Genomic DNA, 57,671 nt, shown 5'->3' with positions numbered 1-57,671 from the left:
CCGCTTATCTGAAGCAGGAAATGGGTTATACCCGGGAGGAAATTTCCTCGGTGCAGGGCAAATGGACGATCAAGGCGCCGCCGTTCGTGGTCTTGGTGAAGTTTAAGGATGAGCCTGAGGTAGAGTATACTTATTTTGCACATGCTGAAGTGATACAATTCAGCCACAGCATTTCAGATGAAGGAAGAGAAGCTGGAGTGACCGAGCAGAACCTGAAGCACTTTGTTCCCCTTGATCCCTACTGATGTGGATACCGAATATGACATAAGGCTGTCCGGTTACTCGTGTTATGATTTCCTGGCTACACTTGAGAGTAGAAGACGGCAAATCATCACAGCATTGGCCAGGAGGAGAATAGCATGGCAGAACCACTAAAAGCAATATACAATGAAGAATTTTTGCTCAGCTTCGGCAGTAAGCTGAAATCCGCATACAAGGAGTTTGAGCTTGAGGGCTTCGTCGCTGAGGCGCTGAAGGACCCTTGGGAGGAGCTGGAGCTTAAAGGCCGGATGCGGCGGGTTACGGAGACGATGGGCGTTTTTTTGCCTCAGCGTTATGAGGATGCTGTGAAAATTCTATTTGCAATAGATGAGGAATGTGTAGGCTTTCCTTACCTGATCTTTCCCGATTTCGTTGAGGTATTCGGGGGCAGTGAAGAGCATTGGGACCTGTCGATGGCAGCGCTGGAGCGGTTCACGCCCAAATCATCGGCGGAATTCGCCGTCCGGCCGTTTCTGCTGCGTGATCCGCAGCGGATGATGGCGCAGATGCTGATCTGGTCGCAGCATCCGAATGAGCATGTGCGGCGGCTGTCCAGTGAAGGCTGCCGTCCCCGCCTGCCCTGGGCTCAGGCACTGCCGGCGTTCAAGCGCGATCCGTCGCCGGTATTGCCGGTGCTGGAGCAGCTTAAGGCCGACCCGTCGCTGTACGTCCGCAAAAGTGTGGCCAACAATCTGAACGACATCGCCAAGGATCATCCCGATCTCGTAATTGCGACTGCCCGGCGCTGGCAGGGTCAGAGTGCGCATACCGACTGGATCATCCGGCATGGCTGCCGCACGCTGATCCGTAAAGCGGACCCTGATGTAATGGCTCTGTTTGGTTATGCCGAACAGGCGGACGATACCCCGCTGGCGGTTAGTGCAGCCCTCTTCGTAGAGCCTTCCGTGCTGCGGATCGGCGACAGCAGTGAGCTGGCGTATGCTCTTACCATCCGCGAGGGGGAAGCGGTTCGTATCCGCATCGAATACGGAATTGATTTCGTGAAGGCTGGGGGCAAGACCTCCCGTAAGCTGTTTCTGCTGTCCGATAAAACCGTTCCCGGAGGGACCCGCCTGACCGGGAAACGCACCCACAGTTGGGCTGACCTGACCACCCGCCGCCATTATGCGGGCAGTCATACGATCTCGCTGCTGGTGAATGGACGCGAAACGGCAACAGTGACACTTGAGCTTGAGCCGCCTGATGATCAGGCTGAAAGAAAGCAGCCCTGAGAGCATTGCTGATATCAGAGAGAGGCTGCTATGAATCCTGGAGGTAGAAAAATGTTTCCAATACTTGAGACTGACCGCCTTACATTGAGAGAGCTTACCGCAGCAGATTCCGAAGGTATCTTCGCCTGCTTTTCCAATATGGAGGTCATGCGCTATTACGGGCAGGAGCCTTTGACGACGCTTGATGAGGCAGCGGAGTTCATTGATTTCTTCGCGGGAAGCTATCGCGACCGCAGAGGCATCCGCTGGGGCATCGAAAGAAAAGACAGCCAGGAGCTAATTGGCACAATCGGATTCAATGCCTGGTCGCCGAAGCATAAGCGCGCGGAAATCGGCTACGAGCTGAATCTGCAGCATTGGCGGAAGGGGTACATGGCGGAAGCGGCTGCCAGAGTTATAACCTATGGCTTTGAAGCGCTGGAGCTGGCCCGTATCGGTGCGGTGGTCTTTACCGGGAACGAAGCTTCAGCAGCGCTGCTGACGAAGCTTGGCTTTGAGCATGAAGGACTCTTGAGAAGTTATATGGTACACGATGGCGTATCCCATGATACGAATGTGTACTCTATCCTGAAATAACGATGTCCGAACAGAGGACATTGTTATGGAAGCCTCGAATTTGGCGAAGCCAAATTGAGGGCCTTCTATGAAATTTCATCGTCTGAAGTGCCGCGAAAGAGCGGCATGGTTGTGTATTGTGAAGGGTTAATTCCCGGGCACTGTAAGGAGGGAGAGGCTTGAACAAAACTTTAATTTTGCTGTCGCTGCTGATGATTCTGCTTGCGGGCTGCGAAGGAGAAGGGACTAAGGAGCCAAGCACTGTTTCCACGACAGCCACGCCTGCCACGCCTGCAGTTGTCATGCCGGAGCAAAAGCCGGAGGATTTCGCTTTTTCCGTCAGCTATGGCGTTACCGCCAAGAATGAGATCAATACCTATAGCGGCACGGTAACAAAGGATCTGATCACCAAAGGTACAGCAACGGCAAATTTGAAGCTGACGGATGCTGAAATGACCGATATTTACAAGCGGATGCGTGACCTGAACGTACTGGGAGATCTGAAGCTGGAGGTTGAGGACAAAGCTTGCGCTCAGGTCCCCTATGAGGAAGAGCATTGGCTGATTCAAATCAACGGGGAGCAGAGGGCGCTTGATTGGAGCGAAGAGAACTGTCAGATCACTTCAGATGCCCGGAAGCTGAAAGAGCTGCGTAATGTTGTTGTTAAGCTGGTTACAAGCAGATCAGAGTACCAGGCGCTGCCCGAAGCGGAGGGCGGATATGAGTGAACAGGTAAAAGCGGATCTCCACTAACTCAAGGAGGTCCGCTTTTGTTTTTCAACTGGGTTTCTATTTCTTCACTTCAGTCACACCGGTCACTTTTCCCTGGTCAGATGCGCTGTAGGTGGCCTGGTATTTTGCATCCGAAAAATATACGTTGCCATTAATCGTTGCATTCACGACTTTGAAGCCGTTCGCTTCAACGTATACGTCACCGGCGAAGGTGCCGCCCTGAATCTGGGTATTTTCGCTTCTGATGGTGATTTTGGGAGCGGTCAGAGTGAAGGAGTTGGTGATATTGTGATCCGCATCCTGGGTGTACAGGGCGATTTTGCGTGCCGGCTTATCCTTATGGATGAATTGGCCGTCTACGACAAGAGCCTCCGTGAAGGTCAGATCCTTAAGGGTTGCGGCAATCCAGGTGCCATTCTTGCTGATCGCCTTCTTGAAGTCCTCTCCGTTATCGACTACGGAAGCCGATGTAACCGCATCGGGAACAGCAGTAGCGTTGCCTGCGGCTCCGTTGTTCACGGCTGCATTGTTTTTGGCTGCGTTTCCGCATCCAACGAGCAGAGTCAGAATGAATACTGCAGCCAGCGCTGCAAGCTTTCTCATGTGAATAACCTCCTAAGGTGGGATTACTTATTTCGCCAGTCAAATTTACCAGCCGTTCTATAAATGATAAAATAGGCCCGGGCAAAGCTATGAGGATATTATGAGCCTGTAACCGCCTAATTATCCGCAAAATTCCTGCACACCGCGCTCAGGCTATTATTATTACTTCTATATACGCGCAGTTTGGATTACAATATTCTTTTGAATAGTTCACCTTAGGATGAAAGGAGCTGTACCCTTGGCTAAGCAGAAATATTATGTGGTGTGGGAAGGCAAAACGCCGGGAGTTTACGGCACATGGGCGGAATGCCAGGCGCAGACAGACCACTATACCGGGGCAAAATATAAATCTTACGAATCCAAAGCCGCAGCGGAGGCCGCCTATAAGGCGGGCTGGAAGGGCAACTGGGGAACCGGAGCGGCAGCTTCAGGCGCGGCGAAGAGCAGGCCGGCGGGCGGAACGTACAAGCGCAGCGCGTCCGTGGAAACCTCGGCGGAAATTGACTATGACAGCATTTCGGTAGATGTGGGAACACGGGGGAATCCTGGACCGGTAGAGTATAAGGGCGTGGATACGCAGACCGGAGATATTATTTTCTCCTGCGGCCCTATTAAGAAAGGCACCAACAATCTCGGGGAGTTTCTGGCTATCGTCCATGCGCTGGCCCATCTTAAGAAAGAGGGCAGCAGCCGAACGGTTTACAGCGATTCTGTGAATGCGCTCAAATGGGTCAAGCAGAAGAAGGTGGCCACAACCTTGCCGCGCGATGCTTCGACAGAAGAAATATGGACGCTGATCGACCGTGCGGAGAAGTGGCTGCAGAGTAATACATATGACAACAAGCTGCTGAAATGGCAGACCAAAGAGTGGGGAGAGATCAAGGCTGACTACGGCCGGAAATAAACGGCAAGGCGCAAGATAATATCGCTGTCATCAGGCAATGATGAATATGTCGCAGTAATCGGGAGGAGAACGGGGATGTTTGACAACGATTGGAATGAAGTATTGCAGGAGGAGACGCAAAAGCCCTATTTTCAGGAGCTTCGTTATGCATTAGCCAGGGAGTATAAGCAGTATAAGGTGTATCCGCCCAAAGAAGATCTTTTCTCGGCGCTGAAGCTGACACCTTACCATAAGACGCGGGTAGTTATTCTGGGCCAGGACCCTTATCACGGAGCAGGCCAGGCGCATGGCCTCAGCTTCTCGGTCAAACCGGGGGTGCGCATTCCGCCTTCTCTACGCAACATTTACACTGAGCTGCAGGAAGATATGGGTGCGACTGTTCCGAACCACGGCTCGCTGCTGCACTGGGCGGAGGAAGGTGTCCTGATGCTGAATGCAGTGCTGACGGTGCGTGAAGGGCAGCCCAATTCGCACAAAGGGCTCGGCTGGGAGACCTTCACGGATGCAGTCATGGAGAAGCTGAATGAACGGCAGGAGCCGATGGTGTTCATCCTCTGGGGCAGCCACGCCCAGCAAAAAGGGGCCTACATCGACCGCAGCCGCCATTTGGTTATCCAGTCTCCGCATCCAAGCCCCTTCTCGGCGCATCGGGGATTTCTCGGCAGCCGTCCGTTTTCACGGGCTAACGGATACCTGGAATCGAAAGGCTTACAGGGAATAGACTGGTTCATACCGAATATATAGTTAGCTTGGACACAGCGGAGGGGGTGGGGCAATGAAGCATTGGGTAGGCAGACCAGTCATAATGTATTGCGGAGAAGAGCCCTACACAATCATGAAGGGTGTATTGCGCAAATGGGACCCTGCAGCTTCAGTGGCCGTAATCGGCCACCAGGAAATTTCTGTGCCTTTTCGTGACATTGTATTCATCAAGGCGCTTACTCCCAAGGAGAGAGCTTTCCCTCCGGTTCTGCATTCTGTCGGATACGTCATGAGAGAACGCCAGCAGTTCGATAATGCGGTCTATTTCAAATCGGCTGTGACAGTATGGAAGGGCGACCAATTGATTGCCTTCAATACGACGATCCTTTCGCATACCAAAGGCTCGGTTACGCTTCAGGACGGGCAGAGCCTGCTGAAAGGCAGCCATATCTTTGTGGTACGCTCCCTGCGGGGCTGACAGCATCAGCACAACAAGAGACGGAGATTCTCCCGGGGAGAATACTCCGTCTCTTGTTGTATTATGTATCACGGGGCTTTTCATGAAGAAGGTCAACGCGGGCTTGTCCATAGCGGTGGAGGACATGGTGCAGAGCTTGTCAGATTCCTAACATTAGTGCGGCGGGAAGTAAGCTCCCGGCTAAACAGCATTAAGCAATTCCACTGGCTTCTTCCTGCCTGAATATAGTCAATTAACGCGGTGGACGGGTTTTGCGTCTTACCGCTTTTTTTCTGGATCTAATGAATAAAACCGGCTCAATGTCGGTCTGGCCTCCGGTTTCCTTGGTGACTTGCTTGGCTTTGACCAGAGATAGAAAGGCAAAGAAATCCCCAAGAGCGGTTAGCCCGGCTCCAATAATAGCATAATCTTCAGCGTCCAGCTCATCTATTTCGAGGGGACCGCCGCTATCACTTTTTTTAGGGTTATTATTGCTGTTGTTCCCGTGTCCAGAATTGTTGTTGTTTTTGGCCATCTCCAGTTCACCCGCTTTTTCACGTATGTAATATAAAATATGTAAAACCCTGCCGGGATGAAATAGGCGATTGAGAGGATATTTCTAAGCCTCATTTGAAAAACTAATTAATAAAGCAAATGAGCACAAATGAGCATCGCCGGTCATTGAAGCACACTTGCAGATTATGTGGGGAAAATCGGGTATATTTTTGCTTCCTCAAGAGAAAAATAACCAAAAAAAAGCGCTTTACACGGAATGTAAACGCTGTTACAATCATAAATGAGCAGAAGTGATCACGAATAGTCAATAACGATCAATTTGCCGCTCACGTTTCTGATCATTTATGAAGCAAAGCTATCCATAGATAACGCAGGATTTCAATGCTGATAACTTGCGCTGTGTAGAGAGGAGTGAGCCCACCCTTGTTTGAAGAGGAACGTAAGGCCAGTATCGTACATTTTGTCGAGAGGCATACAAGAGCTTCGGTTCAGGAGCTGAGCCAGGAGCTTGGCGTTTCTGAATCTACAGTCCGCCGGGACCTTAAGGAGCTTGAGGAAGCGCGGCTGCTGAAGCGCACACATGGGGGAGCGGTCTCTCTGCAGAGCGTGAATTTTGAAGCGGCGTTTCCGGATAAAGAGGACCGGTTCCTCGATGAGAAGCTGCGAATTGCCGGCAAGGCAGTGGAGATGATTCAGGAAGGCGACGCCATACTCCTGGATGGTGGAACCACCACGCTGCAGATTGCCAGAGCGCTGAAGACATTTTCGAATCTAAAGGTCATCACGAACTCCATGATCGCTCTGAACGAGCTGAAGGATTGCCGTAATATTGAAGTTTCAATTACAGGCGGGCTGCTGCGGCCGGATACTTTGGCTTTTGTAGGGCCGATGACGGAGCGGTCGCTGGAAATGGTCCGGGTGGATAAAGCATTTCTCGGCACGAACGGGCTGGATTTGCATGATGGCATCACCACTCCGAATATGCTGGAGGCTGCGACCAAGCGCAAGATGATCTCAGTGGCGAAGCAGGCTATTCTGCTGGCCGACCACAGCAAGATTGGCCAGGTGTCCTTTTGCAAGGTGGCTGATCTGCGGGAAATTGATCACTGCATTCTGGATACGCAAGCACCGGAAGGCTTCATTCGCGGGCTGGAAGGACTCGACGTCGGCTTTACCTTGGCGTAAGGACGAGAAAACATAAATAATGAGGGATAACAATGATCTATACAGTAACGCTTAATCCTTCCATTGACTATATCGTGGAAGTTGATGACCTGACACTCGGCGGCCTTAACCGCATGACACGGGATCTGAAGCTGCCTGGAGGCAAAGGGATCAACGTGTCCCGTGTGCTGAACCAGCTTGAGGTGGAGAATACGGCAATTGGCTTTCTTGGAGGTTTTACCGGGCGGTATATCGAGGATTGGCTGCACGAAGAAAAGATATCCAGCGATTTCGTATCCGTTGCAGATGATACCCGGATCAATATCAAGCTCAAGGCCGCAGAAGAGACTGAGATTAACGGAACCGGTCCGGTGATCCGGGATGCGGAAGCAGAAGAATTATTGCTTAAGCTGGAGGCGCTGCAAGCCGGGGATACGCTCGTTCTGTCCGGGAGTGCTCCGCCTTCGCTTGGGGGAGACTTCTACAGCAAGCTGATTGCAGTATGCAAACGCAAAAAGGCTGAATTCGTGATTGATACAACAGGTCAAGCACTGAAGGATGCGCTGGCTCTGGAACCGCTGCTTGTTAAGCCGAATCATCATGAGCTGGCAGAGTTGTTCGGCGTCACCATCAAGACAAGGGAAGAGATCATCACTTACGGACGCAGGCTGATGGAGTCAGGCGCACGGTATGTGCTGGTATCCATGGCAGGCGAAGGGGCTTTGTTCATTTCGGATCAAGGCGTGTATTATGCGAGTGCACCATCTGGCACAGTGAGGAATTCAGTGGGCGCAGGCGATTCCATGATCGCCGGATTTGTGGGCACACTGTCTCTTACCGGAGATGTGCTGGAGGCTTTCCGAACCGGAGTTGCTTGTGGAAGCGCGACGGCATTCTCCGACGACCTGGCGGAAAGAACACTCATTGAGCAGCTTAAGCCTCAGATTGAAATTTCTCAGGTATAAACAAGCAGCACACATGTGATATAAGGAGTTGATTGTAATGAAAATTACAGATTTGCTGATAAAAGAAACCATGATCATGAACCTCAAGGCCGTGACCAAGGAGGCCGCGATTGATGAGCTGATTGCCAGTCTTGCGGCCAGCGGGCGGATTAATGATCCCGTACTGTTCAAAGAGAAGATTCTGGCGCGCGAAGCCGAGTCCAGCACAGGAATCGGCGGCGGGATTGCCATGCCGCATGCCAAGACCAAGGCCGTTAATGAAGCCACCGTTGTGTTCGCCAAAAGCGCAGCAGGGGTGGACTTCGCTTCCCTCGATGATGAGCCGGCAAAAGTGTTCTTTATGATTGCCGCCCCGGAAGGCGCTGGAAATATGCACATGCGGACACTTGCGGCATTGTCCAGGCTGCTCATTGAAAGCGAATTCATCGAAGCGCTGATGAAGGCCCGGACTCCTGATGAAGTGATCGCATTGTTCGATGCCAAACAGGCCGAAGCTGAGGCTAAAGCACAAGAAGAAGGACAAGGAAGCGGAGCCAAGCAGCCGGAGGCAGCACGTGTAATTATCGGCAACCCGAATACGGAGAAGTTCGTTGTTGCTGTGACAGCTTGTCCTACGGGTATTGCCCATACGTTTATGGCCGAAGATGCTTTGAAGAAAAAAGCCAAGGAAATGGGTGTCAACATCCGTGTGGAAACTAACGGTTCAGAAGGCGCAGCGAATGTGCTGACCCCTGATGAAATCGCCCGGGCCAGCGGTGTTATTGTTGCCGCCGACAAAAAAGTGGAAATGGACCGCTTTGCCGGCAAACCGGTACTGCAAAGACCAGTGAGCGACGGCATCCGGAAGTCCGAAGAGCTGATCACCAAGGCGATGAACGGCGATGCCCCGATCTACCGCAGCGAGGGCCGCAGCAGCGATGAAGCAACGTCAGCGAGATCCGGCAGTGTCGGCAGCAAAATATACAAGGATCTGATGAACGGAATTTCGCACATGCTGCCGTTTGTAGTCGGCGGCGGGATTCTGCTGGCGATCTCCTTCCTGTTCGAGCAGGCTGCCGGTGTGGACAATCCGATTGTCAAGCTGCTTCAGACCATTGGCGGCGGCGATGGCGCCTTCCATTTCCTGATTCCGATTCTGGCCGGATTTATTGCGCTCAGCATCGGCGACCGTCCGGCCCTGATGCCGGGTATGGTCGGGGGCTATATGGCCCTGAACTCCAATGCCGGGTTCCTTGGCGGTCTGGCTGCCGGTTTCCTTGCCGGTTACGTGGTGATTATGCTCCGCAAAGCCTTTGCCGGCCTGCCCAAAACGCTTGACGGTCTGAAGCCGATCCTGCTCTATCCGATATTCAGCCTGCTTATTACAGGCGGTATCATGTTCTACCTGTTCGATCCGGTGTTCAGTTGGCTTAATACAGGACTCAAGGATGTACTAGACAACCTTGGAACGGGCAACGCCGTCCTGCTGGGTCTGGTGCTTGGAGGAATGATGGCGATTGATATGGGCGGACCGTTCAATAAAGCGGCTTATACCTTTGCGATTGGCGTATTCACCTCCAGCGGCAACACCAACGGTCTGATGATGGCTGCGGTTATGGCGGGCGGTATGGTCCCTCCTTTGGCTATCGCTCTGGCTACTACCTTCTTCAGAAATAAATTTACCGAAACAGAACGCAAATCCGGTCTGACGAACTATGTGCTGGGCTTGTCGTTCATTACGGAAGGGGCCATTCCTTTTGCGGCAGCCGATCCGATGCGTGTTCTGACCTCCTGTATCTTAGGCTCCGCTGTTGCCGGCGGTCTGACACAACTGTGGAAAATCAATGTTCCTGCTCCGCATGGCGGCATTTTTGTAGCGGCGCTTTCCAGCAATGCCCTGCTGTTCATTCTTGCGGTTCTGATCGGCTCCGTAATTTCCGGGCTGATGCTGGGACTGTGGAAGAAGCCGCTGGCGGCGAAGTGATTCTCTAGCAAAATCCATCAAACAACAAGCCCTACATTCCACTCCAATGTGGTCTGTGGGGCTTTCATTTTAGGATTAGCTTTTTCTTTTTTGTCTGCGTGCGCTCCATTTTTCAGTCGTATTTCTGTATAATTACCAATATACATAACGAGAAGCCGAAGGAGAGAGCGAGATGATTTTGCACAAAGGAGAGGTCCTGTTCCGTCAAGGAGACGGCGGCCAGAATCTGTACAAGGTGAAGAGCGGGCTGTTTAAGGTGACTAGGCTCCATGAGAACGGGAACGTAGTGCTGTTCAACCTCCTGTATCCCGGTGAGACGGTCCCCCACCATTCCCTCATTTCGCCGAAGGAGGCGCATGGAACGGCAGTAGCGATGATGAAAAGCGAGGTGGAGGTTATTCCGGCAGCCGAATGGTACCGCGAGATTCGCGAAAAGCCGGATAAAATGTTGGAGATTGCCCTGCTGCTCCAGGAGAAGGTGCGTTTTATGCAGACACGCCTCGACCATCTTACCGTCGGAACACCGGGCGAGCGGCTTGAGCTGTTGACCCGCTGGTTCAACGAATACACACATGGCGCACCGCTGACGGATTTATTGACACAGGAGGAGATCGGGCAACTGATCGGTGTACGGCGTGAGACGGTCAATCGTCTGCTGCGCAATCCGGGCTGACGTACATTTTACATTAAGCTTGATGTTTTTTAATGGAAAACGGTTTTTAGAAGCATCGCCGCGTGGTATAATTAAATAAGAATACATCAAATTAGAGAAAGGATCAGGATACCATGTGTCCCCGAAGGACGATTCCCCAAAGGACGATTTGGAAACGTTATGATCTGTCTTATACTTAGCTTCCCTGTAGAAGGTGCGCGTACCGTTGCTTTTTGACGAAACCGCCTCTGCGAGGGAAGGGAGTATTGTATATGCGAAGGAGCACCATCTCCTCCGGTCATACCCGTCGTAGAGGCTTAAAGGACGTCTAAGCCGCCATTTACGATAAGGGGAGACCTGTATGAGGAAACAAGACAGTAGCATGAGCTTGCTGCTTCGATTAACTGTCATTTTGTCCGGAACATTTCTGCTTGCATTTACTTATTATCACATCAATTATCAGAATCATCTAACCGAGGGCGGATTCGTAGGTTTGTCTCTGCTCGGTAAATATGTGCTAGGCATTTCGCCTTCATTATCCATCCTATTCTTGGATATACCAGTACTCATAATCGCCATGATCTTCAAAGGAAGAGCGTTTGTAGTGAACACCTTCATCTCCGTAGGAGCCTTCACGGTATTCTACAGTCTGATGGAGCATTATTCCGGCTGGGTCATCAACCTGCAGGATAACCTGCCGATTGCGGCGCTGTTGTCCGGCGTACTGACAGGTCTGGGAGCTGGAATGGTCCTGCGCGGCGGCGGGGCGAGCGGTGGTGACGATATTTTGTCGCTGCTGATCAGTGAATGGAAAGGAATTAAGGTAGGAACCGTATTTATCCTGATGGATGTTATCGTTCTGGCGTTATCGCTTTTCTATATGCCTCTCAAGGAAACGCTGTACACTGTAATGGCAGTCGTCGTTGCCGGTTATGTCATTACATTTACAACCTCTCTTGGCAGACCTAAGCTGAGCCACGCACCGAAAATCCAACCCAAGCTAAACAAGCCGCATGATGGTACGGTAATGTGACAATTTCAGAATCAGACCCTGTTTCGGGGATAATCGAAAGGTCAGTCAGAATACGTTCAGGCTGGCCTTTTTGGTATGCGGAAGTTTGAAACGATTTGCGCATAGGAAGCGTATATATCTCAGCCTTACAGACATAGGATTACATAGCACACATTTAGGAGGAATTATTGATGAGCGCTCATGAAATTGATTATGTGATAATGGGTGAGGAAATACAGTGTGTCGAGGTACAGCTTGATCCCGGGGAGAGCGTTATCGCCGAAGCCGGAAGCTTCATGATGATGGACCCGGAGATTTCGATGGAGACGATCTTCGGCGACGGTACCGGATCACGCGGAGGCGGGCTGATGGGCAAGCTGATGGGTGCGGGCAAACGCCTGCTGACCGGGGAAAGCCTGTTCATGACCATCTTCACACACGCCGGACCCTATGGCCGGAAAAGTGTAACCTTTGCCGCCCCATATCCGGGCAAGATCATCCCGCTCGATCTGCAGCAATACGGCGGTAAAATTATCTGCCAGAAGGATGCTTTCCTCTGCGCGGCCAAAGGTGTCTCAATAGGTATTGAGTTTCAGCGCAAGCTGGGTGTCGGCTTCTTCGGTGGTGAGGGCTTCATTATGCAAAAGCTTGAGGGAGACGGACTTTCCTTCGTCCACTCCGGCGGCTATATCATGGAGCGGACGCTGCAGCCTGGAGAGACGATCAAGCTCGATACCGGCTGTCTGGTCGCTATGACCGCTTCCGTGGATTATAATATCGAGTTCGTCAAAGGCGTAAAGACCGCCCTCTTCGGCGGTGAAGGCCTGTTCTTCGCCACCCTGCGCGGCCCGGGCAAGATTTGGGTGCAGTCTTTGCCGTTCAGCCGGATGGCGGACCGCATCCTATCGGCTGCTGGCAATTCCGGCCGCAAGGAAGAAGGCAGCATCTTAGGCGGCCTGGGCAATCTGCTGGATGGCAAATAGACTTGCGGGAAGGCTGCGGGATGCCGCTGCTCCCAGCGGTGGCGCTTGCCAAGACTAGCTAAAGCTAATATTAATGAACCAGCCGCCCTCCCAGGCTTGCTCTGGAGGGGCGGCTGGTTTGCTTTTTGGCACATTGGAACGGGGAGAATTCTATCGCATGAAGCTCAGTAACAGAGGCACCGCTGATCCCGATAATTGTATTTGCTGCAGTTAAAAAGCCGTCAAACCGGCTATTTTCATCAATAGCTGCATTTCGTGCAGTTAAAATATGGCGATGGCCCCTTTTTGCGGAATGGAGCGATATATAAGTGTACGAAGTACAATTAACTGTATTTTCGCGGCCTAAGCTTCTCTTTTAATTGTATAGAATACAGTTACGACTTCGGTCCAGCTTAGACCCAACTTGTGTCCAACTTAGGTCCACATATTTGACTACACCCCAGGGACTGGTTATATTATGGGGCAAACCCCTTAGCCAGCTAAGGCTGCAGACCGGAGGCTTGAAATGTTCAAAATTTTTATTATCGAAGACGACCGTGGACTGGTGACGCTGCTCCAGGAGTATCTACATAAGTTCGGCTATGAGACACAGGCGGTGAACGATTTTGAGGCGGTGCGGAGCGAGTTCGGGCAGTTTGCACCGCATCTGGTGTTGTTGGATGTGAATCTGCCCAAATTTGACGGATACTACTGGTGCCGCCAAATCCGCGGGCTTTCGACTTGTCCAATCCTGTTCATCTCTGCCCGCGACGGCAAAATGGACCAGGTGATGGCGCTGGAAAACGGGGCCGATGATTATATCACGAAGCCGTTCGATTATGAGATTGCTCTCGCCAAAATCAAAAGCCACCTCCGCCGGGCCTACGGTTCCTACGCCGGAGGCGGCAATGAGCGCAGCTTAACGGTGGCTGGGCTGCTGCTGGATGTGGAGCGGCTGGTTCTGGCGCGGGGCAGCGCCAAGATTGACCTCAGCCACACCGAAGCCAAAATTCTCGATGAGCTGATGCAGAAGGCTGGCTCCGTAGTCACCCGCGACCGGCTGCTGGAGAAAATCTGGGACGACCAGGTTTTTGTGGATGACAATACGCTGAATGTGTACGTGACCCGGGTGCGCAAGAAGCTTGCGGCACTGGATATTACGGACGGCCTGCAGACCGTTCGCGGTCAAGGCTACAGACTGTGCGAGAATTGGGGGGGAGACGTAACATGAAGCTCTTTTTGCGGGAACAGACACCGCTCATTGTAATTTACCTGGCCCAACTCCTGATGATCACCCTAGTATACCGTTTGGACGGCGGCAGCGGGGTGAACGTCAGCTTGTATGCGGGGCTGCTTAGCACCTGCCTGCTGCTGGCCTATCTGGCGTACCGCTTTATCTCCAACCGTTCCTTTTACGAACGTCTGCTGAATCTTCCCTCTACGCTGGAGGAGGTTGGCGGTCCTGCCCAAAGCTCGCCGCTGGCGGAGAGCCTGCGCGGTCTGCTGGCCCATCAGTTCCGTCTGTACCAGAATGATCTGCACAGCTACCGCCATAAGCTTGAGGAGCATATTCATTTTATCAACCAATGGGTGCATGGGATGAAGACTCCTCTGTCAGTCATTCATCTGATTATACAGGACAAGGACGGTCCGCCTTTTACGGCAATTGGCGATGAGCTTGACCGGCTCAAAAAAGGGCTGGACACCGTGCTCTACACCGCCCGTCTCGACACCTTTGAGCATGATTTTTATGTGGAGCGGCTTGACCTGGCGGCTATTGTGCGGGGCGTAACCTCGGAGCAGAAACGGCTGTTCATCCGCAAACGGGTATTTCCGGCGATTTCGGTGGACAGCGGCCTATTCATTACCTCGGATGAAAAATGGCTGTCGTTCGTGCTGACCCAGCTAATTACAAATGCGCTGCGCTATACAGTGGAGGAGGGGCGGTTTGTCCATTTTCATGGTTTTGCCGACGACCAGGGAAGGCCTGTGCTGGAGGTGCGCGATGAAGGAGTAGGCATTCCTCCGGGAGATCTGCCCCGCGTGTTCGATCCTTATTTTACCGGCGTCAACGGGCGCAGCTTCCAGGAATCCACCGGGATGGGTCTATATCTGGTGAAGCAGATCTGCGGCAAGCTGGGGCATAGGGTGGAAATATCCTCGGAGGTGGGGAAGGGGACGGCGGTGAGGGTTCTTTTCTAAAGATTCATTATTTGCTTTGCGTAGGCAATCCAATCCTTGTTATCGGTGTTGATTTCGATGGTTGGCAGGACTGATAGATTAGATTGTCTGCGTAATTCTGCTTGGGTTCTTATAAATTCATCTGCTGAATGTCTGATTTCTTCTTCGGCCAAGTGTATCCATTCATGAGGTGCTCGACTTTTCATTCTTTGCTCTACTTGTTCAGAAGAGACCGTTAATAATACACATTTAGCCCCAAGGTCGAGCAGCTCATGTTCTAATGCTTCGATCCTCTCGAAGACCTGGAGGCATCCGGACCCAGAAAAGCAGCCTACTCATTTAATTGCCGCAGCATGCTAACCCTTTTTTGCAATAGCTGAAGATGCTCGTTGCGGTCTAGCCGTTTGAATTCGCCATGAACATTGTTTAATACTTGGGAGTAATGCTCACTCAGGACAACGATGCTGCGTTCCGATGCTTCCTCTTGTGCTTGAAGCAACTTTAACGCCTTTAGAACAGACGTTTTTCCGGCATTTGAATACCCTTCCAGAATAACTCCTCGTATATGTCTCACTTGAAACCTCCAGCGAACAAGTATTAGAAATTAATTATATCAAATGCGGTAGCGTATGATCAGCAGAATGACTGCAGACACCACAGCTAAAGATAAGGTATTCGTAATCAAAAAAGCCAAGCCTGCCCCCGTTAACGTCAGGTTAACCGCATAAGCCTCCATCAGGGCGATCCCCAGCAGCATTAAGAGGTATGCCTTTAAGCTTAAATCGGCAACGGACTTCGTTCTGACAATCTGCACAATCTGTGGAATCCATCCGAGCGACAGAATAATGCCGCCAATCAGTTGCATAACCGAAAACAGCATCGTACACCCCCGCGATATCTTTATGTTCCTATATTGTTGTATTCGGAGCAGCCCACAAGAGTTCCCTCCTGGCTTACAATACTGTAAGGTGACTGTAAGTTTCAGAAATAGCGGCTGCAGTTTACTGTTTGTATAATGAAAGCAATCCAGCGAACGAAGGAGCGAAAGTACTTGCCCATATTAGACGTCCACAATTTATCCAAAATATATGAGGGCAAGGTGTCTATCCACGCGCTGAACCATATCCGCTTTGCCGTGGAGAAGGGAGAGTTCGTGGGCATCATGGGCCCGTCAGGCAGCGGCAAAACCACACTGCTCAACGTGATCGCCACCATCGACGAACCCACTTCCGGGGAGGTTATGATCAACGGCCGGAACCCGCGGAGTCTGGACCGTAAGGATAAAGCCCTGTTCCGCCGCAAGGAGCTTGGGTTTGTGTTCCAGCAATTCAATCTGCTTGATACGCTCACTGTAGAGGAGAACATCGTACTGCCGCTGACGCTTGCGGGAGCCTCCCTGCCTGAGATGGAAGCCAGACTGCGTGAGGTGGTTAACAGATTGGATATCGGCGGACTGCTGCATAAGCGGACCTATGAAATCTCCGGCGGACAAATGCAGCGGGTGGCGATCGCCCGGGCGATGATTCACCGTCCAGCGCTGATTCTGGCGGATGAGCCGACAGGCAGCCTGGACTCCAAAACTGCTGCAGAAGTTATGAGCCTCCTGGCGGAAGTGAACGGGGCGGAAGGAACAACGATGCTTATGGTCACGCATGATGCGGTGGCGGCAAGCTTTTGCCATCGGGTAATCTTCATCAAAGACGGGCGCTTTCACAGTGAGATGTACCGGGGCAGCAGCAGAGCGGCCTTCTTCCAGAACATCATTGACATGCTGTCACTGCTGGGAGGAGCGGGCCATGACCTTTCGGCAGTTCGCTTATAGAAATGTAACGCGGAGTAAGCGGAAATATGCGGCTTATTTTGTCAGCAGCGCATTTTCGGTGATGGTCTTTTTTCTGTGTGCGTTGTTTATTTTTCATCCGGCGATTGCCCGGGACAGAATTCTAAGCACGGCGGCGAACACGATGCTGGTGGCCGAGGGGATTATTTATGTGTTTTGTTCCCTGTTCGTGCTGGTATCTGTCGGCTCCTTCCTGCAATCACGCAAGCTTGAGTTCGGCATCCTGCTGATGCACGGCATGACGAAGCGGCAGCTATACTTGATGGTTTTCCTGGAAAATATGATGATCGGCGGTTCGGCCATTCTCACCGGCACAGTACTCGGACTGCTGCTTGGCAAGCTGTTCCTGATGATCGGCTCCGGCTTTCTCGGAATCCCGCCGCTGGAATTCCACCTGAGCTGGCAAGCCCCGGTGCTGACGGTCTGCAGCTTTGTTCTGCTGTTCATGCTGATCTCGCTGTCCACCTTTGCCTTCATTGGCAACGAATCACCGCGCGGCCTGTTCCAAGGCAGAGGCAGAGGAGCCTCCGAACCCAAAAAATCGGGGTGGCTGGCGCTGTTGTCAGGCCTGCTGCTGGTTGCCGGATATGGCTTGGCGGCTACTACAACAGCGACTACTGTAGAGACTATGATGTTTCCTGTTGTGCTGATTACGATTGCCGGGACTTATCTTTTTTACACACAGCTCAGCCTATACATCGTGGGGCTGCTGCGGCAGCTCCGCCGCTTCTATTGGAAGCATACACATATTCTCATGTTCTCGGGGCTGTCGCACCGATGGAAGGACAATGGCCGGATGTTCTTTATGGTCACTATCGTATCGGCGGTCTCCTTCACCTCCGTGGGCGTGTTCGCCTCGATCCATACGTTGTCCCGGGAGCTGAAGCTGGACTATCCGGCGGCGGTTGGTTATGTGGCCAAGGGAGGCGAACGGGCTTCCACGGAAGAGCGCGACTTGCAGGGAATTGCCGCAGAGCTGGAGCAGCTCGGGCTTCCTTACGAGGCGCTTGAAATTCCGCTTAAATATGCGGAGGTAGAATCGCAGACAGGTCCTGACCGGACCCGGAGGCTGCCGCTGATGGCTTACAGTGATTATATGCTGGCGCTGCAGCATGCGGGCTTTATCTCGAAGGAGCCGCCGCTGCAGGGGAACGAAGGGCTGGTAATGATCGGCTCCCAGCGGGACCGCAGCCTGATCTCTGAACGGGTCAAAGCAACGTATAAGCTCAAGCAAGGGACGCACATTCAAGAGATAGGATACACCGGGCATGTGCCTATTGCCGAATATTTGCTCCCGGAGCTGGACGGCAGAGACGGCGGGGATTTCAGCGGACTGGTGATCAGCGACAGCCTGTACAGCCGGATTGTCCCGGTGCAGCAGGACCGGTATACCGGGTTCTATGTGGAGGATTTCATCCGGACGGAAGAAGTGGCCTCGGTGCTTGCCCCCAAAGGAAAAGTTGCCTACGAGGCTGACTCCTCTTATGCCGTGGTAGTCAGCGGGACGCTGTTCGAGGTTCAGCGTACGCTGTACAGCACGATGCTGTTCGCTTCGCTGCTGGTCGGGACGGTCTTCTTCATTGCGGCAGGGAGCTTCCTCTATTTCCGTCTCTATACGGATTTGGACCATGACCGTCTGCAGTATTCGACCCTGTCGAAGCTGGGCCTCACGGACAAGGAGCTGGACCGCGTTGCCACGCTGCAGCTTGCTACTATGTTTTTCGTGCCTGTTCTGCTGGCGGTTCTGCACAGTTTATTTGCATTTATTGCGCTGCAGCGGCTGTTTTACCTCTCTATTGCAGCCGAGACCGGGGCAGTGCTTGCCGGTTATCTGGCGGCCCAGGCGCTGTACTTCTTCTTCATCCGCAGCCGCTATTTACGCAATCTCAAGAAAAATCTCATCTAATGCGGAGGGATACGAATGAAAACATGGATTACAGATGTTATGGAGCAGTTCGGATATCTTGGTATTTTTCTGATGCTGGCTTTGGAAAATATTTTTCCGCCCATTCCTTCGGAGGTCATTCTGCCGTTCGGCGGCTTCATGACCATCAGCTCCGGGCTGACGATTCCCGGTGTGCTCATCGCCTCAACGGCGGGTTCGCTGCTCGGGGCGGTGATTCTGTACTGGATCGGCCGGCTGCTGGATGTCAGCAGAATGGAGCGGATTGTGGACCGCTGGGGCAAGTGGATACGGATCAAGAAGAGCGATATCCGCAGGGCGGACGCCTGGTTTGACAAATACGGCTATTGGACGGTGCTGTTCTGCCGCATGGTGCCGCTGGTGCGCAGCCTCATTTCGATTCCGGCAGGGATGTCGGGGATGAAGTTCGGACTGTTCATGCTGTTTACGACGATTGGTACGCTGGGCTGGAATACACTGCTGATTCTGCTGGGCGCTGCACTGGGCGAGTCCTGGGAGGAAATCGGCGTTTACATGAATGCCTATTCCAATGTTGTATATGTTCTGATCGCCGGAGGAATCGTCCTGCTTGGACTGCTGTACTTCCGTAAACGCCAGCTTGCGGGCAAAGCCCGGGGATAGACAAAACCTATAATAAGGAGGAATATGCATGGAGCTGCTGACCATTATTAAAGCTATCATATTAGGAATTGTAGAAGGCTTGACCGAATTTGCTCCGGTATCCTCCACGGGTCATATGATTATTGTCGATGATATGTGGCTGAAATCGCAGGAATTTCTCGGAAAATATACGGCGAACACCTTCAAGGTAGTCATCCAGCTAGGCTCGATCCTGGCCGTGGTCGTGATCTTCCGCAACCGGTTCATTGATCTTCTGGGCCTGAAACGGTTCAGCCGCAAGGAGCTGACGGCAGTGCCGGAAGGGCAGCCTCCGGTTGAAGGTGCAGGGCGGCTGAAGCTTGCACAGGTGCTAGTCGGCCTCATTCCTGCCGGCGTGCTCGGATTTCTGTTCGAGGATTATATAGATGAGCATTTATTCTCCACCTCTACAGTGCTGATTGGTCTGGTTATCGGGGCAATTCTAATGATCTGCGCGGACCGTTTCGCCCCTAAAAAGATCAAGACAGAGAGTGTCGATCAAATTACATATAGGCAGGCGCTATCGGTCGGCTTGATCCAGTGCTTCTCGCTCTGGCCGGGGTTCTCGCGCTCCGGCTCGACGATCTCCGGCGGCGTTCTGCTGGGGATGAGCCACCGTGCCGCCGCCGACTTCACCTTCATTATGGCGGTGCCGATTATGGCTGGAGCCAGCCTGATTTCGCTGCTGAAGAACTGGCAGTACTTTACGCTGGATGCCTTGCCGTTCTTTATTGCGGGGTTCATCAGTGCATTTCTGTTCGCGCTGCTGTCCATGCGTTTTTTCCTGAAGCTGATCAACCGGATCAAGCTGATGCCGTTTGCCATTTACCGGATTATTCTCGCCGCAGTGGTTTACCTGGTCTGGTTCTAAATCTATCAAATTTATAGCTTAGCTATTTCGAAAATGGCGGTGTCTTCTTACTCAGAAGGCGCCGCTTTTTCTGTTTGCTATAGGGAATGTGTATAGCCGGATTCGCTGGAATCTGTTGCGGCTTCCTGAAGCGGTACAGTATGATGGCATCAGCTTTTCGGACGAAAGACAGATTGATCATAATCGGAACAAAACTATAAACCGTATAGAATGCGAGGAGAAAGAATATGACAAACAAGATCACAACCAGCAATCTCGGTTATCCGCGAATCGGCAAGAACCGTGAATGGAAAAAGACGCTTGAGGCCTACTGGTCCGGCAAAATTAGTGAGGAAATCTTCCGCGCCGAGATGGCGGATATTCAGCTTCAGCATTTGCAGGCCCAGCAATCAGCCGGCATTGATCTGATCCCGGTTAATGATTTCACCTTCTATGATCATGTGCTGGATACCGCCGTGATGTTCGGCATTGTCCCGCCGCGTTATGCGTATGACGGCGGCATTGTGCCGCTTGACCTGTATTTTGCGATGGCGCGCGGCAATGCTGCCGCTCCGGCTTGCGAAATGACCAAATGGTTCAATACGAACTACCATTATATCGTACCGGAGATCGGCAGCCAGACTCCCCGGCTGACCGAGAACAAGCCGCTTGCCGCCTACCGCTTCGCCAAAGCGCAGGCGGGCATTGAGGGCAAGCCGGTTATAGTCGGACTCTATACCTTTCTTAAGCTGTCCAAAGGCTTCCCGGCCGCTGAAATTCAGGAGGTTGCCGCCCGGTTCCTGCCGGTATATGTGCAGCTCCTGCAGGAACTGCAGCAGGAGGGAGTCGAGTGGGTGCAGATCGACGAACCGGCTGTTGTGACCGGACTTACCGAATCGGACATCTCTCTGCTGGAGACGATCTACCGGGAACTATCCGCTGCGGTTCCAGGGCTGAAGCTGATTCTGCAGACGTATTTCGAAGCCGCTGAGCCGCTGGAAGCACTGCTGGCTTTGCCTGTGCAAGCCATAGGTCTCGACTTCGTTCATGATGGCGGGGCCAACCTGCAGGCCATCGAACGACTTGGCTGGCCTGCAGACAAGTATCTGGGCGCAGGCATTATTGACGGGCGCAGCATCTGGCGCGCCGATCCCGATGCCAAGCTGGACCTGATCCAGAAGCTGGCTGTTCATGTGCCGCTGGACCGGCTCATTCTTCAGCCATCCTCCAGCCTGCTCCATGTGCCGGTAACGGTGCAGAGCGAAGCCAAGCTGAAGCCGGCCGTGAAGCGGGCGCTGGCCTTCGCCGATGAGAAGCTGGCGGAGCTTGATCTGCTGGCCGCGGCTGCCGGCGGCGATGCGGCGGGCTCCGCCGCTCAGCTCGCGGAGAGCCGTGAAGCGCTGGCTGTCTTCCGCGCGCTCCCGGAACGCGGGCGCCAGGATGTGGCGGAGCAGGTCCGCAGGCTGGACAGCCTGCCGGACAGCCGCAGCCTGCCCTTCGCCGGGCGCCTGAAGGTGCAGCAGGAGAAGTGGAAGCTGCCGCTGCTGCCGACAACCACCATCGGCAGCTTTCCGCAGACGGCCGAGGTGCGTCAGGCACGGCTCAAGTGGCGCAAAGGTTTATGGAACCAGGAGCGCTATGACGGGTTTGTCCGCCGCCAGATTGCCGAAGCCATCACACTGCAGGAGGAGCTTGGCCTCGATGTACTGGTGCACGGGGAGTTTGAGCGGACCGACATGGTCGAGTTCTTCGGCGAGAAGCTGGCTGGCTATCTGTTCACCCAGAACGGCTGGGTGCAGTCTTACGGCTCACGCTGCGTGAAGCCGCCGGTCATCTACGCGGATGTCGCTTTTATCGAGCCGATGACTGTCAAGGAAAGCGTCTATGCCCAGTCGCTGACGAGGCTGCCGGTGAAAGGCATGCTGACCGGTCCGGTGACGATTCTGAACTGGTCGTTCGTCCGCGATGACCTGAGCCGGGAAGAGGTCGCTAAGCAAATCGCTCTTGCGCTCCGCCATGAGGTGCAGGCGCTGGAGGATGCCGGAATTGAGATGATTCAGGTCGATGAACCGGCGATCCGCGAAGGCCTGCCGCTGAAGGCGGAGGACCATGCGCATTATCTGGATTGGGCGGTGCGTTCGTTCCGCGTAGCAACGAACCATGTGAAGGATACAACCCAGGTTCATACCCATATGTGCTACAGCGAATTTAATGATATGATCGGAGCCATCTCGGCAATGGATGCAGATGTTATTTCCATTGAGACCTCGCGCAGCCACGGGGAGCTGATCACCGCTTTTGAAGAAGATGATTATGATAAAGGCATTGGCCTCGGCGTCTATGACATTCATAGTCCGCGTGTACCGCAGGTGGAGGAAATGACCCAGAATATTGAGCGGGCGCTGCGCGTGCTGGATGCCGGGCAATTCTGGATTAATCCGGACTGCGGGCTGAAGACACGCGGCTGGGAGGAGACGGAGGCTGCGCTGCGCAACATGGTGCAGGCGGCAGGATTGGTGCGGGAGAAAACACTTGATAATCATTCTCAATCTTGCTAAAATGGGAACAAGAAAGAAGGAACCGTGGAGGGTTCCTTCTCAGCTTTAATTTATTTGCTTTCAAAGGTTTTGCAGTCTGTCTCATCAGCTTGTGAAGGCTGCTTGGAGCTGTGGTAAGCAACAAAGATAGATTCAGCGTTGCATTTGTTGTCTTCAGCCCAGTGGGTGCAGGAATTTACTGCGCATTTTACGTCTTTTGCCATGAGGGTTTCACCTCCCCTTATCGTGGAATGGCGGCATCCTTACATGAACTATTCTGACCGGCAAGGTGGAGCTTGTCCGAACAGAACCTAACCCTTATCCCGCGCGGATACAGGGTTTTTTGGTGTTCTCTGTCTTCGAGAGACACCATCATTGTAGCAGATAACCCCAGGCCCCCGCAAACAGGAAACGGCTTACCGGCTGGAAAAATTTCCGGTTTTCTGCAACCTTCCAGCTTTTGGATCGTCAGAGAAATGAGGCGAAAGAGACTAATAGACAAAGAGCTCATCTCGCCGCGGCAGTCTGTTCAAAAGAAGCGGATTTTTCACTACACTTTTGGAGGAATGAGTATGCACAAACGGGGTCAGTATTATCTGCATTATGTACTCGGGTTATTGATGCTTGCAGTGGTTTTGGCGGGATGCGGGGCGGGAGGCAACAGCGATTCGGCTGCGGGGGCAGACACCTCCATGATGAAGCAAGACTTTGGCAGCGACTCGGCTGCAAATACCGCGTCGGAAGCTGCACCAATGGAAAATACTGTGAAGTCCGAAGCTGAAGCTTCCAACACAACCCAGGCCGTAGCTGCCGGTGACGGAAGCAAGGTGGTGGACAGCTCCGGCGCAGATCAGGCGGCAAAAGGGGCGGCGGGATTTACCGGCAGCGATGTTGTGGCTGGACTGAACAAGAAGCTGATCTACCACGCCAATCTTAACATGGAAGTGGCGGATTATGGCACGGCACAGACGGATGTGCGGAATATGATTACCCTTGCGAACGGCTATATTATCGAATTTAAGGAAGACCTGTCCGAATATGAGCAGGGAGGAACCTTTATTTTCAAAGTCCCGGCCTCCGGCTTCTCTTCTTTTCTGAACAGTCTGGAGAAGGTGAAGCATGAGAAGCTTCAGCGCAGCATTCAGGGACAGGATGTTTCGGAGGAATACGTGGACCTCGAATCACGCCTCAAAGCCAAGGAACTGATGGAGAGCCAATATATCGAGTTTATGAAAAAAGCGACCAAATCCTCAGACCTTGTGGCTTTTGCCAATCAGCTTGGCACCATTCAGGAGGAAATTGAGCAGATCAAGGGCAGAATGCGTTACATTGACCAGAACGTCTCCTTTTCTACGGTGGAGCTTCGCCTGTATGAGACGGATAAGAGTGTAGATATTAAGAAGGAGAAGGAACAAGATCCGTTGCTGAGCCGTGCTTCTGATGCGCTCCAGAGCAGCATGAAGGCTATATCGGTGATGTTTCAGTGGCTGTTTGTGTTCCTGGCCGGCGCGCTTCCGGTACTGATTATTGCTGCGGTAATCGTGGCGATTGTGCTCTGGTACTTTAGAAAAACAAAGCGGAAGGATGATGAATCCATCCAGCGCCTCCGGGAGCTGAACCGCGACAAGCAGCCAACGCCAAGCCCTGAGGAAGAAGAGGAAAAGGAAGATAAGAAGCCGGAGTGATTTTTTGCAGCAGCCGCAAATGATAAAAAAGCCTCGGGCCCGCAGTTGGCGGGTTCGAGGCTTTGCCTATTTATGGTGCCATTCGCTTAAGCATGCTGAAACAGCACGCGGTACTCGCCGTAGCCTTCCTGCTCCAAATCCTCCTTCGGCACAAACCGCAGCGCCGCTGAATTGATGCAATAGCGTAAGCCGTCCGGTCCGGGGCCGTCATTGAAGACATGTCCAAGATGGGAATCGGCTGCTTTGCTGCGTACCTCGGTACGGATCATCAGGTGGCTGAGATCGGTTTTCTCCTTGACCGAATAATCGCGGATCGGCCGGGTGAAGCTGGGCCAGCCGCAGCCGGAATCGAATTTATCCCGAGAGCTGAACAGCGGTTCGCCGGATACAATATCGACGTAAATTCCATCCCCGTGATGATCCCAGAATTCGTTGCGAAAAGGCGATTCGGTTGCATTGTTCTGGGTCACTTCATATTGCAGCGGGGTGAGCCTTGCCTTCAGGCTGCTTTCATCCTCTTTGTATTTCCAGTGCTCCTCGATAAAAGCATCCCGGCCAGAGCCTTTGCGGTACCGTTTGTAGTGCCCGGGATTCTTGTGATGATAGCCCTGGTGGTACTCTTCGGCAGGATAAAAAGGCCCCGCCGGAAGAATCGGCGTCACAATGGGAGCGGAGAAACGCCCGCTTGCCTGCAGCGCCGCCTTGGAGGCTTCAGCCTGCTGACGCTGTTCTTCGGAATGGGTAAAAATCGCTGTGCCGTATGAGGTTCCGCGGTCATAAAACTGGCCGCCGGCATCGGTAGGGTCAATCTGCTGCCAGAACAGCTCCAGCAGCTTGCTGTATGGGAAGATATCTGGATTGAACGTAATCTGTACCGCTTCCACATGTCCTGTGGTTTCCGAGCAGACCTCCTCATAGGTTGGATTGACAGTATGTCCACCCGTGTACCCGGAGACGACCTCAATAATGCCCGGAAGCTCTTCGAAAGGGGATACCATACACCAGAAGCACCCTCCGGCAAATGTTGCTTTTTCCGTCATTAATATCCCTCCATTCATAGAATGCAATTAAATATGTCACAATGTAATTATAAAGCAATTATTCGCCGCCTGCCAGCGCCGCCGGACTGTGCGCCTCAGTCTTTCTTGGGTATCAAGAAGCCGGGGCGCAGCGATAAAGCCGCTAATCCTATCACAGCAACGTACACCAGGATGGCAATTACAGCGCTTCGCGGATGCTGGAACAACTGGCCGCCAAGAAAAGCATATAAGGCGATACCGGGGATTTTGCCAAGCCCGGATGCGGCGAGATAGCTCCAGAACGGCAAGCGGGCGGCTCCGGCATAAATGTTGACGGCAGCCTGCGGAATGAACGGGGCCAGCCGGGCCAGCACGACGGAGGCGAAGGGACGCCGCTGCACGGCTGCGGCAAACTTGTCCAGGGCCGGCACAGAAGCCAAATATGCGCTGGCTTTATCCAAATATAGGGAAGTTCCTCTTTTACGTCCTACTGCCTCTTTATTGTTCTCGCCCTGCTTGTGGAACATATATTTCACGATGCCATACATGATGGCCGCCGCAAGGGTTGACGCGCTCCAGCAAATGGCTGCACCCGCCAGACTCCCGTAGGCATAGCCGTACAATCCGATAATCAGCTTATAAGGAACCGCAGGAAAAAGAGCCACTAAAGTAGCGGCAGCGATGCTCAGGAATAAATTATGATCCTCCCGCAGCCAGGCGAGGATGTCCGATCTGTAAATAAACGCCAGGATAATCCCAAAAATATATAGCAATATAGTCAGCCATTTTCTCATTCAATTATGCCCTTTCTTCCGCTTGTTCATTTCATCATACTGAAAAAAAGAGAATTAATGAAGCAAAGATCATTGTCCCCGGGCCTTGTCACGGTATAATACATCTATAAACCAAAGGGAGATACACTCATGAACATTGCAGAACGCAAAAAAGTGGCTATCATCGGAATCGGCGGCATCGCCCGTAAAGTCTATCTGCCGCTGCTCTCCCGCCATGATCAGGCAGAAGTGGCAGGCGTGCTCAGCCACTCCCCGGCAACCGTGCAGGGAGCGGTTCATTCTTACCGGTTCCCAAAAGGCACAACAGATCTGAATGAGCTGCTGTCCTGGGACCTGGATGCAGTATTTGTGCATAGCCCTACACCTACCCATTATGATATTGTTATGAAATGCCTGAACCACGGCGTATCGGTATATGTGGATAAGCCACTGTCTTATCATCTGGAGGAATCCCGGCGGATGGCAGAGCTGGCCGCTGACAAAGGGCTGCTGCTGGGCGTGGGCTTTAACCGCCGCTACGCGCCAATGTATACGGCCGCTGCAGCCTGGCTGGAAAAAGCCGGCGGCATCAGCGCCTGCCATGCGTTCAAGCACCGGACGAAGCTGCAAGCCGGCAGCAGCCGCGAGACGGTCCATGATGATCTGATTCATATGCTGGATTTGCTGCTCTGGCTGTGTGGCGGAGATGCAGAACTGCTGTACAGCAGCCTCAAATCCGACGATGCAGGACGATTACTTCAGTCCTCCGGTGGGCTGGGCTGGAATAATGGTACGACCGGCATGTACAGTATGGTCCGGGAAGCCGGTGCAGATCTGGAGAAGCTGGAGCTGCACGGTCACGGCCGGTCCGTGGAAGTTGTGGATATGGATCGGGCAACACTCTATGAGAACGGGATGCTTCCGCGTACGCAGGGCTTTGGAAGCTGGGATACCATTCTTGAGCGCAGAGGGTTCAGCGGTGTGGTAAATGACTTTTTGAATAATTTGAACACACCGGAGAATAGCGGGGTTTCTGCTTCAGCCGTCCTGTCCAGCCATGAGCTGGCAGCGAAGCTTGCGGATTGACATGAGGAGCAGAAGGGAGGGAGCAGCATGGACGATTACAGCAAATCAATGGAAGAGAGAATTATCGAGAGCTACAAGCGGGATGAGGAAATGATGATCCTGGTCTTTGCCCAGTGGTGCGTGAACAATAGCCTGGACCCCCACGTTTTGTATCTGCAAGCCTACCCGCAGCAGGAAGGAAATGTGGCGCTGAGCAACGCACTGGCATTGACGGTTCCCAAGGAGGAAGCCGGGGATATATCCGACGATACGGTTCTCGGGGTATTGTCTCTTTACAGCAATGATGATCTGGCCTATGTAGTAACCGAGGCAATTGCCGGAAGAAAGTCGCCACAGGGAACAAAGGATTGACAACCGGGATATAATAACTATGGCCGGGTGAACTTTTTTTTTGCAAACGATGTTCATTGTGTTATAAATGTGTTAAAATTATATATACTAACTTATTGTAAGTTTGACAAGTGAGAGGTGAGAATAATGGAAGAACATCAGCTAACGATGTGCCCTCGATTCGAAACGGCCTTCTCCTTCTTAGGTAAGCGTTGGAATGGACTTATTATTCAGACATTGATGAGCGGACCGAAGCGTTTCAAGGATATTTCCGGTCTGATCCCATCCATGAGCGATAAGATGCTGTCCGAACGAATGAAGGACCTGGAATGTGAAGGGATTCTGGTACGCCATGTGTATCCGGAAACACCCGTACGCATCGAGTATGAGTTGACAACCAAAGGCCGGGCGCTTGAGCCGGTCATGCAGCAGATTCAGACTTGGGCCGAGAGCTGGGTTGAGTAGCACCCGCTTTAGAGTCCATTGACAGCCCCTTTTCACATCTTGTGAGAGGGGCTTTTTCAATAGAACGATTGATTTTATCAAAGAAAACTTGCACTTTTGACAGTAGAATATAATATAATAGAAAAAAACTTTCGCTCATCAAGGAGGCGAGGAAGATGACAACCACCTTGTTTTCCCGGGAAATAACCTATGGAAAAAAAGATGTTGCAATACTTGAGACCGCTTCGATTAAAGTGCAGCTCATTTACGACAAAGTGTTGTTCATGCTTCACAGCCATCTTCCAGCTTCCGTGTGGGACACGTGGATTGGCGTACCTTATGAGATCATCTCCTCCTTATACAAGGGGGATAACGATAGCGGCAGCGTTTTTCAAAAATGGATTCAAAGCCCTTCAGGCTGGAAATGTATCGGCTGTGAGCGGCATTGTCTTGAGCCTTCTGCAGGTCCGGCTATGCCCTCTTCCGGTAAGCAGCGCTTATTCACCTTCCATAACGGAGTTCGGCAAAGCATGGTGCTTCAGGCCGTGATCTGGTCCATGTATGAGAATACGGTGCTTTTCCAGCCCTATTTGGGCGGTGAGGCTTTTTTGAATGAGGACGATTTGGATACGATCTCCACATACTTCGTACCCACCTATCTGAGCAAGCAGCGTCTGATTGAGAACGGCAAGCCGTGCAAAGAATATCAGGAAAAGAACATTAGAATATTCCAGGAATGGTTATCGGCTCCCGACCTGGTGCTTCAGTGGAACGGAGGCTTGACCGAAGGCCGCTGGATGACCGGCGTCTATGTGGATCATTCCCGTTTTGCCGGACTGGGACCTTATCTGAAGGATGCGCAGGGCAAGCGGACGTATATGCGGGCAACGGTATCGGGTTAAGCTATATAAATTGAACTATAGAAAATATGAAAAGGGCAGAAGTGACGGAGGGGAAGTTTGGAACTGGAGGAGCGGTAGCGACCGCCTTTGTCTGCGGATTTCCACCGCGAAGAGCGGTATGAATCAAGAAATCTGCAGACAACAGCGGCCGGAAGTCCAAACATTCCCCGCAGTTACGACCAGACCCCAACATGAAATCTTTAGTTCAACTTATATAGTTCTGGAGTTCATTAAAATTTTTTATATTTAGTGCGTACAATCACAAGCTGGCACTCCCGCTGGCGTTAAGGTGAAGGGGTAAGAGAAACCTATACCAACAACCTAAGGGAGGGGCCAACATGGCGGCCAAACAAATTAATAATACAACTACGGGAGTACAGGACGGATTTTCCGGTGAAGCAATGGTCAGAGATATCGTGCTGCAATTCCCCAAAGCTGCGGATTACTTCAAGGCACAGCGGATTGATTTCTGCTGCGGAGGAGCTAAGCCGCTTACGGAAGCGGCAGCAGAGAAAGGGCTTGATACGGAGTCAGTAATCCAGGATCTGAACAAGCTGCTGGAAGAACATCCGGTGCTGGAGGAGGACACCGCCTGGAACGATGCCTCTTCGGAAGATCTGGTTAATTATATCGTGAATAAGCACCACCGTTATTTGCGTGAGGAGCTGCCGCTGATCGCTCAGAATGTAACTAAGGTTTTCCGCGTGCACGGTGAGGATTCTCCGCATTTGGCCGAGGTTTACCGCCTGTTCCATACGCTGCGTGAGGACTTGCTTCAGCATACAGCTAAGGAAGAAGAGAGCGAATTCCCGAAAATGCTGGCCTACTCGAACAATCCGACTCCAGAAGGCTTGGCCGAGCTGCACGGCCTGCTGCATACGCTGGAAGAGGAGCATGACGGGGCTGGCGAGATTTTACGCGAGCTGCGGAGAGTTACAAATGATTTCACACCACCGGAGCATGCCTGCACGACTTATCGTTTAACCTATGCGCGGCTTGAGGAGCTGGAAGGAATGACCTTCGAGCATGTGCATCTGGAGAACAATAATCTGTTCCTGCGCTATCAATAATACATTTGTGCTGCGTCCAAAGTCCCTGCGGGGACTTTTTTTAAATAGTAAGAAAGCAGCAAAATTTGAGAACAGGTCTCATTTGCGTTATTCTTAAAAGGACTATGTACATAATAATTGATTGCCTGAATAGCTGCTGGAGGCTGGGATCGGGCGGGAGAGGCGGTGCCAGAAATGCCCTCAAGATTTCTGTGGCGTATTTTGCTAGGAATTATCATCATTGCAACAGCAGGCGGCTGCTCATCTGTTCTTGGCCCTACGGCTGACGGGAGCAATTCGGGAACTCGTAATGAAGGGCCGGCGTTTTCTCTGCTGGTCGGAGACAGTGAGCTGGCCGGAAGCTCAGGCAGACAGCTCAGCGAAGCCTACAAGCCTGGAATCTCGCTGTTTGAATTGCTTAAGAGCAGCGGAGTCGCTACTTTTGCCGCAGACGGCTTAAGTATTCTGCGTGTCAACAAGGTATCCCTGAGCCCGGAATGGGTCTGGGAGATTCAAGTGGACGGCAAAAAAATAACCGACTGGAACAGCAGTGTTGACCGCGAGGACAGCATAATTATTGCGGCGAAGCCGGCAGCGGTCGGGGCTGAGCTACAGCCGGTCTTGCTCTCCATCAACGGCGGGAGCGAGCAGCCGGAGCTGACGCATTCGTATGTGCAGCCATACACGGAGGACTTGACTGTAAGAAGTATGCTGAAAGCCAGCGAAATGGTGCAATTGGCTGAAGACAACAGAACTGTGACTACGGTTATGGATTATGCTCCGCTCAGCAATGAGGCATGGAAGCTGAAGGTGAATGGCAAGCCCTTGCTGGACAGCGGAATTGATATGAAGCTTAGACCTCAGGATACACTGGAAATATTGCTTGCGTTACGATGATTCATGATGATATAGCCAGCTTTCTTACTGCTTATGGCAAAGGAAGCTGGCTATTTTAGTCTTTATGCGCACATAAATATCGGTTCCGAAAAGATGTGAAATGTTTCACATTTATTGTGATTGGAATCACAAATACCCTTCAAATTTCAACAGTATAATTTCACTATACAGGAAGTTGTGAAGAAGTCCAGAAGCTTGAAGGAGGGTCTTAAAAGTGACAGTGGAGAGAGAAAAACTAGTACTCATAGGCAACGGGATGGCAGGCGTAGGCACTATTGAACAAATATTGAAGCTGGGCGGCGCTTACGATATCACCATCTTCGGAAGTGAGCCGCATCCCAATTACAATCGGATTATGCTGTCCTACGTCCTTGAGGGCAGTAAAACAATCGAGGACATCATTCTTAACGACCGCAAGTGGTACGAGGATAACAACATTACCCTGCATACAGGAACTACCGTCACCCGGATTGATGAGGCGGCGCGCCGGATCATTACGGATAACGGAATGTCCGTTCCTTATGACAAAGTGATTATAGCAACGGGTTCGAATTCATTCATTCTTCCTATACCCGGCAACAACAAAGAAGGTGTCGTAGGCTTCCGTGATATTGCGGATTGCGATGCTATGCTGGCTGCAGCTAAGCAGTACAGAACGGCAGCGGTTATCGGCGGCGGTCTGCTGGGACTGGAAGCGGCCAAAGGACTCGTGAACCTCGGGATGGATGTTACGGTTGTGCATCTGCTGGAGGATCTGATGGAGCGGCAACTGGACCGCAATGCTTCCTCGATGCTGCAGAGCGAGCTTGAGCGCCAGGGTGTGAAATTTGCCATGGGCAAGCAGACCGTCGAACTGACCGGAGAAGAACGTGTGAACGGGCTGCGCTTCAGTGACGGAACGGAACTGGCCGCAGACTTTGTAGTAATGGCAGTCGGAATTAAGCCGAACACCCTGCTTGCCCAAGAGAGCGGCATCACCGTTAATCGCGGAATTGTGGTCAATGATTATCTGCAGACCTCGATGGCGGATGTATATTCCGTTGGCGAGTGTACAGAACACCGCGGTATCTGCTACGGTCTGGTAGCTCCGCTGTTCGAACAGGGAATGGTGCTGGCCAAGCATCTGTCCGGTGCCCCTACCCAGCCGTATGAAGGCTCGGTTGTATCGACCAAGCTGAAAATTTCCGGAGTGGATGTCTTCTCCGCCGGTGAATTCATTGAAACTGCGGAGCACACAGTGATCTCTGCCAAAGATGAATGGAAGCGGACCTACAAGAAGATTTTGCTCAAAAATAACATCATCGTCGGTGCGGTTCTGTTCGGCGATGTTACGGAATCGGCCAATCTGCAAAAGCTGGTGAAGCAGGGTGCGGAAATGACCGACGAAATTTATGGCGAGGTCATGGGCGGCGGCTGCTGCGGCGGAGGAGGAGCGAAGAAAGGCTTGTCCGTCGAAGCTATGGCTGATGAAGAGATTGTCTGCGGCTGTAACGGCGTGACCAAAAAAGCGATTGTCGATGCCGTTACCGAGAATGGTTTTACCACTGTAGATGAGATCAAAGCCTGCACTGGAGCTACCCGCTCCTGCGGCGGCTGTAAGCCGGTTGTTGAGCAGATTCTGCAATTCGTGCTTGGCGACAGCTTCCAGCAGAGCGCGAAGCAGGGCATTTGCACCTGTACCTCGCTTAGCCGGGATGAGATCGTGGCAGAAATTACGGCCAAAGGCCTGAAAACAACTAAAGAGGTCATGAATGTGCTGGGCTGGAAACAAGCCGAAGGCTGCTCCAAATGCCGTCCGGCAGTGAACTATTATCTCGGAATGATCTATCCGGACACCCATGAGGATGAGAAGGAATCACGCTTCGTCAACGAACGGATGAGCGCCAACATTCAGAAGGATGGTACCTTTACCGTAGTTCCGCGTATGTACGGCGGGGTTACGACACCGGAAGATTTGAAGAAAATTGCCGATGTCTCCCTGAAATATGATGTGAAGGTTGTGAAGGTAACCGGCGGACAGCGTTTGGACCTTATCGGCGTCAAAAAAGAGGATGTGCCTAAGGTATGGGAAGAGCTGGATATGCCATCCGGCTATGCTTACGCGAAATCGCTGCGTACAGTGAAGACCTGTGTAGGCTCGCAGTTCTGCCGCTTTGGTACACAGGACTCTATGGGCATGGGTGCATTGCTTGAGCGTAAGTATGAACGGCTTGATTTTCCGGCCAAGTTCAAAATGGCAGTTAACGGCTGCCCGCGCAACTGTGCGGAATCCTGCACGAAAGATATCGGCATCGTCGGCAATGACGGAGGCTGGGAAGTGTTCATCGGCGGAAATGGCGGAATCAAGCCGCGTATCGCTGACGCCTTCTGCAAAGTGAAAACCGATGAAGAGCTAATCGAGGTCTGCTCTGCTGTGATGCAATTCTACCGCGAAACCGGCAATTATCTCGAAAGAACCTCCGAGTGGGTAGAGCGTATGGGACTGGAACAGATTAAGCAAGTGATTCTGGAGAATGAAGACAACCGCAAGGAACTGGCTGCACGTATTGATTTTGCCCTGGCACAGGTTTCTGATCCTTGGAAAAAAATGCTCGACGACAAAGATACGCGTACTGCGCTTTTTGAGCAGGCAAGAGTCTGATTCACAGCGACAAGGAGAGAGGAGAGAAAACAATGCAATCCACCAAACAAGAATATGCTGTTGGAGCAGTGCAGGATTTCCTGCTGCAGATTGGCCGGGTAGTCAACGCCGGATCTGTGGAGCTGGCTATTTTCCGGACTTCGGATGGAGCGGTCTATGCCATAGAGAACCGCAGTCCTCATCCGAAGGGTGGCCCGCTCGCCGAGGGAATCGTTTCGGGCTACTATCTGTACGATCCGCTGTATGACTGGAAGATCGACCTGCGCAGCGGCGAAGTCCAGGCCCCGGATCACGGCAAGGTAGCGACATATCCGGCCATACTGGACGGCGATATAGTGAAAGTCAGCTTGTAGAGAGAAGGTTCAGCATTCTATTTCAAATAAATAATGGTGGGGTGGAAGGATGTTTACACAAAGCGTGGAGAACATCGTAGAGACAGCGGTTGGCAAACGTGACAAAATGAATGAAAGTCTGCCGAAGTATTTTCTTGCTGCGCTTTTAGCCGGGGCGTATGTGGGAATTGGCATCATCCTGATTTTTTCATTGGGAGCGCCGCTTGCGGCGGTCAAATCTCCTTTTCAGCCGCTGATCATGGGAACGTCCTTCGGGATTGCCCTGACTCTGGTCGTCTTCGCCGGCTCGGAGCTGTTTACCGGGAATAACATGTTTTTTACCGTTAGTACACTTGCCGGCCGAACCAGTGTATGGGATACCGTGAAGAACTGGATCATCGTATTTGTCGGTAATGTTGCCGGTGCGGTTATTCTGGCTTTGCTGATCAAGGGTACGGGATTATTCAAGGCAGCCCCCGTAGATCATCTGATCTTTACCGCAGCCGCCAAAAAAATGAGCCTTCCGTTCTCCGAGCTGTTCTTCCGTGGCATTCTCTGTAACTGGCTGGTCTGCCTGGCGTTATGGATGGCCTCACGCGCCAAAAGCGAGACAGCCAAGCTGGTGCTGATCTGGTGGTGTTTGTTCGCCTTTATCGCCAGCGGTTATGAGCACAGTGTAGCCAACATGACGCTGCTGAGCGTAGCGGTGCTGCTGCCTAATCATCCAGAGACGATTTCGGTTGCCGGCTGGCTGCATAACATGATTCCGGTGACCTTAGGCAATATCATCGGCGGAGGCGTGTTTGTCGGCATGGCATACTGGCTGATTTCTCCTGTACGTGCAGCCCGTGCAGCCGTTATACCTGATAAGCAGCAACGGATCAGCTAACTTCTGCTGGCCCTGTGGTCTATTCGACCACAGGGCCTTTTTTGTCACTGCAGCCGGAACAGATATGTGTTAAGCTTGGGGGAATTGAACGAAGGAGTTGTCCGAGAGTGTTGAGCTTCAATCACTTTGGCGTTTACGGGATTTGTCTTCGTGAGGGCAAGATGCTGGTGATCCGTAAAAGAAAAGGTCCTTATACGGGTAGATACGACCTTCCAGGCGGAAGGCTGGAGGAGAACGAAGGGCTGAGGGATGGGCTGGTTCGGGAGTTTATGGAGGAGACTGGACTCACAGTAAGCGTGCAAAGCAATGCGGGAACATTCGATTGTTTTGTACGTTTTCAAGAGGAAGCCTTCACTCATATGCACCATATAGCCGCTCTATGTACAGTGGAAATTGCCGGGGAAGGAAGGCCTGCCAAGATTGTGGAGTTTGCGGAACAGGATTCTCTGGGGGCCGAGTGGGTGGACTTATCAGAGATTACACTCGACTCTTCTTCACCTGTAGTGGTAGCAGCGGCGGAATGGCTGAGCAGTGGAATCCTGCCAACTGAGACGAGGTATTATGATGATTGGGAACTAAGGACCCAACCAACTCAATAAAAAAAGACGCCGGACAGGGCGCCTTTGACCACTCTATTGGATAATACGAATTATAGGGTCATATATGATTCAGTGAGGTGAATAGAGGGTATTGTTGTTAGGAAATTAAATGCGGCAAATTTCGTTAGGGCATAGTTCACAATGGCAGATGTCTTGAAGCATTGCAAGATCTTTGATGACGATCATGCCGTTCTCATATTCTACTGCATCTTTTTTACGCAGGTCGCTCAGCATCCGGTTAACGCTCTCACGGGTAGCGCCGATCATGTTGGACAGATCCGTATGCGTAATCTTTTTGTTGATCAGAATGCTGTCGCCGTTCTTCTCGCCGTAGGTGTTGCCGAGACGAATCAGTGTGGAGCAGAGTGCGCCAGGCTTGCCGTACATCATCAGATCACGGAATTTCGTCTGGGTGAGACGGTGATGGATACCCATCCATTTCATAAAGTCAATAGCGAAATCACAATGCTGGCAGATCAGAATCTCCAGATCCTTCTGCTCAATGATTCCAACTTCACTCTCTTCAATTACTTCCGCAGTGAAGCTGTGCTTGGTGCTGAAGAATGGGTCGGCCTGACCGACCATATCACCGGCTTGGTACATATAAAGAATGAGTTCCTTACCTTCATCAGTAGATTTGGTCAGCTTCACACGTCCACGTTTGATATAAAACAATTTATCCGAATAGTCGCCTTCCCAGAACAAATGAGAGCCTTCTGGAACCATGCGTTCTTTCATTGTGACCAAAAGTCGGTTAAAGTTCTGTTCGGAGAAACAGTTTGTATTTCCGTGGGCTTCGATAACATTGTAATGTTCCTTGATCATAATCGACATCCCCTTTATTCCCTCAGTTTTTCAGTAAATTTTAAATTAATTATACCTTGAAATTCCTCTTTATGGGTAAAGATTTTCGCGAAAAAGTGTCGAATTTTTAACATTGTGATAATTTTCACTTCGAAAGTGTGAGATTTAATATGTTTTTGAGCTTGAATTAGGGCGTTTGTGTAAAATAACCCATATTATAGCAGCTGGTTGCCCGATTTGCTTTTCTCCACACTGAAGATGATTCAGCTTTTTTGATCATAGCGCAAACTGCAGGCCTCTTTCAACTCCTTTATCAAAGCATTCCGTTTGCATGACCTGTAATACTTTGTTAGACTAAATGCCGGGAAAGAAAACCTTTTCCTGCGAGTAATAATTCTATTTTATAGAAGGAAAGCTTGAGGGATGAAAATGGAGACATTATTGTTATGGCCGGAAGGTGCTCCGGGAGCACTTGGTAAGAGCGACGAGGATATCCCGGCTATTACACCTTATCTCGTGGAAGGAGAGCGGAACGCCGCTGTTATTGTCTGTCCGGGAGGCGGTTATGGCATGCGGGCGGACCACGAAGGCGCACCAATCGCTGAATGGCTAAATACGCTCGGAATATCGGCTTTTGTGCTGCGTTACCGTGTTGCGCCTTATGGATACCCCAATGCGCTGCTGGATGCTCAAAGGGCGCTGCGTACGATTCGGTTCCGTTCTGAAGAGTATAGAATTGACCCCGGCAGACTGGGGATTCTGGGATTTTCGGCAGGTGGACATTTGGCTTCTACCGCCGGTGTTTTGTTTGATTATGGAGATAGTGAAGACTCTGATCCTGCTCAGCGGCAGTCCAGCCGTCCCGATTTGCTGATCTTGTGCTACCCGGTGATTTCAATGGCTGATGGGGTGACGCATCAAGGCACAAAAGTAAATCTACTTGGGGAGAACCCAGACAAAGACCTGGTGGATCACTTTAGCAGTGAGCTTCAGGTAACGGCGGCTACACCCCCTACATTTCTTTGGCATACCTCAGATGATGAAGCTGTGCCAGTGGAGAATAGCCTGCAGTTCGCCGCAGCGCTCAGTCGACATCACATTCCTTTTGACCTTCATGTATATGCGCATGGCAGACACGGGCTTGGTCTGGGTGACGAGGAGCCTCACACGAGAAGCTGGACTGGGGCCTGCGCATCCTGGCTGGCTTTGAATGGCTATACCAAATAGTTCAAAAGGCAAGGCCTCTCTTGAGTTTCTCGCCTCAACGGAGGTCTTTTTTTATTGGATAAAAAGAGTTATTATTTGCTAAAATTTTGCTATACTACTTGAGTAGACATGTAATATAATGTAATTATTAACCATAAAAATGTCAGGCGGTGAGGCCATTTGTCATGGGAACCGGCGGGATTTATGTTTTTCTCAACCATTGAGGGGGTGGGAATATTCGCCATGATGATGTCGTTCTTCAGGCTGAAGGCGACGGACTATATTTGGCCTGCGTTGTTTATTATTCTGCTGATGAACCTGCAGAGCTTTGTGCTGCGGACTGATCTCGACCTGTCTTTCCTGGTTCCGGTTATTAACATTATGCTTTTTATATTTCTGCTGACAGTTGTCATTAGAATTCCAATTATATGGTCTTCTATTATAGCCATTTTTGGTTATCTGGCATTTAGCATCATACAAGTAGCGCTCGTCTTATTGTTCTTTGGCTCCATTTCCGATTCACAGACCTCGGTGATTAACGAATACGGAGGTCAGTTCATATCCGGCTCGACCAGCATTTTTCTGGCGTGGGTTTTGTTCAAGCTTGGCATTGGCTTTACTTTTGATTTCGAAAGGTTGCGGCTGCGCTGGGAAGGAACGCTGGTGGTGGGATTGATTGTGCTTTTCTTTCTGCTGTTCTCTTTGATCATGTACAAGAATGAGATAGGCTGGTGCATTCTTTTCTTCATAAGCGCCTTTACCTTTTTAATGTATTACTCAATTAGAAAGGAGAAAATGAATGATTGAGCTGCTCGCTGCAAAAATGGCATTTTCACTAAAACGCTCCGTACCGGATCATCCATCCTCGGTTGAAGTTTTTAAATTCGCGATTGCGATGCTTCTTAATGTGATATTTATTGTTCTGGCAACCTTGGGCATCTCCTTATTTACCGGTCATACGGGGGAGGCCGCTGCAATCCTCATCTCGTTCGCGCTGCTCCGCCAGTTAACAGGAGGCATTCATCTCAAATCCAATCTGCAGTGCACCGTTGTCTCCACATTGAGCTTTACTGGTATCTCCCTGGTTGCTGTGTCTGAATTATGGACCGTTGTAGCGACAACTGCGGCAATGCTTGCAATTCTGTTCCTGGCTCCGGTAGGCATAGATCAGCAATCGAGGATTCCCCCAAAGTATTTTCCTTATATGAAGCTTGCAGCCATGCTGCTTGTTGCTTCCAATTACTTCATTCTATCGTCGGTGCTTGCGTTCAGCTTTCTCGCTCAGAGCGTTACGCTGGTGCTTGGAAAGGTGGTGAGATCATGAATCTGGTGGCAAACATACTGACCAAGGTTGCAGAAGCAACGGTAGGAACGAATTGTTTTTTATTTTGGTACAAAGGCGACATTCCGGCCGAGCTCTTAAAAAAATAGTTGAGAAAGCAGGTTGATTCCATGAATGCTATTTCCGTTACCGAAACCGCTGACGGATCTGCCGGGATCATCACTGTTGGCTTAGAGCGCATCTTGTTTCTTAAGTGCAATACCATCGAATCACAGTCTATCCTGGTACATACGAGGGAAGGCGTTTATTACATCATGGGACCCTTGCGTTACTGGGTGAACGCGCTTAACAGCACCGGATGCCACTTCAGCATCGTAGATCGGGGAACGGCGGTCAATATTGATAACGTGGCACGTCTGGAGAGAACATATAAGGTTGCTTATTTTGACGACATGAGCAGCCAGAGTTCTGTTAGCTGCACGATTGCCTATCATCGTTACAGGCTTGTTGAACAAGAACTTACCCGAATGAATCCTAACATTATCGTTTGTTAGATGCCAATGCGAGGGGACTGTCCGATGACAGTTCCTTTTTTTTGTAACACTCAGGTATGTTTACACGAGGATCAGAATTAGCGTATGGGGAATTATAACAATTCCATAAATTAATACACATATAATATGGAAATATGCCCTGAATTTTATCAAATGAAAGCGCTTTGAAAACAAATCAAAAAAAACTTTATACTTTGTGAAAGATTTCACTATGCAAGACGAAGAGAATGTGATAAGATAAATGTGTAGAGAAAAACAACCTAAAAATTGACAGGAGGACGAGGGAGATGGCAGTTAAGAACGAAGTCGCCGCCCAAGTGAAACAAACCACCGCTGAAGAGTATGTTCAGACTTTGGTGGATAAAGCAAAGAAAGCTCAAGAAGCTTACATGGCGCTGGATCAAGAGCAAGTTAACACAATCGTTCATGCAATGGCGCTCGCAGGACTCGACAAGCACATGTACCTGGCTAAGCTGGCTGTAGAAGAAACTGGCCGCGGAGTATACGAAGACAAAATTACGAAGAACATCTTCTCAACTGAATATATCTGGCACGGAATTAAATACGACAAAACAGTAGGCGTTGTTGAAGACAACCAATATGACAGCTTCCAAAAGATTGCTGAACCAGTCGGAATCATTATGGGGATCACACCTGTAACGAATCCAACATCCACCACGATGTTTAAAGCACTGATTGCAGCGAAGACACGTAATCCTATTATATTCGGTTTCCATCCATCTGCGCAAGAGTGTAGTGCCGCAGCAGCAAAAATTCTTCATGATGCAGCCGTTAAAGCCGGCGCTCCTGAGAACTGTATCCAATGGATCGAGCTGCCAACGATGGACAAAACAAATGCACTAATGAACAATCCGGACGTTGCGCTTATCCTGGCAACAGGCGGTTCGGCAATGGTAAAAGCAGCTTATAGCTGCGGTAAACCGGCTCTTGGCGTAGGTCCTGGTAACGTGCCTGCCTTCATTGAAAAGAGTGCCGATATTGATCAAGCGGTAACCGACATTATTCTGTCGAAGACTTTTGACAATGGTATGATTTGTGCTTCCGAGCAAGCTGTTATCATTGAAGAAGCCATCTTTGATCAAGTGAAGAAGAAAATGATCGCCAACGGCTGCTACTTTGTAAATAAAGAAGAAGCTGCCAAGCTGACAAGCGGCGCAATGAACGTTGAAAAATGCGCAGTTAACCCGGCAATCGTAGGTCAATCCGCAGTGAAGATCGCTGAAATGTGCGGCATTCAAGTTCCTGCAGGCACTAAGATCCTGGTAGCTGAGCTTGAAGGCGTAGGTACTAAATATCCGCTTTCCGCTGAAAAATTGAGCCCGGTTCTTGCTTGCTACAAAGTTAAGAATGCTGATCAAGGTATCGAACGTGCAGCTCAAATTGTTGAATTTGGCGGTATGGGCCACAGCTCGGCCATCCACTCCAACAACGAAGAAGTAATCATGAAGTTCTCTAACCGTCTGCAGACCGGACGTATTCTCGTCAACTCGCCATCGACTCACGGCGCTATCGGCGATATCTACAATACGAATATCCCTTCATTGACTCTGGGCTGCGGATCTTACGGCCGCAACTCGGTATCGCAGAACGTTACTGCCATCAATCTGATCAACGTGAAAAGGGTGAACCGTCGTACCGTGAATATGCAATGGTTTAAAGTACCTGACAAGATTTACTTCGAAAAAGGCGCTACTCAATACCTGGCTAAAATGCCTGACATCACCCGGGTTGCTATCATCACTGACCCTATGATGGTTAAACTGGGCTATGTAGAAAGAGTTGAACACTATCTGCGTCAACGTCAAACACCTGTAGCCATTGAAGTGTTCTCGGAAGTTGAACCAGATCCATCGACAACTACCGTAGAAAAAGGTACTGCCATGATGAACAGATTCCAACCGGACTGCATCATCGCGCTTGGCGGCGGTTCCCCTATGGATGCTGCAAAAGGCATGTGGTTATTCTATGAACATCCGGACGCTGATTTCAACGGCCTGAAACAAAAATTCATGGATATCCGCAAACGCGTATACAAATTCCCTAAGCTTGGAAACAAAGCGAAATTCGTAGCGATTCCTACAACTTCGGGTACAGGTTCTGAAGTAACTTCTTTCGCGGTTATTACAGACAAAACAACAGCTAACAATACTAAATACCCATTGGCTGATTATGAGCTGACTCCAGACGTTGCAATCATCGACCCTGAGTTTGTATACAGCTTGCCAAAAACTGCTGTTGCCGACACAGGTATGGACGTATTGACACATGCCATCGAAGCTTATGTTTCCGTAATGGCTAGTGACTACACTGACGGTCTGGCTATCAAAGCTATCCAATTGGTATTCCAATACCTTGAAAAATCAGCACTCGAAGGCGATAAACTGGCCCGCGAAAAAATGCATAACGCATCTACACTTGCTGGTATGGCTTTTGCCAATGCATTCCTGGGCATCAACCACAGCTTGGCGCACAAATGGGGCGGTCAATATCACACAGCTCATGGACGCACCAACGCCATCCTGATGCCGCACGTTATCCGTTACAACGCTAAGAAACCTACGAAGTTCGCTTCGTTCCCTAAATATTCGCACTTTGTAGCTGACGAGCGTTATGCGGAAATCGCACGCATCCTGGGATTGCCTGCACGCACAACCGAAGAAGGCGTAACAAGCCTGATCAATGCAATCCGCGATATGAACAAAAAACTCGGCATCGAAGAGTCGTTCCAAGCGCTGGGCTTTGATCCTAAGGACTTCGAATCCCGCGTAGACTATCTGGCTGACCGTGCATTTGAAGACCAATGTACAACTGCCAACCCTAAGCTGCCGCTGGTTTCCGAGCTTGCTGACGTATACCGTAACGCATTCTACGGCAAATTCGAGAACTAATTAGCAATCACTAGATAAACAAATAGTTTATAGGGTAATATGGGACTGGATGTAAGTGACAAATATCACCGAAAGAGTGATATTTGTCACAGTCCATTTCCAGAAAATAAACTAAAATGTTTATATAAACAACGATCCCGGTTATGTAGAAGCTATTGTGAATTTTATTACAACCAACCATATCTTTGGGATCACGAGACACGGGATTAACCTTCAAGCCCGCGATCTCTACAAATATAATAAATATAAATGGAGGGATTTAGCATGTCGGTGATTGAAAAAGATGTACAAGAAGTAAAATCGGGTTGGAGAAGTTTCGTAAAAGGCAAATGGGCTAAGAAAGTCGATGTTAACGAATTTATTTCCAAGAACATCAAGCCTTATGAAGGAAACGAAGATTTCCTCGTAGGTCCTACCAGCAACACAACTGAACTGTGGAAGATTATCTCCCAGCTGAGTAAAGAAGAAAGAGAAAGAGGCGGCGTATGGGATGTTTCCCTGGATACTGTCTCCACTATTACTTCCCACAAACCAGGCTACATCAACAAGGACTTAGAACAAATTGTTGGTGTACAGACTGATGCTCCTTTCAAACGTTCCATTCAACCGTTCGGCGGTATCAAAATGATGATCGATGCCACCAAAGCGTACGGCTTTGAGCTTCCGAACAACATTGTTGAAATGTTCACGAATATCCGCAAAACGCATAACCAAGGCGTATTTGATGCATATACACCAGAAATGAGAGCCGTCCGTAAATCGGGAGTTATCACAGGTCTTCCTGATGCCTACGGCCGCGGACGCATCATCGGCGACTACCGCCGCATTGCTCTGTACGGTATCGATTTCCTGATCAAAGACAAGAAACAACAACAAGCCGAGCTTGAAGTTGATTCCATGACTGAAGAAGTAATCCGTCTGCGTGAAGAGCTGTCCGAGCAAATCCGCGCTCTGGGCGAACTGAAAGAAATGGCAGCGGCACACGGTATGGATATCTCCAAACCGGCTAACAACTTCAAAGAAGCTGCCCAATGGGTGTACTTCGGTTATCTGGCAGCCGTTAAAGAACAAAACGGTGCCGCAATGTCCCTGGGACGTGTATCCTCCTTCCTGGATATCTATGCACAACGTGATTTCGAAGAAGGTACTCTTACTGAAGAACAAGCACAAGAAATCGTTGACCATTTCGTAATGAAACTGCGTATCGTGAAATTCCTGCGTACACCTGACTATAACGAACTGTTCTCTGGTGACCCTACTTGGGTAACTGAGTCCATCGGCGGTATGTCTGAAGACGGAACAACCCGCGTAACTAAGAACAGCTTCCGCTTCCTGCATACCCTGTACAACCTGGGACCAGCTCCAGAACCAAACTTGACTGTTCTGTGGTCTGAAAGACTTCCTGAAGCGTTCAAGAAATACTGTGCTAAGGTTTCCATCGAGACCAGCGCTATCCAATATGAGAATGACGATGTAATGCGTCCATACTGGGGTGAAGATTACGCGATTGCTTGCTGCGTATCCCCAATGCGTATCGGTAAACAAATGCAGTTCTTCGGCGCCCGCGCCAACCTTGCAAAAGCTCTGCTGTATGCAATTAACGGCGGTGTAGATGAGAAATCCGGCGTACAGGTTGGTCCTGAATTCCCGGCAATCACTTCGGAATATCTCGATTACAACGAAGTAATGAAACGCTTCAAACCAATGATGGAGTGGCTGGCTAAGACATATGTTAACACGCTGAACATCATCCACTACATGCATGACAAATATTCCTACGAACGTATCGAAATGGCGCTGCATGACCGCGACATTCTGCGTACGATGGCTTGCGGTATTGCTGGTCTGTCTGTTGCTACTGACTCCCTGAGCGCAATTAAATACGCTAAGGTTAAACCGATCCGCAACGAACAAGGTATCGCAATCGACTTCGAAACCGAAGGTGAATTCCCTTGCTACGGCAACAACGACGATGCTGTTGACAGCATTGCAGTCGAATTGGTTGAAACCTTCATGTCCATGATCCGCAAACACAAAACTTACCGTGATGCTACGCCTACACAATCGGTATTGACCATCACTTCGAACGTTGTATACGGTAAGAAGACAGGTACTACTCCTGATGGACGTAAGAAAGGTGAACCGTTCGCTCCAGGTGCTAACCCAATGCACGGACGCGACAAGAAAGGCGCGCTGGCTTCCCTGAACTCTGTTGCCAAACTGCCTTACTCTGACGCACAAGACGGTATTTCCAATACGTTCTCTATCGTTCCTAAGGCATTGGGTAAAGATGAAGAATCCCGCAAGTCCAACCTGGTATTCATGATGGACGGATACTTCCACAATAACGCTCAGCACTTGAACGTTAACGTATTTAACCGTGAACAACTGATCGACGCTATGGATCACCCAGAAAACTATCCACAATTGACAATCCGTGTATCCGGCTATGCTGTTAACTTCATCAAGCTGACTCGCGAACAACAAATGGACGTTATCAACCGTACATTCCACGGTACAATGTAATACCTAAGCTTACTGCTTAAGCAAAAGGTATACAGTGAAATAGCTGCAAGGTGATACCGCCCTTGTCTCAAGGGCGGTACTCTCTTGTTTGAGATTACTTAAAATTTTAAATTTCGGAAGGATGACATCATATGGCTAACGGACATATACATTCTTTAGAAACCTTTGGAACTGTTGACGGACCAGGTATTCGTTTTGTTCTATTCATGCAGGGCTGCCTGTTGAAATGTCAGTATTGCCATAACCCGGACACCTGGGGGTTGAATGAGGGTAAAGAAATGAGTATCGAAGAGGTACTCGCTGAAATTGAGCCTTATCTGAATTACTACCGCACTTCCGGTGGTGGTCTGACCGTTTCGGGCGGCGAACCTACCCTACAGGCGCATTTTGTGAAGCAATTGTTCACTGAAGTGAAGAAGCGCTGGAATTTGCATACTACTCTTGATACGAACGGCTATAATGAAGGCGATAAAATCAACGATTTACTTGATGTGACTGATTTGGTGCTGCTTGATCTGAAGCATATTGATGATGAGGCGCATATCAAGCTGACGGGTAAATCCAATGAACGTACGCTGAAGCTGGCCCGCTGGCTGTCTGACCACGGCCGTAAGATGTGGGTCCGTCATGTGTATGTACCAGGAATCCATGACCGTGAAGAGGACTTGATCAATTTAGGACGTTTCATTGGAACCTTGAACGGTGTAGAGAAATTCGAAATCCTCCCGTATCATCAGATGGGTATCTATAAATGGGAAGTGCTGGGCAGACCTTATGAGCTTGAAGGAGTGCCTTCGCCAACTGAAGAAGAAGTAGCGCGCGCTTACCGGTTGATCGAAGAAGGACGCAAGCAGACAGCGCTGGTATAATGACCGGGAAGAATAAAGAGCCGTTTCAACAGTAGATTTAGTGCTGTGGGAACGGCTTTTGAACATACTAATAGACCTGAAATGAAATCGTGTTTAGGTTTTGTGACATATCATACCCTATAAACTGTTTTTTAATCGTGGTATTTCGAGTTAATGTTATATAATATCACTCTACCTGTAATTAAATACATATGTATTCGCTTACATTAGAGGTTTTTATCCCTGTTGTAGATGAATCTTAACCTTACCGTTGCTGAACCTGTTTTTTATAATAAGAGTTGTAAGGGAAATCAATATATAGGGAGGGTCACCCAAAATGAAAAAAAGCGTAACTTTGCTGTTATCTCTGCTGTTCGTAAGCTCTGCGGTAATAGCTGGCTGTGGCAATAATAATTCTGCTAACAACAACGGCGGCGCTGTCGCGACTAGCACGGCTGATGCTACGAATGCTGTGGCGACAGAAGAACCAGCAAGCAGCGAGCCCTTCGAAATGACAATCCGTCATACTCAAGTAGGTGCAGACAAACAGAAACGTCTGGCCATTCTGGAGGATGTTGTTGGAAAGGTGCAGGCTGAAGTGCCAGGATTGACCTTTAAGCTTGATGGTGTGGACTCCGATGTAAACCGTAAGGAAAAGCTGCGCGGCGAAATGGCAGCGGGAAATCCGCCGGAAATTTTCGATCTGTTCGGCAGCCCAGACTCCAAAATATATGCTAAGGAAGGCGAATTGCTTGATCTGACACCGATCCTTGAAGAGCTGGGCATCAAAGACAAGTTCTCGAATCTGGACCCGTTCACGTATGAAGGTAAAATCTACGGATTGCCGATTGGCGGCTCGGGTGAAGGGTTCTTCTATAATAAAGAATACTATACCAGCAAAGGCTGGAAGGCTCCGACAACTTTTGCAGAATTGGAAAAGCAACTGGCGGATATCAAAGCCGACGGCAAGGTGCCAATGGCAGGCGCATCCAAGGCCGGATGGGTGCCTTTGATGCTGGCGAACCACCTCTGGTCGCGTTATGCCGGACCGGATGTAACTGCTAAATTTGCCACCGGTGAAGCCAAATGGAGTGATCCGAATGTGGTTAAAGGTTTTGCCAAATACAAGGAATGGGAAGATAAAGGCTATTTCAAAAAAGGCGAGCTTGGATTCGAGTATGCTGAATACACGACCCAGTTCACCAGCGGTGAAGCGATCCTGATGTATGATGGCACTTGGAAGTCCTCTGTCTTCAAGACAGGCCAATCCGGCGAAGGCCTGATCGGCAAGGTTGGTTTCTTCAACATTCCACCTGTGGACGGCGGAGTTGGCGACCAGACGGCGCTCATGCGTGATGTGAACAACGGCTACGGCTTCTCTGCTTCTGCAGGTAAGGATGAACGCCAACTGGCTGCTGTGAAGTCGTTCATCAAAAATATGTACAATGAAGAAATGCAGTTGCGCGGACTGGTTGAGGATGGCGTGCTGCCGGCCATGAAGATTGATCAGGCTGTGTTAAATAAGAATATCACTGACGATCTGATGAGTGAAATTGTGGCTGTTCTGAATAACTCCGAATCTTCGTTCCCGGCCTTCGACTCACTGGTACAGGCGGATGTAACTACTGAAATCAGCAATATCCAGATTCAAAAGCTGATTGGCGGACAGACGACACCTGAGAAAATGGGCGAGGCTCTGCAAAAGGTTCAAGAAGAAGCCAACGCGGCAGTAGAATAAGGAACGGTAATCGGAATGTGCCCTGGCGCTTGCTCCAGGGTGCATTTTTACAATCTGCCCGGAGTTCGCTGATTCTTAAGCAATCGGAGGTAGTCATGAATAAATCACTCAGAAATCCCCTGGTGTTCACTCTATTCGTTGTTCCGGCGTTAATCCTGTTTTTGCTGTTTTTTATTTATCCGATCTTTAGTTCGATCTACTATAGCTTGACCAGTTGGAACGGTGTTTCGGACGCTGTTGCATATACGGGGCTGAGCAATTTTAAAAAGGCCATTCACGATGACCGCTTTTGGGTTTCCGTTAAGAATAACGGCTGGTTTATCTTATTCTCCGTATTCATTCAGGTCCCCCTCATTGTGCTCTTCTCCTTGTTAATTGCCAATGTCAAAAAGCTGAAGGGACTTTATAAGACTGCGGTTTTTATGCCATCTATCATGTCTACGGCGGTTATCGGCATTCTGTGGGGCTTCATTTATGAGCCGAATATTGGTCTTTTTAATAAAGTGTTGGGAGTCTTCGGCATTGACCCGGTATACTGGCTGTCGGATGAACGGTTCGCCATGCTGTCGATTCTAATCACCAACGCCTGGCAGTGGACCGGCTTCTACATTGTAATGGTGTTGGCGGCGATTTTATCCATTCCCGGTGAGCTGGATGAGGCCGCTGCCATTGACGGCGCTACTGGCTTCCAAAGGGCTACACGGATTACTTTGCCGCTGATCGTGCCGATCATTTCCGTTGTTATTATGCTGTCCATCGCGGGAGCTATGAAGGCGGCGGATATTGTCATCGTCATGACGAAGGGCGGACCGGCAGGTTCGACCGAGGTGATGGCTACCTACATGATCAAATATGCAATTACCAACTTTAAATATGGGTACGGGAACGCCATTGCTGTTCTGATCTTTATTTTCACCCTGGTGGTCACGGCGCTTTATCAGCTGCTATTCGCCCGGCGTAATGAAAGGATTGAATACTAATGGCGCGCACTTTGAAAAAAAGCATACCACATGCTGCACTGCTCGGTTATCTCGTAGTTGTGCTGTTTCCGTTTCTGTTCGTGCTGTTCTCTTCAGTGAAGAAGGACAATAATGCGATTGCGCTGAATCCGTTTGGCATTCCGAAGGAATTTGTATTTAACAATTATGTCGAGGCATGGGTCAATGCCAAGATCAGCACGTACTTTTTGAACAGCTTGTATATTTCCGTGCTTTCTTCTGTTGCGTCGATTCTGCTGGCTTCGATGTTCGCCTTTGCGGTTACGCGGATGCGGCAGGGCAAGTGGAATCAGATCCTGTTCTCGCTTGTGGTTATCGGAATGCTGATCCCGAATAATGCGCTGATGCTGCCAATCTATACGATTGTGCGCAAGCTGCACATTCTGAATACGCACTGGGCGCTTATCATACCTTACATTGCCAATGCGATCCCGTTCACGATTATTATTTTGGCGGCATTTATGCGTTCGCTGCCCGGTGAAATTGAAGAAGCTGCAGTTGTGGATGGCTTGAAGGCCCCTGGTATCTTTGCTAGAATTATTGTACCTTTGACAGTTCCCGCCATGGTTACAGTATTCATTGTTAATTTCCTGGGAAATTGGAATGAGTTTTTGCTGGCCAATTATTTTCTTTCGAATGACGAGCTGCGCACGCTTCCGGTGGGAATGGTCCAATTCCGTGATCAGTATCAGATGAATTATGCGCAGATGTCCGCAGGCATTGTCTACAGTGTGCTGCCGGTCGTGATTATTTACGCCATTTTGCAGGAGAAGATTATTGAAGGGGTTACAGCGGGCAGCGTAAAAGGATAATCCTATTCAAGTCAGGGGCACTAGCCGATGAATCTGCGCTACAAGTTGTTTACGGCATTTTTGGGCCTGATTATCATTCCTCTGTTTATTCTTGGCATGATTATGTTTTTTGTAACCTATAATTCAATTGAGAAGAAGTACAGCCAGCAATCTGAGTATTCGCTCAAGGCAATCAGCTACAGTATCTCAAATGTTTTTAAGGACATGGATAATGTGACCGACAATGGAATCGCTACTTCGGTGTTTCATATGGCGCTTAGTGCGGAGGACCCGTCCAAGCAGGATTTGACCGCTGCCGAGCAGCTTAATTTGAATGCCAGTCAGCGCAATTTTCGCAGCTTGTTATACAACCATCCGTCGATCAGTTATGCTTTTCTCTACAATTTTAATGGAAAAGGCAGTTCGGAGATCGTTTCGGTGTTCAATAAGGAGAATTTTCAGACGCTCCCCTATGACAAGTTCAAGGGAAGTGAGCTGTACCAGGAAGTCATGAAGCTGAATGGTGTGCCCAAATGGGTCGCGCCGCACGAATACCCGGAGCTTACAGGAACGGAAGCGGTGTTTACGCAAATCCGGCTGGTGAAGGAGCTGAGTTTTTTTCAGAATATCGGCATTCTGGTGGTGCAGATCAAGAACTGGGAGTTCGAGTCGATCTTCCGCAATCTTAAAATCGGGGACAGCGACCAGAAGGTTTCTTTTATGCTGGTGAATGATGACGGTATGATTCTGTTCGATCCGGACCGCAAGCTGGACGGCCAGGATTTCCATTCTTTTACGGCGAAAAATGTTACTTTTCATAAAGGCTTCCAAAGCTTCAAAACGGTATTCGACGGGGAGAACAGCATTCTCTCGGTCTACCATCTCAAGGACTATCCCTGGAGTCTCGTCTCCATAACCTCTTGGGACTCGTTGTCTCGTGAAGTCACTGTTTTTGCCCGTTGGTTCGTGGTTGTCATCTTTCTGTGCCTGCTCGGCGCAGTGATCTTCAATCTGTTCTTCATGAACCGGATTACGGGCGGTATAGCCGTGATTGTCCGCTTTATGCGGAGGGTCGAGGATGGCGATCTCACTACGCGGGTGGAAGAGAAGGGCGACGACGAAATGACTCTGCTTGCCAAGGGTTTCAATGATCTGATGGACAAAATCAATAGTCTGTTCAATCGGGTACAGTTGGAGCAGCGGCGGAAAAACCAGGCTGAAATGCGTGTTCTGCAGGCGCAGATCAAGCCGCATTTTCTGTTCAATACACTGGAGTCCATCAATGTGCTTGCCGTGCAGAATGAAGGGCGGAAGGTGAGCGAGATGGTCTACAGGCTGGCCAGCATCCTGCGGATCAGCATTCAGGGCAGGGATGAAATTACACTGGAAGAGGAAGTTACACACCTGCGCAATTATTTGGATATCCAGAAATTCCGCTTCGAGGATGTATTCGATTATGAGATTGATGTTCCTCAGGAGCTGCTTGGCTGCGGGATTCTCAAGCTTACACTCCAGCCGCTGGTGGAGAACAGCATACAGCACGGGTTCGAGGGGATTGACTACAAAGGCCTGGTCCGTGTAAAAGTCTGGGAAGAGCGGGGCAACCTGATCCTGCGCATACAGGACAATGGAATTGGGATGAACTCAGACCAGTTGTCCATGTTCCAGTATATGCTGGGCGAGTCAGCAGAACAGATCACTACGGAAAAGCCGGAGCATGGCATTCATCTGGAGCGGCGGGGCCTTGGTGTGAGGAGTGTGGCGGACCGCATCCGTATTGAATATGGCGACAGGTATGGGATTTTCATCTGCGCAAGTCCCGGGGAAGGCACAATTATCCAATGCGTCATACCTAAATACGGGCAGGGGGAAGATCATTATGCTAAAAGTATTATTGGTTGACGATGAAGCCCCTATTCTGGGCAACTTGAGGCGGGTGCTGCCGTGGCAGGAAATGGGGATGGAGATCGCAGGCATGGCCCGCAGCGGGATGGAGGCCCTTCGCATTGCTGAGGAGCAGGCCCCGGATATTGTGCTCTGCGACATCCGTATGCCCGTAATGGACGGCCTGACGTTCATCGGCAAGCTGCGGGAATTGGGGCTGGAGAGCGAAGTTCTGCTGCTCAGTGGCTATCAGGAATTTGACTATGCGCTGGAAGCAATCCGGCTGGGTGTGAAGGAATATATCTGCAAGCCGATTCATTATGAGGAGCTTGGCAACAAGGTGCGGGAAATGGGCGTACGAATCCGGAACAAACAGTATAAGGATAAGCTGTATAACAGCATTCCATTGTTTCAGGAGCTGCCGCCGGAAGAGGATTCCGTGAAAAAAACACCGGACCAGCTGATGAACCATGCAGCCCGGTATATTTCGCAGCGCCTGAGCTGTGATCTTGGCATTGAGGAGGTGGCGAATAAAATCGGCATCAGCAGCAGCTACTTCTGCTTGCTGTTCAAGAACCGTTTTGCCATGACCTTTGTGGAATATGTGACGCTTCAGCGGATAGAGGCTGCGAAGTTCATGCTGGCAAGCAGCGACAAAAGCATCACGGCGATCAGTTCGGGAGTGGGCTATCAGGAGCGGCGGTATTTTACGAAGGTATTCCAGAAGCAGACGGGGATGACTCCCAAAGAATACCGGGACCAGAATAAGAAACTGGATACGCGTTAAACCGGCTTAAGAAACGATTACCTTGCTCTACAGGTTAATCGTTTCTTTTTTTTGCGGACAAATTGATTTCATTGATGAATTATTTTTAATCTTTTCTTTACAGTTAATGAAACTTTTTATGCTGTCATGCGTCTAATACTATGTTTTGTAAAAATGTACGTGACAAAAACTCATCTGCCGTCCACATGGGCGGCTGCGTTTTTGCGGGTAATATAAGGAATGCAGAGAGACTTACTTTCCTTGTATACAACAAATGGGAGCAGAAGGAGTCATACCATGAATTTGAAAAAATTATCGTTAGCAGCAGTCCTGGCTATATCGCAGGTTGCAGCAGCAGTGCCGGCTTTTGCCGCCCCTGTTAGTACAACATCAACATCCGCTGCGGTTCAAGCAGCCGAGGCTACCTCTACGCCTGCGACGGTGTCAGAGCCTGCGGCTACAGATCCGCTGCCTAGTGAAATTCCGGCAGGCTCTGTGACACCAACACCTACGCCAACACCTGCACCGGCAGCAACAGCAGTTCCAACCGCGACTGCACTGCCTAACGCTACACCTCAGCCAGCAGCATCAGCGGCTCCAAGCATGACGCCAGGAATTACTGCGCCGGCTAACAACAATGCTGGGCAGAGCATTCCTTCTGCAGGCGCCAATCAGTTGATTCTCATGATGAACAGTAACAAAATGTACAAGAATGGTGTTCAGTATACAGCTAATCAGCCTATGGCGGTGAAGTATGGGGTTTCCTACGTTTCGATCCGCGCAATGGTGGAAATGGTGGGCGTCAAGTATACCTATGACACCAAAACGAAGGAAGTTATTGTGACCAAAGGTACCAGCATCATGCGCTTCAAGACGGACAGCAAAATTTATACCGTCAATGGCAGCAAGGTGACTATGAAGGGACCGGCTTACCAGTTCAAGGGTACGTTCATGATTCCTTTGACTTCTATTACCGGAGCGCTGGGCATTCCTTATACGGTGGATAATGTGCAGAAGCGTGTTATTCTAACGCTGAACACAAAACCGACAGCCTCCTTTACCATACAGCCGACAGAAATTTATGCCGGTCAAACTACGGTTAATTATGTGACTTCCAGCTCTTCGCCCAATGGCACAGCTATTGTTGACGAGCGGTGGGAAGGCAACAAGATGGATATTTACGATCAGCCCGGAGATTACACAGTAACCTATTCGGTTATGGATGCAACTGGGCAGTGGAGTGATCCTTATTCGGTGACCATCAGGGTTATACAGCCGAATCAGCCTCCTGTGGCCAATTTCACCACAGACAAAGAAGAGTACAAAATGGGTGAACCGGTAACTCTAACCGATCAGAGCTACGACCCTGAAGGAGAAGCACTGACGGCTGAATGGACAAATCGGGCGCTGGCATTTTTTAACCCGGGACCTGTCTCGATTCAGTTGAAGGTAACCGATAAGCATGGCCTGAGCAGCACCTTTGAGAAGACGATCAACATCACCAGTGAGCAGTTGTACACCCAGGATGAGGTTGCGAAGCTATTCACTGAACCGGGGGATATTATCTCTATGGACGGGGGAATGATTCCTAGTCTGCCTAACCTGCAGTATAACCTCTCTTCAGAGCCTTATACGCTGATTCGCAGTAACAGTCCTGAAACCGTTAATTCCGAGGGTGTGTTGTACCGCGAAACTTCAGTTGGAGCAACACGTTTTCTGGTCCATCATTTGAACAATATGTCCACTAGACAGAAGCTGTATGTTATTGCAACGAACAACAACATGTATCCAACGACTATTACAACCCAATATCTAGGGATTGCAGGTCCGGTCACATCGCCTGAATATACCGGTAAAATTTCAATCCAGAAATATTATAATTCCATGCTGAACAATTCGAGTTATGGAACGATTACGCTTCAGCCGGGGCAAAGTGTGCCTATTATGACCGATATCAGCAAAATCGCCATGAAACCGGGTGAGGTGCTCTCGCTTAGCGCTGACCTGTTCAGTGATTTGGCAGTGCAATATAATGTCGTGATGGTAGAACAGTCCAAGGACCCGGTAGCTCTTCTATCGACACTGCCTCTTCTGGACAAGGATGGAGTGCATAACCGGGGAACTTATCCGGATTCTACCCGTATAATGAATGTATTCGATCTGGTTGGAGCTACGCAATCCAGGCTGGTGCTCGGTGACAACAACAAAGACCTGAATCTGGTCGGGATTGATCCGATGTACGGAACACAGGCATCCAACGCCGGTAACTTCGGTGTTCTGTACAAGATCAGACTGGAGCGTGTCGCCAAGAATACACTCATCACCTTCAATCCGCGCGGAGGCAAATATCTGGGCTCCTTGATGGTTAACGGAACGATTGTCAATCTGCCGAACAAAGGGAGTTTGGACAGCAATGATATGAATGCTGTTGTCTATCGTTCCGGGGATTATGAAGGTCCGGTAGATATCGTGTTCTCGGTTGCATCCGGCAGCAATCTTCCGGTGAACTTTGTCTTTACACCACTTCCGGCCAAAAAGTAAAGCCTTATATTTGAACAAAGGCCTGTCAGCTCTCCCAAACGGGATGGCTGGCGGGCCTTTTGCTGCTGGTGCAGTCTGGTTTCATTGACGGGGCTTTTGTTTTGGGGCATTATAAAGAGAGTGTAATTCAAATGACCATGTTATGGGAGATGAGCGAATGCTGTCGACAGATCAAATACTGGAAGCCATGTCGGGGCAGGGACTGCGAATCACCGATCAGCGCAAGACGCTTGCCAAGCTATTCGGCGAGAATACGGGGTATTTATCCGCAAAGGATGTTTATGAGCATATGGGCCGTAAATACAGCGGTCTCAGCTTCGATACAGTGTACCGCAATCTGCGGGTGATGGAAGAGCTTGGCGTGCTGGAGCAGGTGGTGTTCGAGGATGGCGTCAAATTCAAAGGAAGCTGCAATCAGGATCATCACCATCATCATATGATCTGTCTTCAATGCATGAAGACCTACCCGATTAATTTCTGTCCGATGAATCTAACAGATGCTCCCGACCAGTTCCGGGTGGTTAAGCATAAATTTGAGGTGTTCGGCTACTGCAAGGATTGTGAGCAGAATAGGGAAGAAGATTCCGCTGTTGCCGCTCACGGCAAAGAAGGTCATTAGTCATGAGCATTGGACGCAGAACGATCCAGGCGCCAATCCGTGTGTACCGCAAGTTTATTTCACCAATTAAACCGGCAACCTGCCGCTTCTATCCGACCTGCTCGGCTTACGCGCTGGAGGCGGTCGAGGTTCACGGTCCGCTGAAGGGTTCATGGCTTGCGGCGAAGCGGATTGCCAGATGCCATCCCTTTCATCCCGGAGGACTTGATCCGGTTCCGCCGCGCGAAGAGAAGGCTTCAAGGAGCAAGTCAGCCCGCACAACTTGACATGGCGGCTGCACATGGGTATATTTTGGATAATAGATTGTATTCCGAAGAACGGATGAGTAGATCGGGACAACCATTACAGAGAGCCGGGAAATGCTGAAAGCCGGTATGGTGCGAGGATTGAATATGGTCCGGGAGGAACTGTGTTCGAGCGGAAGCTGTGAAGGATGGCTTGCGTAAGATAACAGCGTGTTCCAGCGTTAATGGACAGTTCCCCTGCGGGAACTGGCGAAGCCTGTGCTCTGCGAGGAGCCGGGGAATTTTGGGTGGTATCGCGTGAGTTTACTCTCGCCCCATATCGGGGCGGGAGTTTTTTGTGTTTGCCAAGACGAAAGGATGACTAGGAATGAGCGACAAGAAAACATTTTATCTGACAACCCCAATCTATTATCCGAGCGACAAGCTGCATATCGGGCATGCCTACTCTACGGTTGCGGGTGATGCGATGGCCCGTTATAAACGGCTGCGCGGCTATGCGGTCCGTTATCTGACCGGTACAGATGAGCATGGACAGAAGATTGAGGAAAAGGCTGCCAAGGCCGGCAAGACGCCTCAGGAGTTCGTGGACGGGATTGTCGCGGGCATCAAGGACCTGTGGCGCAAGCTGGATATCTCCAATGACGATTTCATCCGCACGACCGAGGAGCGCCATAAAAAAGTGGTGGCGGATATTTTTGACCGGCTGCTGAAGCAGGGCGATATTTACAAAGGGGAATACGAGGGCTGGTACTGCATCTCGGACGAGACCTTTTACACTGAGACACAGCTGGTGGATATCGAACGTGATGCGGAAGGCAATATTATCGGAGGCAAAAGCCCGGACAGCGGACATCCCGTGGAGCTGGTCAAGGAGGAAAGCTATTTCTTCCGCATGAGCAAATATGCTGACCGGCTGCTTAAGTTCTATGACGAGAATCCGGAGTTTATTTTGCCGGAATCACGCAAGAACGAAATGATCAACAACTTCATCAAGCCTGGACTGGAGGATCTGGCCGTCTCCCGCACAACGTTTGATTGGGGCGTAAAGGTTAAAGGCGACTCCAAGCATGTGGTCTATGTGTGGATCGATGCGCTGACGAACTATATTACAGCTCTTGGCTATGGCTCGGAGGACCGCAGCTTGTATGATCAATTCTGGCCTGCGGATGTGCACATTGTCGGGAAAGAAATTGTACGGTTCCATACGATCTACTGGCCGATCATTCTGATGGCTCTTGGCGAGCCGCTGCCGAAGAAGGTATTCGCGCATGGCTGGCTGCTGATGAAGGACGGCAAAATGTCCAAATCCAAGGGCAATGTGGTGGACCCTGTAACGCTGATCGACCGGTATGGTCTGGACGCTCTGCGTTACTACCTGCTGCGTGAAGTGCCGTTCGGCTCGGATGGCACTTTTACACCGGAGAGCTTCGTGGACCGGATCAACTATGACCTCGCTAATGACCTCGGCAACCTGCTAAACCGTACCGGGGCAATGGTGGAAAAGTATTTCGCAGGCGATCTTCCGGCTTACGAGGGCAATGTGACAGCGTTTGACGGCGAGCTTGCGGCTGCGGCTCAGAGCACCTATGCCAAAGTGGAAGAAGCAATGGAAAAAATGGAGTTCTCTGTGGCGCTCACCGCCATTGGCGCGTTCATCAGCCGGACGAATAAATATATCGACGAGACCCAGCCGTGGGTGCTCGCGAAGGATGAGAGCAGAACCGGCGAGCTGGCTTCAGTGATGAGACATCTTGTTGAAGGCCTGCGCACGGCTTCAATTCTCCTGCAGCCTTTCCTGACCGAAGCTCCGGCGAAGATCTGGCAGCAGCTTGGCATTGAGCCGGGCGAGCTGACGGCTTGGGACAGCGGCAAGTCCTTCGGCCTGATTCCAGCCGGAACGAAGCTGGCCAAGGGCGATCCGATTTTCCCGCGCCTGGATGTGGCGCAGGAAGTGGCCTACATCGCCGAAGCGATGGGCGCCGGCAAACCAGCGGCAGCGGAAGCTGCGCCTGCTCCTGAAGCCGGGGCCGCTCCAGCCGCCGCCGCGGAGCCGGAGGAGGAGCACAAGGAAGAAATCGGCATCGACGATTTCGCCAAAGCCGAGCTGCGCGTAGCTCAGGTTATCGCCGCCGAGCCGGTGAAGAAGGCCGACAAGCTGCTGAAGCTGCAGCTTGACCTCGGCTATGAGCAGCGCCAGGTGGTCTCCGGCATTGCGAAGTTCTACACACCGGAGGAGCTGGTGGGACGCAAGGTGATCTGCATCGTCAACCTGAAGCCGGTGAAGCTGCGCGGCGAGCTGTCACAAGGCATGATCCTGGCCGCCTCCAAGGGCGAGCAGTTGACGATTGCCACCGTACCGGACAGCATGCCGAATGGAGCGATTGTGAAGTAGGCTGATCTGATCCAGCCTTAGGGAATGCCCACCGCTGTGGAAGGCGGCTGGGTATTCTTTTTTTGCTAGTAGATCGCAAACCCTTCTCCGCCGAACGGATTAGGGCGTGGAGATCATGCTGCAGGCGTATCGGATTCACCAACACGACCTCGATCCCTTGCTGAAGCAGCCAATTCGCGAGGTTAAACCAGTAATGACCGGTGGGCTCCAGGCCGATGAGAAGGGACGTCAGTCCATACTTCATTTGAGCTTCGTTTACCCAGCGCAAAAG

The 57,671-nt window shown here is 50.6% G+C and carries 56 protein-coding genes and 1 pseudogene (1 of these 57 running past the window's edge); 48 read left to right on the top strand and 9 right to left on the bottom strand.

The window, feature by feature from the left end; all coding sequences use genetic code 11:
- From AC0LWN_RS26390 to AC0LWN_RS26375, 4 genes are all read left to right on the top strand, one after another.
- Positions 1-245: the 3' portion of a DUF3139 domain-containing protein gene (locus AC0LWN_RS26390; protein WP_474670664.1), read on the top strand. It extends 115 nt beyond the left edge of the window; only the last 245 of its 360 coding nucleotides appear in the window; its start codon lies beyond the left edge, outside the window; it ends in the stop codon at positions 243-245.
- A gap of 114 nt (positions 246-359) precedes the next feature.
- Positions 360-1,493, top strand: coding sequence for a DNA alkylation repair protein (locus tag AC0LWN_RS26385; RefSeq protein ID WP_474670662.1), 1,134 nt, complete (start codon positions 360-362; stop codon positions 1,491-1,493).
- Positions 1,494-1,544: 51 nt separating this feature from the next.
- Positions 1,545-2,069 carry a GNAT family N-acetyltransferase gene (locus AC0LWN_RS26380; RefSeq protein ID WP_474670660.1) on the top strand — a complete coding sequence of 175 codons (525 nt, stop codon included), beginning with the start codon at positions 1,545-1,547 and terminating at the stop codon, positions 2,067-2,069.
- Positions 2,070-2,227: 158 nt separating this feature from the next.
- Positions 2,228-2,776: a hypothetical protein gene (locus tag AC0LWN_RS26375; protein ID WP_474670658.1), complete on the top strand. Its 549-nt coding sequence runs from the start codon at positions 2,228-2,230 to the stop codon at positions 2,774-2,776.
- A gap of 61 nt (positions 2,777-2,837) precedes the next feature.
- Here AC0LWN_RS26375 and AC0LWN_RS26370 read toward each other — a convergent pair whose 3' ends face one another.
- Complete coding sequence (locus tag AC0LWN_RS26370) at positions 2,838-3,383, bottom strand: hypothetical protein (protein ID WP_474670656.1); 546 nt, start codon at positions 3,381-3,383, stop codon at positions 2,838-2,840.
- A 238-nt stretch (positions 3,384-3,621) separates the two neighbouring features.
- On the opposite strand from AC0LWN_RS26370, the gene rnhA reads away from it, so the two are divergent.
- The 3 genes from rnhA to AC0LWN_RS26355 all read left to right on the top strand — a co-directional run bounded on the left by rnhA (position 3,622) and on the right by AC0LWN_RS26355 (position 5,467).
- Entirely contained in the window at positions 3,622-4,287 is a 666-nt protein-coding gene (gene rnhA, locus AC0LWN_RS26365) for a ribonuclease H (protein ID WP_474670654.1), read from the top strand.
- 75 nt (positions 4,288-4,362) lie between these two features.
- A complete protein-coding gene (locus tag AC0LWN_RS26360) occupies positions 4,363-5,031 on the top strand; it encodes a uracil-DNA glycosylase (protein ID WP_474670652.1) in 669 nt (222 codons plus the stop codon).
- A 31-nt stretch (positions 5,032-5,062) separates the two neighbouring features.
- Positions 5,063-5,467, top strand: coding sequence for a hypothetical protein (locus AC0LWN_RS26355; RefSeq protein ID WP_474670650.1), 405 nt, complete (start codon positions 5,063-5,065; stop codon positions 5,465-5,467).
- Positions 5,468-5,699: 232 nt separating this feature from the next.
- Here AC0LWN_RS26355 and AC0LWN_RS26350 read toward each other — a convergent pair whose 3' ends face one another.
- Positions 5,700-5,981, bottom strand: coding sequence for a hypothetical protein (locus AC0LWN_RS26350; RefSeq protein WP_474670648.1), 282 nt, complete (start codon positions 5,979-5,981; stop codon positions 5,700-5,702).
- A 404-nt stretch (positions 5,982-6,385) separates the two neighbouring features.
- Here AC0LWN_RS26350 and AC0LWN_RS26345 point away from each other — a divergent pair, with 404 nt between their 5' ends.
- From AC0LWN_RS26345 to AC0LWN_RS26310, 8 genes are all read left to right on the top strand, one after another.
- Positions 6,386-7,147 carry a DeoR/GlpR family DNA-binding transcription regulator gene (locus AC0LWN_RS26345; protein ID WP_458964017.1) on the top strand — a complete coding sequence of 254 codons (762 nt, stop codon included), beginning with the start codon at positions 6,386-6,388 and terminating at the stop codon, positions 7,145-7,147.
- Positions 7,148-7,179: 32 nt separating this feature from the next.
- Positions 7,180-8,091, top strand: coding sequence for a 1-phosphofructokinase (gene pfkB, locus AC0LWN_RS26340; RefSeq protein WP_474670646.1), 912 nt, complete (start codon positions 7,180-7,182; stop codon positions 8,089-8,091).
- 37 nt (positions 8,092-8,128) lie between these two features.
- A complete protein-coding gene (locus AC0LWN_RS26335) occupies positions 8,129-10,054 on the top strand; it encodes a PTS fructose transporter subunit IIABC (RefSeq protein WP_474670644.1) in 1,926 nt (641 codons plus the stop codon).
- Between the two features lie 172 nt (positions 10,055-10,226).
- The gene (locus AC0LWN_RS26330) at positions 10,227-10,727 is read left to right on the top strand and encodes a Crp/Fnr family transcriptional regulator (RefSeq protein WP_474670642.1); all 501 of its coding nucleotides are present in this window, start codon (positions 10,227-10,229) and stop codon (positions 10,725-10,727) included.
- Between the two features lie 340 nt (positions 10,728-11,067).
- Entirely contained in the window at positions 11,068-11,739 is a 672-nt protein-coding gene (locus AC0LWN_RS26325; RefSeq protein ID WP_474670640.1) for a YitT family protein, read from the top strand.
- A gap of 170 nt (positions 11,740-11,909) precedes the next feature.
- Positions 11,910-12,701, top strand: coding sequence for a TIGR00266 family protein (locus AC0LWN_RS26320; RefSeq protein ID WP_474670638.1), 792 nt, complete (start codon positions 11,910-11,912; stop codon positions 12,699-12,701).
- Between the two features lie 505 nt (positions 12,702-13,206).
- Complete coding sequence (locus AC0LWN_RS26315; protein ID WP_474670636.1) at positions 13,207-13,911, top strand: response regulator transcription factor; 705 nt, start codon at positions 13,207-13,209, stop codon at positions 13,909-13,911.
- A complete protein-coding gene (locus AC0LWN_RS26310) occupies positions 13,908-14,882 on the top strand; it encodes a sensor histidine kinase (RefSeq protein ID WP_474670634.1) in 975 nt (324 codons plus the stop codon). The genes AC0LWN_RS26315 and AC0LWN_RS26310 overlap by 4 nt, the downstream gene beginning before the upstream one ends.
- Positions 14,883-15,192: 310 nt before the next feature.
- On the opposite strand, the gene AC0LWN_RS26305 is transcribed toward AC0LWN_RS26310, so the two are convergent.
- Positions 15,193-15,435: a hypothetical protein gene (locus AC0LWN_RS26305; protein ID WP_474670632.1), complete on the bottom strand. Its 243-nt coding sequence runs from the start codon at positions 15,433-15,435 to the stop codon at positions 15,193-15,195.
- A gap of 39 nt (positions 15,436-15,474) precedes the next feature.
- The gene (locus AC0LWN_RS26300) at positions 15,475-15,741 is read right to left on the bottom strand and encodes a PQ-loop domain-containing transporter (RefSeq protein WP_474670630.1); all 267 of its coding nucleotides are present in this window, start codon (positions 15,739-15,741) and stop codon (positions 15,475-15,477) included.
- 171 nt (positions 15,742-15,912) lie between these two features.
- Here AC0LWN_RS26300 and AC0LWN_RS26295 point away from each other — a divergent pair, with 171 nt between their 5' ends.
- The 5 genes from AC0LWN_RS26295 to metE all read left to right on the top strand — a co-directional run bounded on the left by AC0LWN_RS26295 (position 15,913) and on the right by metE (position 22,672).
- Positions 15,913-16,683, top strand: a complete 771-nt coding sequence (locus AC0LWN_RS26295; protein WP_474670628.1) for an ABC transporter ATP-binding protein — start codon at positions 15,913-15,915, stop codon at positions 16,681-16,683.
- Entirely contained in the window at positions 16,658-18,607 is a 1,950-nt protein-coding gene (locus AC0LWN_RS26290; RefSeq protein WP_474670626.1) for an ABC transporter permease, read from the top strand. Before AC0LWN_RS26295 ends, AC0LWN_RS26290 begins: the two co-directional genes overlap by 26 nt.
- 15 nt (positions 18,608-18,622) lie before the next feature.
- Positions 18,623-19,246, top strand: coding sequence for a DedA family protein (locus tag AC0LWN_RS26285; RefSeq protein ID WP_474670624.1), 624 nt, complete (start codon positions 18,623-18,625; stop codon positions 19,244-19,246).
- A 28-nt stretch (positions 19,247-19,274) separates the two neighbouring features.
- Positions 19,275-20,135 (top strand): undecaprenyl-diphosphate phosphatase, encoded by an 861-nt coding sequence (locus AC0LWN_RS26280; RefSeq protein ID WP_474670621.1) that lies wholly within the window; start codon positions 19,275-19,277, stop codon positions 20,133-20,135.
- 227 nt (positions 20,136-20,362) lie between these two features.
- Positions 20,363-22,672 (top strand): 5-methyltetrahydropteroyltriglutamate--homocysteine S-methyltransferase, encoded by a 2,310-nt coding sequence (gene metE, locus AC0LWN_RS26275; protein ID WP_474670619.1) that lies wholly within the window; start codon positions 20,363-20,365, stop codon positions 22,670-22,672.
- Between the two features lie 50 nt (positions 22,673-22,722).
- Here metE and AC0LWN_RS26270 read toward each other — a convergent pair whose 3' ends face one another.
- Complete coding sequence (locus AC0LWN_RS26270) at positions 22,723-22,875, bottom strand: DUF1540 domain-containing protein (RefSeq protein WP_458964033.1); 153 nt, start codon at positions 22,873-22,875, stop codon at positions 22,723-22,725.
- A 348-nt stretch (positions 22,876-23,223) separates the two neighbouring features.
- On the opposite strand from AC0LWN_RS26270, the gene AC0LWN_RS26265 reads away from it, so the two are divergent.
- Complete coding sequence (locus tag AC0LWN_RS26265) at positions 23,224-24,336, top strand: DUF4349 domain-containing protein (RefSeq protein ID WP_474670617.1); 1,113 nt, start codon at positions 23,224-23,226, stop codon at positions 24,334-24,336.
- 86 nt (positions 24,337-24,422) lie between these two features.
- Here the strand turns inward: AC0LWN_RS26265 and msrB are convergent, their stop codons facing one another.
- On the bottom strand, positions 24,423-25,376 hold the full coding sequence (gene msrB / locus AC0LWN_RS26260) for a peptide-methionine (R)-S-oxide reductase MsrB (protein WP_474670615.1): 954 nt from the start codon (positions 25,374-25,376) through the stop codon (positions 24,423-24,425).
- Positions 25,377-25,471: 95 nt separating this feature from the next.
- On the bottom strand, positions 25,472-26,149 hold the full coding sequence (locus tag AC0LWN_RS26255) for a TVP38/TMEM64 family protein (RefSeq protein ID WP_474670613.1): 678 nt from the start codon (positions 26,147-26,149) through the stop codon (positions 25,472-25,474).
- 129 nt (positions 26,150-26,278) lie between these two features.
- On the opposite strand from AC0LWN_RS26255, the gene AC0LWN_RS26250 reads away from it, so the two are divergent.
- The 10 genes from AC0LWN_RS26250 (at position 26,279) to AC0LWN_RS26205 (ending at position 35,297) form a co-directional block, all read left to right on the top strand.
- Entirely contained in the window at positions 26,279-27,214 is a 936-nt protein-coding gene (locus AC0LWN_RS26250; RefSeq protein WP_474670611.1) for a Gfo/Idh/MocA family protein, read from the top strand.
- 27 nt (positions 27,215-27,241) lie between these two features.
- Positions 27,242-27,565, top strand: coding sequence for a hypothetical protein (locus tag AC0LWN_RS26245; protein ID WP_474670609.1), 324 nt, complete (start codon positions 27,242-27,244; stop codon positions 27,563-27,565).
- Positions 27,566-27,691: 126 nt separating this feature from the next.
- Positions 27,692-28,009 (top strand): winged helix-turn-helix transcriptional regulator, encoded by a 318-nt coding sequence (locus AC0LWN_RS26240; protein WP_019909599.1) that lies wholly within the window; start codon positions 27,692-27,694, stop codon positions 28,007-28,009.
- A gap of 155 nt (positions 28,010-28,164) precedes the next feature.
- Positions 28,165-28,890, top strand: a complete 726-nt coding sequence (locus AC0LWN_RS26235; RefSeq protein ID WP_458964039.1) for a hypothetical protein — start codon at positions 28,165-28,167, stop codon at positions 28,888-28,890.
- Between the two features lie 338 nt (positions 28,891-29,228).
- Positions 29,229-29,960, top strand: a complete 732-nt coding sequence (gene ric, locus AC0LWN_RS26230) for an iron-sulfur cluster repair di-iron protein (RefSeq protein ID WP_474670606.1) — start codon at positions 29,229-29,231, stop codon at positions 29,958-29,960.
- Positions 29,961-30,134: 174 nt separating this feature from the next.
- Positions 30,135-30,836, top strand: coding sequence for a hypothetical protein (locus AC0LWN_RS26225; RefSeq protein ID WP_474670604.1), 702 nt, complete (start codon positions 30,135-30,137; stop codon positions 30,834-30,836).
- Between the two features lie 214 nt (positions 30,837-31,050).
- A complete protein-coding gene (gene nirB / locus AC0LWN_RS26220; RefSeq protein ID WP_474670602.1) occupies positions 31,051-33,477 on the top strand; it encodes a nitrite reductase large subunit NirB in 2,427 nt (808 codons plus the stop codon).
- Between the two features lie 32 nt (positions 33,478-33,509).
- Positions 33,510-33,830: a nitrite reductase small subunit NirD gene (gene nirD / locus AC0LWN_RS26215; RefSeq protein WP_474670600.1), complete on the top strand. Its 321-nt coding sequence runs from the start codon at positions 33,510-33,512 to the stop codon at positions 33,828-33,830.
- Positions 33,831-33,879: 49 nt separating this feature from the next.
- A complete protein-coding gene (locus AC0LWN_RS26210) occupies positions 33,880-34,698 on the top strand; it encodes a formate/nitrite transporter family protein (RefSeq protein WP_474670598.1) in 819 nt (272 codons plus the stop codon).
- Between the two features lie 107 nt (positions 34,699-34,805).
- Complete coding sequence (locus AC0LWN_RS26205; RefSeq protein WP_474670596.1) at positions 34,806-35,297, top strand: NUDIX hydrolase; 492 nt, start codon at positions 34,806-34,808, stop codon at positions 35,295-35,297.
- A 105-nt stretch (positions 35,298-35,402) separates the two neighbouring features.
- Here AC0LWN_RS26205 and AC0LWN_RS26200 read toward each other — a convergent pair whose 3' ends face one another.
- Positions 35,403-36,122: a Crp/Fnr family transcriptional regulator gene (locus tag AC0LWN_RS26200; protein ID WP_458964046.1), complete on the bottom strand. Its 720-nt coding sequence runs from the start codon at positions 36,120-36,122 to the stop codon at positions 35,403-35,405.
- 408 nt (positions 36,123-36,530) lie between these two features.
- Between AC0LWN_RS26200 and AC0LWN_RS26195 the strand changes: the two genes are divergently transcribed.
- The 17 genes from AC0LWN_RS26195 to metG all read left to right on the top strand — a co-directional run bounded on the left by AC0LWN_RS26195 (position 36,531) and on the right by metG (position 57,400).
- Positions 36,531-37,328 carry an alpha/beta hydrolase gene (locus AC0LWN_RS26195; protein WP_474670593.1) on the top strand — a complete coding sequence of 266 codons (798 nt, stop codon included), beginning with the start codon at positions 36,531-36,533 and terminating at the stop codon, positions 37,326-37,328.
- 159 nt (positions 37,329-37,487) lie between these two features.
- The gene (locus tag AC0LWN_RS26190; protein WP_474670592.1) at positions 37,488-38,114 is read left to right on the top strand and encodes a hypothetical protein; all 627 of its coding nucleotides are present in this window, start codon (positions 37,488-37,490) and stop codon (positions 38,112-38,114) included.
- Positions 38,107-38,631, top strand: coding sequence for an accessory gene regulator ArgB-like protein (locus AC0LWN_RS26185; RefSeq protein WP_474670591.1), 525 nt, complete (start codon positions 38,107-38,109; stop codon positions 38,629-38,631). Before AC0LWN_RS26190 ends, AC0LWN_RS26185 begins: the two co-directional genes overlap by 8 nt.
- Complete coding sequence (locus tag AC0LWN_RS26180; protein ID WP_019909611.1) at positions 38,628-38,738, top strand: cyclic lactone autoinducer peptide; 111 nt, start codon at positions 38,628-38,630, stop codon at positions 38,736-38,738. The genes AC0LWN_RS26185 and AC0LWN_RS26180 overlap by 4 nt, the downstream gene beginning before the upstream one ends.
- 21 nt (positions 38,739-38,759) lie before the next feature.
- A complete protein-coding gene (locus AC0LWN_RS26175; protein ID WP_474670590.1) occupies positions 38,760-39,143 on the top strand; it encodes a LytTR family transcriptional regulator DNA-binding domain-containing protein in 384 nt (127 codons plus the stop codon).
- A gap of 287 nt (positions 39,144-39,430) precedes the next feature.
- Entirely contained in the window at positions 39,431-42,052 is a 2,622-nt protein-coding gene (gene adhE / locus AC0LWN_RS26170; protein ID WP_458964052.1) for a bifunctional acetaldehyde-CoA/alcohol dehydrogenase, read from the top strand.
- A gap of 264 nt (positions 42,053-42,316) precedes the next feature.
- On the top strand, positions 42,317-44,578 hold the full coding sequence (gene pflB, locus AC0LWN_RS26165; protein ID WP_474670589.1) for a formate C-acetyltransferase: 2,262 nt from the start codon (positions 42,317-42,319) through the stop codon (positions 44,576-44,578).
- A 131-nt stretch (positions 44,579-44,709) separates the two neighbouring features.
- Entirely contained in the window at positions 44,710-45,447 is a 738-nt protein-coding gene (gene pflA / locus AC0LWN_RS26160) for a pyruvate formate-lyase-activating protein (protein WP_474670587.1), read from the top strand.
- Between the two features lie 316 nt (positions 45,448-45,763).
- Positions 45,764-47,164: an extracellular solute-binding protein gene (locus AC0LWN_RS26155; RefSeq protein WP_474670585.1), complete on the top strand. Its 1,401-nt coding sequence runs from the start codon at positions 45,764-45,766 to the stop codon at positions 47,162-47,164.
- 95 nt (positions 47,165-47,259) lie between these two features.
- On the top strand, positions 47,260-48,144 hold the full coding sequence (locus AC0LWN_RS26150) for a carbohydrate ABC transporter permease (RefSeq protein ID WP_474670583.1): 885 nt from the start codon (positions 47,260-47,262) through the stop codon (positions 48,142-48,144).
- Positions 48,144-48,974 carry a carbohydrate ABC transporter permease gene (locus AC0LWN_RS26145; RefSeq protein ID WP_474670581.1) on the top strand — a complete coding sequence of 277 codons (831 nt, stop codon included), beginning with the start codon at positions 48,144-48,146 and terminating at the stop codon, positions 48,972-48,974. Before AC0LWN_RS26150 ends, AC0LWN_RS26145 begins: the two co-directional genes overlap by 1 nt.
- 27 nt (positions 48,975-49,001) lie before the next feature.
- Positions 49,002-50,855, top strand: coding sequence for a cache domain-containing sensor histidine kinase (locus AC0LWN_RS26140; RefSeq protein ID WP_474670579.1), 1,854 nt, complete (start codon positions 49,002-49,004; stop codon positions 50,853-50,855).
- Positions 50,833-51,624 (top strand): response regulator transcription factor, encoded by a 792-nt coding sequence (locus AC0LWN_RS26135; RefSeq protein ID WP_474670577.1) that lies wholly within the window; start codon positions 50,833-50,835, stop codon positions 51,622-51,624. Before AC0LWN_RS26140 ends, AC0LWN_RS26135 begins: the two co-directional genes overlap by 23 nt.
- 276 nt (positions 51,625-51,900) lie before the next feature.
- Positions 51,901-54,144, top strand: coding sequence for a stalk domain-containing protein (locus AC0LWN_RS26130; RefSeq protein WP_474670575.1), 2,244 nt, complete (start codon positions 51,901-51,903; stop codon positions 54,142-54,144).
- Positions 54,145-54,301: 157 nt separating this feature from the next.
- Positions 54,302-54,763, top strand: a complete 462-nt coding sequence (locus AC0LWN_RS26125; protein ID WP_474670573.1) for a Fur family transcriptional regulator — start codon at positions 54,302-54,304, stop codon at positions 54,761-54,763.
- A 2-nt stretch (positions 54,764-54,765) separates the two neighbouring features.
- Positions 54,766-55,029: a membrane protein insertion efficiency factor YidD gene (yidD, locus tag AC0LWN_RS26120; RefSeq protein ID WP_474670571.1), complete on the top strand. Its 264-nt coding sequence runs from the start codon at positions 54,766-54,768 to the stop codon at positions 55,027-55,029.
- Between the two features lie 346 nt (positions 55,030-55,375).
- Positions 55,376-57,400, top strand: coding sequence for a methionine--tRNA ligase (metG, locus tag AC0LWN_RS26115; RefSeq protein ID WP_474670568.1), 2,025 nt, complete (start codon positions 55,376-55,378; stop codon positions 57,398-57,400).
- Between the two features lie 127 nt (positions 57,401-57,527).
- On the opposite strand, the pseudogene AC0LWN_RS26110 reads toward metG, so the two are convergent.
- Positions 57,528-57,671 (bottom strand): annotated as a pseudogene (locus tag AC0LWN_RS26110) (IS110 family RNA-guided transposase); the annotation flags it as partial.

The organism is Paenibacillus sp. sgz302115 (assembly GCF_056120445.1).
This window is presented reverse-complemented; position numbering and strand designations above follow the sequence as displayed.

Excerpts from the sequence above, each read along its gene's own strand:
- AC0LWN_RS26385 (WP_474670662.1), top strand. The coding sequence starts at position 360 with ATGGCAGAACCACTAAAAGCAATATACAATGAAGAATTTTTGCTCAGC.
- AC0LWN_RS26380 (WP_474670660.1), top strand. The coding sequence starts at position 1,545 with ATGTTTCCAATACTTGAGACTGACCGCCTTACATTGAGAGAGCTTACC.
- AC0LWN_RS26370 (WP_474670656.1), bottom strand. The coding sequence starts at position 3,383 with ATGAGAAAGCTTGCAGCGCTGGCTGCAGTATTCATTCTGACTCTGCTC.
- AC0LWN_RS26360 (WP_474670652.1), top strand. The coding sequence starts at position 4,363 with ATGTTTGACAACGATTGGAATGAAGTATTGCAGGAGGAGACGCAAAAG.
- AC0LWN_RS26355 (WP_474670650.1), top strand. The coding sequence starts at position 5,063 with ATGAAGCATTGGGTAGGCAGACCAGTCATAATGTATTGCGGAGAAGAG.
- AC0LWN_RS26350 (WP_474670648.1), bottom strand. The coding sequence starts at position 5,981 with ATGGCCAAAAACAACAACAATTCTGGACACGGGAACAACAGCAATAAT.
- pfkB (WP_474670646.1), top strand. The coding sequence starts at position 7,180 with ATGATCTATACAGTAACGCTTAATCCTTCCATTGACTATATCGTGGAA.
- AC0LWN_RS26335 (WP_474670644.1), top strand. The coding sequence starts at position 8,129 with ATGAAAATTACAGATTTGCTGATAAAAGAAACCATGATCATGAACCTC.
- AC0LWN_RS26330 (WP_474670642.1), top strand. The coding sequence starts at position 10,227 with ATGATTTTGCACAAAGGAGAGGTCCTGTTCCGTCAAGGAGACGGCGGC.
- AC0LWN_RS26325 (WP_474670640.1), top strand. The coding sequence starts at position 11,068 with ATGAGGAAACAAGACAGTAGCATGAGCTTGCTGCTTCGATTAACTGTC.
- AC0LWN_RS26320 (WP_474670638.1), top strand. The coding sequence starts at position 11,910 with ATGAGCGCTCATGAAATTGATTATGTGATAATGGGTGAGGAAATACAG.
- AC0LWN_RS26315 (WP_474670636.1), top strand. The coding sequence starts at position 13,207 with ATGTTCAAAATTTTTATTATCGAAGACGACCGTGGACTGGTGACGCTG.
- AC0LWN_RS26310 (WP_474670634.1), top strand. The coding sequence starts at position 13,908 with ATGAAGCTCTTTTTGCGGGAACAGACACCGCTCATTGTAATTTACCTG.
- AC0LWN_RS26300 (WP_474670630.1), bottom strand. The coding sequence starts at position 15,741 with ATGCTGTTTTCGGTTATGCAACTGATTGGCGGCATTATTCTGTCGCTC.
- AC0LWN_RS26290 (WP_474670626.1), top strand. The coding sequence starts at position 16,658 with ATGACCTTTCGGCAGTTCGCTTATAGAAATGTAACGCGGAGTAAGCGG.
- AC0LWN_RS26285 (WP_474670624.1), top strand. The coding sequence starts at position 18,623 with ATGAAAACATGGATTACAGATGTTATGGAGCAGTTCGGATATCTTGGT.
- AC0LWN_RS26280 (WP_474670621.1), top strand. The coding sequence starts at position 19,275 with ATGGAGCTGCTGACCATTATTAAAGCTATCATATTAGGAATTGTAGAA.
- metE (WP_474670619.1), top strand. The coding sequence starts at position 20,363 with ATGACAAACAAGATCACAACCAGCAATCTCGGTTATCCGCGAATCGGC.
- AC0LWN_RS26270 (WP_458964033.1), bottom strand. The coding sequence starts at position 22,875 with ATGGCAAAAGACGTAAAATGCGCAGTAAATTCCTGCACCCACTGGGCT.
- AC0LWN_RS26265 (WP_474670617.1), top strand. The coding sequence starts at position 23,224 with ATGCACAAACGGGGTCAGTATTATCTGCATTATGTACTCGGGTTATTG.
- msrB (WP_474670615.1), bottom strand. The coding sequence starts at position 25,376 with ATGACGGAAAAAGCAACATTTGCCGGAGGGTGCTTCTGGTGTATGGTA.
- AC0LWN_RS26255 (WP_474670613.1), bottom strand. The coding sequence starts at position 26,149 with ATGAGAAAATGGCTGACTATATTGCTATATATTTTTGGGATTATCCTG.
- AC0LWN_RS26250 (WP_474670611.1), top strand. The coding sequence starts at position 26,279 with ATGAACATTGCAGAACGCAAAAAAGTGGCTATCATCGGAATCGGCGGC.
- AC0LWN_RS26245 (WP_474670609.1), top strand. The coding sequence starts at position 27,242 with ATGGACGATTACAGCAAATCAATGGAAGAGAGAATTATCGAGAGCTAC.
- AC0LWN_RS26240 (WP_019909599.1), top strand. The coding sequence starts at position 27,692 with ATGGAAGAACATCAGCTAACGATGTGCCCTCGATTCGAAACGGCCTTC.
- AC0LWN_RS26235 (WP_458964039.1), top strand. The coding sequence starts at position 28,165 with ATGACAACCACCTTGTTTTCCCGGGAAATAACCTATGGAAAAAAAGAT.
- ric (WP_474670606.1), top strand. The coding sequence starts at position 29,229 with ATGGCGGCCAAACAAATTAATAATACAACTACGGGAGTACAGGACGGA.
- AC0LWN_RS26225 (WP_474670604.1), top strand. The coding sequence starts at position 30,135 with ATGCCCTCAAGATTTCTGTGGCGTATTTTGCTAGGAATTATCATCATT.
- nirD (WP_474670600.1), top strand. The coding sequence starts at position 33,510 with ATGCAATCCACCAAACAAGAATATGCTGTTGGAGCAGTGCAGGATTTC.
- AC0LWN_RS26210 (WP_474670598.1), top strand. The coding sequence starts at position 33,880 with ATGTTTACACAAAGCGTGGAGAACATCGTAGAGACAGCGGTTGGCAAA.
- AC0LWN_RS26200 (WP_458964046.1), bottom strand. The coding sequence starts at position 36,122 with ATGATCAAGGAACATTACAATGTTATCGAAGCCCACGGAAATACAAAC.
- AC0LWN_RS26195 (WP_474670593.1), top strand. The coding sequence starts at position 36,531 with ATGGAGACATTATTGTTATGGCCGGAAGGTGCTCCGGGAGCACTTGGT.
- AC0LWN_RS26185 (WP_474670591.1), top strand. The coding sequence starts at position 38,107 with ATGATTGAGCTGCTCGCTGCAAAAATGGCATTTTCACTAAAACGCTCC.
- AC0LWN_RS26180 (WP_019909611.1), top strand. The coding sequence starts at position 38,628 with ATGAATCTGGTGGCAAACATACTGACCAAGGTTGCAGAAGCAACGGTA.
- AC0LWN_RS26175 (WP_474670590.1), top strand. The coding sequence starts at position 38,760 with ATGAATGCTATTTCCGTTACCGAAACCGCTGACGGATCTGCCGGGATC.
- adhE (WP_458964052.1), top strand. The coding sequence starts at position 39,431 with ATGGCAGTTAAGAACGAAGTCGCCGCCCAAGTGAAACAAACCACCGCT.
- pflB (WP_474670589.1), top strand. The coding sequence starts at position 42,317 with ATGTCGGTGATTGAAAAAGATGTACAAGAAGTAAAATCGGGTTGGAGA.
- pflA (WP_474670587.1), top strand. The coding sequence starts at position 44,710 with ATGGCTAACGGACATATACATTCTTTAGAAACCTTTGGAACTGTTGAC.
- AC0LWN_RS26155 (WP_474670585.1), top strand. The coding sequence starts at position 45,764 with ATGAAAAAAAGCGTAACTTTGCTGTTATCTCTGCTGTTCGTAAGCTCT.
- AC0LWN_RS26150 (WP_474670583.1), top strand. The coding sequence starts at position 47,260 with ATGAATAAATCACTCAGAAATCCCCTGGTGTTCACTCTATTCGTTGTT.
- AC0LWN_RS26145 (WP_474670581.1), top strand. The coding sequence starts at position 48,144 with ATGGCGCGCACTTTGAAAAAAAGCATACCACATGCTGCACTGCTCGGT.
- AC0LWN_RS26140 (WP_474670579.1), top strand. The coding sequence starts at position 49,002 with ATGAATCTGCGCTACAAGTTGTTTACGGCATTTTTGGGCCTGATTATC.
- AC0LWN_RS26135 (WP_474670577.1), top strand. The coding sequence starts at position 50,833 with ATGCTAAAAGTATTATTGGTTGACGATGAAGCCCCTATTCTGGGCAAC.
- AC0LWN_RS26130 (WP_474670575.1), top strand. The coding sequence starts at position 51,901 with ATGAATTTGAAAAAATTATCGTTAGCAGCAGTCCTGGCTATATCGCAG.
- AC0LWN_RS26125 (WP_474670573.1), top strand. The coding sequence starts at position 54,302 with ATGCTGTCGACAGATCAAATACTGGAAGCCATGTCGGGGCAGGGACTG.
- yidD (WP_474670571.1), top strand. The coding sequence starts at position 54,766 with ATGAGCATTGGACGCAGAACGATCCAGGCGCCAATCCGTGTGTACCGC.
- metG (WP_474670568.1), top strand. The coding sequence starts at position 55,376 with ATGAGCGACAAGAAAACATTTTATCTGACAACCCCAATCTATTATCCG.